Origin of the sequence: Chryseobacterium sp. HR92 (genome assembly GCF_045689405.1) — a bacterium.
In the GTDB taxonomy this organism is placed as follows: Bacteria; Bacteroidota; Bacteroidia; order Flavobacteriales; family Weeksellaceae; genus Chryseobacterium; species Chryseobacterium viscerum_A.
The window spans coordinates 2,275,602-2,333,272 of the sequence record NZ_CP139139.1 but is presented as its reverse complement, the minus strand read 5'-3'; the positions used below and the strand labels follow the sequence as shown (position 1 = coordinate 2,333,272).

54 protein-coding genes and 1 other RNA gene (2 of these 55 cut by a window edge) are annotated in these 57,671 nt (G+C 35.8%); 13 read left to right on the top strand and 42 right to left on the bottom strand.

Going from position 1 to position 57,671, the window contains the following annotated elements:
* Positions 1-3,225, bottom strand: the 5' portion of a protein-coding gene (locus SFA27_RS10500) for a DUF2723 domain-containing protein (protein WP_047374556.1). It extends 261 nt beyond the left edge of the window; only the first 3,225 of its 3,486 coding nucleotides appear in the window; its start codon is at positions 3,223-3,225; its stop codon lies beyond the left edge, outside the window.
* A gap of 223 nt (positions 3,226-3,448) precedes the next feature.
* On the opposite strand from SFA27_RS10500, the gene SFA27_RS10495 reads away from it, so the two are divergent.
* The 3 genes from SFA27_RS10495 to SFA27_RS10485 all read left to right on the top strand — a co-directional run bounded on the left by SFA27_RS10495 (position 3,449) and on the right by SFA27_RS10485 (position 6,784).
* A complete protein-coding gene (locus SFA27_RS10495; protein ID WP_047374554.1) occupies positions 3,449-4,486 on the top strand; it encodes a PLP-dependent cysteine synthase family protein in 1,038 nt (345 codons plus the stop codon).
* An 83-nt stretch (positions 4,487-4,569) separates the two neighbouring features.
* On the top strand, positions 4,570-5,841 hold the full coding sequence (locus tag SFA27_RS10490; RefSeq protein WP_264518691.1) for a pyridoxal phosphate-dependent aminotransferase family protein: 1,272 nt from the start codon (positions 4,570-4,572) through the stop codon (positions 5,839-5,841).
* Between the two features lie 64 nt (positions 5,842-5,905).
* Complete coding sequence (locus SFA27_RS10485) at positions 5,906-6,784, top strand: DMT family transporter (protein ID WP_047374552.1); 879 nt, start codon at positions 5,906-5,908, stop codon at positions 6,782-6,784.
* 91 nt (positions 6,785-6,875) lie between these two features.
* Here the strand turns inward: SFA27_RS10485 and SFA27_RS10480 are convergent, their stop codons facing one another.
* Both SFA27_RS10480 and SFA27_RS10475 read right to left on the bottom strand, forming a co-directional pair.
* Positions 6,876-7,526: an NADPH-dependent F420 reductase gene (locus tag SFA27_RS10480; RefSeq protein ID WP_407297995.1), complete on the bottom strand. Its 651-nt coding sequence runs from the start codon at positions 7,524-7,526 to the stop codon at positions 6,876-6,878.
* Positions 7,527-7,661: 135 nt separating this feature from the next.
* Positions 7,662-8,249 carry a Crp/Fnr family transcriptional regulator gene (locus SFA27_RS10475; RefSeq protein WP_047374549.1) on the bottom strand — a complete coding sequence of 196 codons (588 nt, stop codon included), beginning with the start codon at positions 8,247-8,249 and terminating at the stop codon, positions 7,662-7,664.
* A 349-nt stretch (positions 8,250-8,598) separates the two neighbouring features.
* On the opposite strand from SFA27_RS10475, the gene SFA27_RS10470 reads away from it, so the two are divergent.
* Together SFA27_RS10470 and SFA27_RS10465 are read left to right on the top strand one after the other, a co-directional pair.
* The gene (locus SFA27_RS10470) at positions 8,599-9,360 is read left to right on the top strand and encodes a hypothetical protein (protein WP_407297994.1); all 762 of its coding nucleotides are present in this window, start codon (positions 8,599-8,601) and stop codon (positions 9,358-9,360) included.
* A gap of 154 nt (positions 9,361-9,514) precedes the next feature.
* Entirely contained in the window at positions 9,515-11,704 is a 2,190-nt protein-coding gene (locus tag SFA27_RS10465) for a B12-binding domain-containing radical SAM protein (protein WP_407297993.1), read from the top strand.
* A 337-nt stretch (positions 11,705-12,041) separates the two neighbouring features.
* On the opposite strand, the gene SFA27_RS10460 is transcribed toward SFA27_RS10465, so the two are convergent.
* The 3 genes from SFA27_RS10460 to atpD form a co-directional block, all read right to left on the bottom strand.
* Positions 12,042-12,860 (bottom strand): hypothetical protein, encoded by an 819-nt coding sequence (locus SFA27_RS10460; RefSeq protein ID WP_047374543.1) that lies wholly within the window; start codon positions 12,858-12,860, stop codon positions 12,042-12,044.
* A gap of 78 nt (positions 12,861-12,938) precedes the next feature.
* Complete coding sequence (locus SFA27_RS10455; protein ID WP_047374542.1) at positions 12,939-13,220, bottom strand: F0F1 ATP synthase subunit epsilon; 282 nt, start codon at positions 13,218-13,220, stop codon at positions 12,939-12,941.
* 87 nt (positions 13,221-13,307) lie between these two features.
* Positions 13,308-14,816: a F0F1 ATP synthase subunit beta gene (gene atpD / locus SFA27_RS10450; RefSeq protein ID WP_047374540.1), complete on the bottom strand. Its 1,509-nt coding sequence runs from the start codon at positions 14,814-14,816 to the stop codon at positions 13,308-13,310.
* A gap of 216 nt (positions 14,817-15,032) precedes the next feature.
* Between atpD and SFA27_RS10445 the strand changes: the two genes are divergently transcribed.
* Both SFA27_RS10445 and SFA27_RS10440 read left to right on the top strand, forming a co-directional pair.
* On the top strand, positions 15,033-15,959 hold the full coding sequence (locus SFA27_RS10445; RefSeq protein ID WP_047374535.1) for a bifunctional riboflavin kinase/FAD synthetase: 927 nt from the start codon (positions 15,033-15,035) through the stop codon (positions 15,957-15,959).
* A complete protein-coding gene (locus SFA27_RS10440; protein ID WP_407297992.1) occupies positions 15,943-16,989 on the top strand; it encodes an acyltransferase family protein in 1,047 nt (348 codons plus the stop codon). The genes SFA27_RS10445 and SFA27_RS10440 overlap by 17 nt, the downstream gene beginning before the upstream one ends.
* 16 nt (positions 16,990-17,005) lie before the next feature.
* Here the strand turns inward: SFA27_RS10440 and SFA27_RS10435 are convergent, their stop codons facing one another.
* Entirely contained in the window at positions 17,006-17,497 is a 492-nt protein-coding gene (locus SFA27_RS10435; RefSeq protein WP_264517826.1) for a hypothetical protein, read from the bottom strand.
* Between the two features lie 77 nt (positions 17,498-17,574).
* On the bottom strand, positions 17,575-17,934 hold the full coding sequence (locus SFA27_RS10430) for an MmcQ/YjbR family DNA-binding protein (RefSeq protein ID WP_407297991.1): 360 nt from the start codon (positions 17,932-17,934) through the stop codon (positions 17,575-17,577).
* A 119-nt stretch (positions 17,935-18,053) separates the two neighbouring features.
* Between SFA27_RS10430 and SFA27_RS10425 the strand changes: the two genes are divergently transcribed.
* Complete coding sequence (locus SFA27_RS10425; protein WP_407297990.1) at positions 18,054-18,710, top strand: NAD(P)H-binding protein; 657 nt, start codon at positions 18,054-18,056, stop codon at positions 18,708-18,710.
* Between the two features lie 114 nt (positions 18,711-18,824).
* Here SFA27_RS10425 and SFA27_RS10420 read toward each other — a convergent pair whose 3' ends face one another.
* The 12 genes from SFA27_RS10420 to SFA27_RS10365 form a co-directional block, all read right to left on the bottom strand.
* Positions 18,825-19,340, bottom strand: coding sequence for a VOC family protein (locus SFA27_RS10420; protein ID WP_407297989.1), 516 nt, complete (start codon positions 19,338-19,340; stop codon positions 18,825-18,827).
* A gap of 77 nt (positions 19,341-19,417) precedes the next feature.
* Positions 19,418-19,993, bottom strand: a complete 576-nt coding sequence (locus SFA27_RS10415) for a glutathione peroxidase (RefSeq protein ID WP_047374523.1) — start codon at positions 19,991-19,993, stop codon at positions 19,418-19,420.
* Between the two features lie 35 nt (positions 19,994-20,028).
* Positions 20,029-20,691 carry a hypothetical protein gene (locus tag SFA27_RS10410; RefSeq protein WP_047374521.1) on the bottom strand — a complete coding sequence of 221 codons (663 nt, stop codon included), beginning with the start codon at positions 20,689-20,691 and terminating at the stop codon, positions 20,029-20,031.
* Positions 20,692-20,797: 106 nt separating this feature from the next.
* Entirely contained in the window at positions 20,798-21,520 is a 723-nt protein-coding gene (kdsB, locus tag SFA27_RS10405; RefSeq protein ID WP_407297988.1) for a 3-deoxy-manno-octulosonate cytidylyltransferase, read from the bottom strand.
* 141 nt (positions 21,521-21,661) lie between these two features.
* Positions 21,662-22,648, bottom strand: coding sequence for a phosphatase PAP2 family protein (locus SFA27_RS10400; protein ID WP_407297987.1), 987 nt, complete (start codon positions 22,646-22,648; stop codon positions 21,662-21,664).
* A 128-nt stretch (positions 22,649-22,776) separates the two neighbouring features.
* Positions 22,777-23,367: a hypothetical protein gene (locus SFA27_RS10395; protein WP_264517821.1), complete on the bottom strand. Its 591-nt coding sequence runs from the start codon at positions 23,365-23,367 to the stop codon at positions 22,777-22,779.
* Between the two features lie 103 nt (positions 23,368-23,470).
* Complete coding sequence (locus tag SFA27_RS10390) at positions 23,471-24,724, bottom strand: pyridoxal phosphate-dependent aminotransferase (RefSeq protein ID WP_407297986.1); 1,254 nt, start codon at positions 24,722-24,724, stop codon at positions 23,471-23,473.
* Between the two features lie 28 nt (positions 24,725-24,752).
* Complete coding sequence (locus tag SFA27_RS10385; RefSeq protein WP_407297985.1) at positions 24,753-25,664, bottom strand: hypothetical protein; 912 nt, start codon at positions 25,662-25,664, stop codon at positions 24,753-24,755.
* Between the two features lie 17 nt (positions 25,665-25,681).
* Positions 25,682-27,397, bottom strand: coding sequence for a phospho-sugar mutase (locus SFA27_RS10380; protein ID WP_407297984.1), 1,716 nt, complete (start codon positions 27,395-27,397; stop codon positions 25,682-25,684).
* Between the two features lie 64 nt (positions 27,398-27,461).
* Positions 27,462-28,163 (bottom strand): GIN domain-containing protein, encoded by a 702-nt coding sequence (locus SFA27_RS10375; protein WP_047374512.1) that lies wholly within the window; start codon positions 28,161-28,163, stop codon positions 27,462-27,464.
* Between the two features lie 436 nt (positions 28,164-28,599).
* Entirely contained in the window at positions 28,600-29,550 is a 951-nt protein-coding gene (locus SFA27_RS10370) for a glycosyltransferase family 2 protein (RefSeq protein WP_047374509.1), read from the bottom strand.
* A gap of 16 nt (positions 29,551-29,566) precedes the next feature.
* Positions 29,567-30,169, bottom strand: a complete 603-nt coding sequence (locus SFA27_RS10365) for a DUF4199 domain-containing protein (RefSeq protein WP_047374506.1) — start codon at positions 30,167-30,169, stop codon at positions 29,567-29,569.
* Between the two features lie 131 nt (positions 30,170-30,300).
* On the opposite strand from SFA27_RS10365, the gene ffs reads away from it, so the two are divergent.
* Positions 30,301-30,398: signal recognition particle sRNA small type (gene ffs / locus SFA27_RS10360), an RNA gene on the top strand.
* A gap of 117 nt (positions 30,399-30,515) precedes the next feature.
* On the opposite strand, the gene SFA27_RS10355 is transcribed toward ffs, so the two are convergent.
* The 7 genes from SFA27_RS10355 to gyrA form a co-directional block, all read right to left on the bottom strand.
* On the bottom strand, positions 30,516-31,202 hold the full coding sequence (locus SFA27_RS10355) for a metal-dependent hydrolase (RefSeq protein WP_121487943.1): 687 nt from the start codon (positions 31,200-31,202) through the stop codon (positions 30,516-30,518).
* Between the two features lie 72 nt (positions 31,203-31,274).
* A complete protein-coding gene (locus SFA27_RS10350; protein ID WP_264517816.1) occupies positions 31,275-31,562 on the bottom strand; it encodes a hypothetical protein in 288 nt (95 codons plus the stop codon).
* Positions 31,563-31,567: 5 nt separating this feature from the next.
* Positions 31,568-32,014 carry an SRPBCC family protein gene (locus SFA27_RS10345; protein ID WP_264517815.1) on the bottom strand — a complete coding sequence of 149 codons (447 nt, stop codon included), beginning with the start codon at positions 32,012-32,014 and terminating at the stop codon, positions 31,568-31,570.
* 17 nt (positions 32,015-32,031) lie between these two features.
* Positions 32,032-32,961: a 1,4-dihydroxy-2-naphthoate octaprenyltransferase gene (gene menA / locus SFA27_RS10340; RefSeq protein WP_407297983.1), complete on the bottom strand. Its 930-nt coding sequence runs from the start codon at positions 32,959-32,961 to the stop codon at positions 32,032-32,034.
* 98 nt (positions 32,962-33,059) lie between these two features.
* Positions 33,060-33,896 (bottom strand): 1,4-dihydroxy-2-naphthoyl-CoA synthase, encoded by an 837-nt coding sequence (locus SFA27_RS10335; protein WP_047374497.1) that lies wholly within the window; start codon positions 33,894-33,896, stop codon positions 33,060-33,062.
* A gap of 331 nt (positions 33,897-34,227) precedes the next feature.
* Positions 34,228-35,265: a tetratricopeptide repeat protein gene (locus tag SFA27_RS10330; RefSeq protein WP_407297982.1), complete on the bottom strand. Its 1,038-nt coding sequence runs from the start codon at positions 35,263-35,265 to the stop codon at positions 34,228-34,230.
* A 30-nt stretch (positions 35,266-35,295) separates the two neighbouring features.
* Positions 35,296-37,881, bottom strand: coding sequence for a DNA gyrase subunit A (gyrA, locus tag SFA27_RS10325; RefSeq protein WP_407297980.1), 2,586 nt, complete (start codon positions 37,879-37,881; stop codon positions 35,296-35,298).
* Between the two features lie 149 nt (positions 37,882-38,030).
* Here gyrA and SFA27_RS10320 point away from each other — a divergent pair, with 149 nt between their 5' ends.
* Complete coding sequence (locus SFA27_RS10320) at positions 38,031-38,345, top strand: DUF4286 family protein (RefSeq protein ID WP_047375691.1); 315 nt, start codon at positions 38,031-38,033, stop codon at positions 38,343-38,345.
* On the opposite strand, the gene SFA27_RS10315 is transcribed toward SFA27_RS10320, so the two are convergent.
* The 4 genes from SFA27_RS10315 to SFA27_RS10300 form a co-directional block, all read right to left on the bottom strand.
* Positions 38,340-38,534: a hypothetical protein gene (locus SFA27_RS10315; RefSeq protein ID WP_407297979.1), complete on the bottom strand. Its 195-nt coding sequence runs from the start codon at positions 38,532-38,534 to the stop codon at positions 38,340-38,342. The genes SFA27_RS10320 and SFA27_RS10315 overlap by 6 nt on opposite strands.
* A gap of 188 nt (positions 38,535-38,722) precedes the next feature.
* Positions 38,723-38,863 (bottom strand): quinol oxidase subunit 4, encoded by a 141-nt coding sequence (locus SFA27_RS10310; RefSeq protein WP_407298165.1) that lies wholly within the window; start codon positions 38,861-38,863, stop codon positions 38,723-38,725.
* A gap of 287 nt (positions 38,864-39,150) precedes the next feature.
* Entirely contained in the window at positions 39,151-39,642 is a 492-nt protein-coding gene (locus SFA27_RS10305) for a GNAT family N-acetyltransferase (protein WP_047374486.1), read from the bottom strand.
* 5 nt (positions 39,643-39,647) lie between these two features.
* Positions 39,648-40,160: a DUF421 domain-containing protein gene (locus SFA27_RS10300; protein ID WP_407297978.1), complete on the bottom strand. Its 513-nt coding sequence runs from the start codon at positions 40,158-40,160 to the stop codon at positions 39,648-39,650.
* Between the two features lie 120 nt (positions 40,161-40,280).
* Here SFA27_RS10300 and SFA27_RS10295 point away from each other — a divergent pair, with 120 nt between their 5' ends.
* Positions 40,281-40,823: a hypothetical protein gene (locus tag SFA27_RS10295; RefSeq protein ID WP_407297976.1), complete on the top strand. Its 543-nt coding sequence runs from the start codon at positions 40,281-40,283 to the stop codon at positions 40,821-40,823.
* A gap of 34 nt (positions 40,824-40,857) precedes the next feature.
* On the opposite strand, the gene SFA27_RS10290 is transcribed toward SFA27_RS10295, so the two are convergent.
* From SFA27_RS10290 to SFA27_RS10265, 6 genes are all read right to left on the bottom strand, one after another.
* Entirely contained in the window at positions 40,858-40,992 is a 135-nt protein-coding gene (locus tag SFA27_RS10290) for a bacteriocin-like protein (RefSeq protein WP_077417018.1), read from the bottom strand.
* 114 nt (positions 40,993-41,106) lie between these two features.
* Positions 41,107-41,511 (bottom strand): hypothetical protein, encoded by a 405-nt coding sequence (locus SFA27_RS10285; RefSeq protein WP_047374482.1) that lies wholly within the window; start codon positions 41,509-41,511, stop codon positions 41,107-41,109.
* A 309-nt stretch (positions 41,512-41,820) separates the two neighbouring features.
* Positions 41,821-44,652, bottom strand: a complete 2,832-nt coding sequence (gene uvrA, locus SFA27_RS10280) for an excinuclease ABC subunit UvrA (RefSeq protein WP_047374480.1) — start codon at positions 44,650-44,652, stop codon at positions 41,821-41,823.
* A 338-nt stretch (positions 44,653-44,990) separates the two neighbouring features.
* Positions 44,991-46,874 carry a type VI secretion system baseplate subunit TssF gene (locus tag SFA27_RS10275; protein WP_407297975.1) on the bottom strand — a complete coding sequence of 628 codons (1,884 nt, stop codon included), beginning with the start codon at positions 46,872-46,874 and terminating at the stop codon, positions 44,991-44,993.
* A gap of 24 nt (positions 46,875-46,898) precedes the next feature.
* Positions 46,899-47,339: a GPW/gp25 family protein gene (locus tag SFA27_RS10270; RefSeq protein WP_047374475.1), complete on the bottom strand. Its 441-nt coding sequence runs from the start codon at positions 47,337-47,339 to the stop codon at positions 46,899-46,901.
* 160 nt (positions 47,340-47,499) lie between these two features.
* Positions 47,500-48,912, bottom strand: a complete 1,413-nt coding sequence (locus tag SFA27_RS10265; protein WP_047374473.1) for an APC family permease — start codon at positions 48,910-48,912, stop codon at positions 47,500-47,502.
* A 142-nt stretch (positions 48,913-49,054) separates the two neighbouring features.
* Here SFA27_RS10265 and SFA27_RS10260 point away from each other — a divergent pair, with 142 nt between their 5' ends.
* A complete protein-coding gene (locus SFA27_RS10260) occupies positions 49,055-49,552 on the top strand; it encodes a DUF4920 domain-containing protein (protein WP_407297974.1) in 498 nt (165 codons plus the stop codon).
* A gap of 176 nt (positions 49,553-49,728) precedes the next feature.
* On the opposite strand, the gene SFA27_RS10255 is transcribed toward SFA27_RS10260, so the two are convergent.
* Positions 49,729-50,838, bottom strand: a complete 1,110-nt coding sequence (locus SFA27_RS10255) for a M14 family zinc carboxypeptidase (RefSeq protein WP_407297973.1) — start codon at positions 50,836-50,838, stop codon at positions 49,729-49,731.
* A 962-nt stretch (positions 50,839-51,800) separates the two neighbouring features.
* Between SFA27_RS10255 and SFA27_RS10250 the strand changes: the two genes are divergently transcribed.
* Positions 51,801-52,337: a helix-turn-helix domain-containing protein gene (locus SFA27_RS10250; protein WP_047374466.1), complete on the top strand. Its 537-nt coding sequence runs from the start codon at positions 51,801-51,803 to the stop codon at positions 52,335-52,337.
* 477 nt (positions 52,338-52,814) lie between these two features.
* Here SFA27_RS10250 and SFA27_RS10245 read toward each other — a convergent pair whose 3' ends face one another.
* The 4 genes from SFA27_RS10245 to SFA27_RS10230 form a co-directional block, all read right to left on the bottom strand.
* Positions 52,815-53,981: a proline dehydrogenase family protein gene (locus SFA27_RS10245; RefSeq protein WP_407297972.1), complete on the bottom strand. Its 1,167-nt coding sequence runs from the start codon at positions 53,979-53,981 to the stop codon at positions 52,815-52,817.
* A 63-nt stretch (positions 53,982-54,044) separates the two neighbouring features.
* Entirely contained in the window at positions 54,045-54,974 is a 930-nt protein-coding gene (locus SFA27_RS10240) for a UbiA family prenyltransferase (RefSeq protein WP_052184563.1), read from the bottom strand.
* Positions 54,975-54,984: 10 nt separating this feature from the next.
* On the bottom strand, positions 54,985-55,911 hold the full coding sequence (locus SFA27_RS10235; RefSeq protein ID WP_407297971.1) for a mevalonate kinase: 927 nt from the start codon (positions 55,909-55,911) through the stop codon (positions 54,985-54,987).
* A 133-nt stretch (positions 55,912-56,044) separates the two neighbouring features.
* Positions 56,045-57,671, bottom strand: the 3' portion of a protein-coding gene (locus tag SFA27_RS10230; protein WP_407297970.1) for a M12 family metallo-peptidase. The gene runs 536 nt beyond the window's last position; the window shows 1,627 of its 2,163 coding nt (coding positions 537-2,163); its start codon lies beyond the right edge, outside the window; the stop codon is at positions 56,045-56,047.

Here is a 57,671-nt window from a genome sequence, read left to right as displayed (position 1 = left end):
ATCCGTTACTGCAGCTACTACAAGAGAATATTCCATAGGTTTTGTTCTCATTTGTCTTCTCAGGTAGCTTTGATCTGCTTTGGAAAGGCTTAAATAATAATCATATTCTTCAAAGATTCCTTTTTTAAGAACCTCAGCAATCTGAAGACCTTTCTGCTCCTGTCCAGCAATAATGTATCCTGATACAATTGAGCTTAATGAACGAGGGTCGTTATATTTCTCAGCAGGAATTTCTTTTGCTGCAAGATCCAGAATTTCTAATGCTTTAGCTTTCTGTCCGTTTAATGCAAGTGCTGCGGCAGCTCTGCTCGCGGACATTCTATAGCTGATGATATTAGAAGTTGCTGTTTCATCAAAGTGAGCATTCAGATTCTTGAAGTTCCCCCATCTGAAATTTTTCACTACATTATAAAGAGAATTAGCATCTACTCTTCCCATATCTCCATCAGCTGTTGGAGGGGTTTGGATAGGAATTAATCTATAGCTGAATCCGTCAAACTGAAGGTAATCGTTCAGATAGAAAATGTTTTCACTGTCATAAATACCTCCTGATGAGAAGTTGATTGGACGCTTCCAGTCGAAGTTTGCTAAAAGATCCATCAAAATCAGGTTGTTCTTATACAATGTATTTCCTTTGTAAGTAATCATGATCTGATTAGCCACTTTTGAAAGATCTTCTTTGTTGATGATTCCTGCTTTTAAAGCATTTTCTTTATTTACAGGAAGAATGAATTTGTTTACAGGAAGAATGTTATATTTTTCAAATTTCTCTTCCCCAAAATACATTTTCAATAACTCATCTTTTTCAGGAGATTTAAACTTAATGAATTCAATTGCTTGTTTCAATGTTAAAGAATCCTGAGTAAGATACTTTCTGAAAGACTGGAATTCTGTTTCCGGAGCCCCCTGCTCTTTCAACATAGAGAAAACACCTTCCCAGTCTTCTTTCTTCATCATATAGATCTGGTCATTTACACCATCTCTGTAATCTTCGTGTGTCAACTGGCTAGGGATTCCCATAGCGTTATAAGTTCTTCTTTTTATCTGGTCAAGGTTCCACGGAGTTGAAGCAAGGGTAAAGTTCACTACCTTCACATCATCTCTGAATCTTTCTGTTTCCTGGATTGCCCAAACCGGATAAGTATCGTTATCTCCGTAAACAAAAAGGATATCATTTTTCGGTAATGATTTTAAAACTGAATACGCGTAATCGTAAGCTGTATATCTGTTGCTTCTGTCATGAACATTGTAGTTCTGGAAGCCCATCATGAAAGGAACACCTAATAAAACCACTCCTAAAGCTATGTTTGCCCCGTTTGATTTTATTTTAGACTGTAAGAACCATAGAATGGCTCCTGCTCCCATACCAATCCATATCGCAAATGCGTAGAAGGAACCTACCATCGCATAATCTCTTTCTCTTGGTTCAAAAGGTTTTACTCCTGTATAGAAAATAATCCCGACACTTGTTAAAATAAATAAAGATAACAGGGCATAGAATCTTCCGAAGTCTCTGTTTAACTGGAAAAAGAATCCAATAAGACCTAAAATTAACGGCAGGAAGAAGAATTTTACCGTACTTTCATTTTTGAATTTAGCAGGTAGCTTATCCTGGTTTCCTACATTTACATTATCTATAAAAGGAATTCCGGAAATCCAGTTTCCTTTTGTGCTCTCCATGTTTCCTTCAAGGTCATTCTGTCTTCCTACATAGTTCCACATCAGGTATCTTACAAAGTAATATCCGTTCTGGAAAGAAATGAAATACTCCATATTCTGAAGGAATGAAGGCTTCTGAACATTGATAAGGTTATAAGGTTTTACTTTCAGATAATCTGCAGCAGTGATAGACTTGTCCTCATATTTCGCTCTCAGTTCATCAAAGATCTGCTTAGCCTGTGGATTATCTGCTACATCTTCATTAGCATAATTAAATGTAAAATCAGGAGCACCATACATTGAAATATAGTTTGCCATTACATCCTTATCCTCATTAAACATTCTCGGCATTAAGCTTACCTGAGATTTGTTGAAAACATAGTTGAAACGATCTCCGGTCTTTCTGTAAGTCCCGGTTTTTTCGTCTTTTTCGTAGATCTCTCCGGTTTTTTGTGTCTTAAAGCTTCCGTCTTCATTCTTCTCAATTCCATTTGCATCAAGGAATGCTGTATAGTTTTGTCCGTAGATTGTAGGCCAGTCACCATACTGTTCTCTGTTATAATAATCCAACATCCCAATTGCAGTATCCGGATCATTAAGGTTCATTGGCGGATTAGCATTGGCTCTGATAGGAATAACCATCCAGCAAGAGAATCCGATCATCATAAAAACCACAGATAATGCTGCAGTCTGGTAGATGTTTTTCTTTGCTTTCTTTGCATATTTGATTAAGAAATAGCAGATCGCTACCATTAAAACAAAAGCGGCAATCGTTCCGGAGTGGAAAGGAAGTCCAAGACCATTCACGAAGAAAATCTCAAGTCTTCCGAACATCGTCATAATCAAAGGGAAGATAATTTTGAAAACAATAATCAAAATCCCCAATGTAATAAGATTTGCCCAGATAAAATTTTTCCAGGTAAATTTATAGTTTCTTGCATAATATACCAGACATACTGCAGGAATTGCCAGCATACCCATCATATGCACTCCTACCGAAAGTCCTAAAACGAAGAAAATAAGAATAATCCATCTTTCACTGTCTCCCGCTTTGTACTCATTTTCCCATTTGGTGATCAACCAGACCAAAAGCGCGATAAACATAGAAGCCATAGAATAAACCTCACCCTCTACTGCTGAGAACCAGAATGTATCTGAAAAGGTAAAGCAAAGTGCTCCAACCGCTCCGGCAAATAAAATAGAGATTTCCTGATGTTTTGTAATTTCTTCAAAATCTTTGTTTAAAAGTCTTCTCACAAAATGGGTGATCGTCCAAAACAAAAATAAAATAGTCAGCGCACTGAACAATGCAGACATCGCGTTGATCACGATAGAATAATTTTCGCCTTTCCCTAATGCAAAAATGGCTGCCACGGCACCCACTATCTGGAATAAAGCAGCTCCGGGAGCGTGCGTTACTTCAAGTTTTACTGCAGAAGAAATGTACTCGCCACAATCCCAAAAACTGAAATTGGGTTCTATGGTGGACAAGTACGTGAAAAACGCAATGACGAAAATCACCCATCCTGAAACGGTGTTCCATTGCCTAAAAGTCCAATTTTTCATAGTATTAAATCAATTATGCGAAAATAAGGCTTTTATCTTATTTTATGCGGGTTTTAACAAAATTTAAAAATTTTGGCGTAGTATTTGCGATTATAGACGTGTCAAAACTGTAAATACGAAAATAACTTTTTACAAAACTATGCCCTAGAAATCAAACAAAAGTTTAGTAATTATTTATTTTTTTGTATTTTTGCAGTCAGATTTTTATTGAAAATAACAAATAATGAGTAATGTTTACGATAATATTCTTGGCCTGATAGGACACACTCCGATGGTGAAGCTAAATACTGTTACAAAAGATATTCCAGCAACCGTTTATGCCAAGTTAGAATCATATAATCCTGGACATTCCACCAAAGACCGAATCGCACTTCACATTATAGAGAACGCAGAGAAAAAAGGCCTTTTAAAAGAAGATTCTGTAGTTGTAGAAACTACATCCGGTAATACTGGGTTTTCTATTGCGATGGTATGTATCATTAAGGGATATAAGTGTATTCTTGCAGTAAGTGATAAAACAAAACCTGAAAAAATTGCTTATCTGAAAGCATTGGGAGCTACGGTATATATATGCCCGGCCAATGTACCGGCAGATGATCCGAGATCATACTATGAAGTCGCTAAAAGAATCGCCCAGGAAACTCCTAATTCTATTTACATCAATCAATATTTTAACGAGTTGAATATTGATGCGCACTATCAGACTACAGGTCCAGAGATCTGGGAACAAACAGAAGGTAAGATCACTCACCTTTTTGCCTGTACAGGAACTGGTGGTACGCTATCCGGTTCTGCTAAGTTTTTGAAGGAAAAAAATCCGGATATCAAGATTATTGGTGTGGATGCAGATGGTTCTATACTGAAAAGCTATCACGAGACAGGAGAAATCCATAAAGAAGATGTACATCCTTATCAGATTGAGGGAATGGGTAAAAACCTGATCCCCGCTGCCCTGCTTTTCGACAAGGTAGATGAATTTGTAAGGGTAAATGATGAAATGTCCGCGTACAGGACCCGCGAAATTGCTTTGAAAGAAGCCATTATGGGAGGTTATACTACCGGAGCTGTGACGCAGGGATTAATGCAGTATGCCCAGTCTCATGAGCTTACAGAAAATGACCTGATTGTTTTAATATATCCTGATCATGGTTCCAGATACATCACTAAAGTATACAGTGATAAATGGATGGCTGAGCAGGGATTTGTCAACAACTGTGTTCACAATTATGACGAAGTTTTCAAAACAGAGTTTATCAAATAAAAACGAATAAAATCACAATACAATAAAGCCTTTTGCGTGTTCAGACAAAAAAGGCTTTATTACTTAAAAATTACGATACAATGTTGGATATTTTTGAAAGAATAAAAGAAAATCCAGGACCACTTGGACAATTTGCAGATTATGGTGAAGGCTATTTTATTTTCCCAAGATTAGAGGGACCTATCGGCCCTAGAATGCAGTTTCAGGGTAGAGAAGTAATTTTCTGGAGTGCCAATGACTATTTAGGATTGTGTAATCATCCTGAAGTTATAGAAGCAGATGCAAAAGCAGCTGCAGAATATGGAATGTTCTATCCAATGGGAGCAAGAGCAATGTCTGGAGAAACAGATCAGCACCTTCAACTGGAAAGAGAATTGGCAGACTTTGTAAAAAAAGATTCAGCATACTTATTGAATTTCGGTTACCAGGGAATGGTTTCTACCATTGATGCTTTGGTGAGCAGAAATGACGTTATTGTTTATGATATGGATTCTCATGCCTGCATCGTGGATGGAGTAAGACTTCATTCCGGGAAAAGATTTACCTACAAGCACAATGATATGGCAAGTCTTGAGAAAAACCTTCAGAGGGCAACTAAGGTAGCTGAAGAAACAGGAGGAGGTATTCTTGTTATTACAGAAGGGGTTTTCGGAATGAGAGGCCAGCAGGGGAAAATCAAAGAAATCTGCGATCTTAAATCTAAATACCAGTTCAGACTATTGGTAGATGATGCACATGGTTTCGGGACACTTGGTAAAACAGGTGCCGGTGTAGGTGAAGAACAGGACTGTAATGATCAGATTGATGTATACTTCTCTACGTTTGCTAAATCAATGGCTGGTTTCGGAGCATTCCTTGCGGGTGACAAAGAAATCATCAGATATCTGAAGTTCAACCTGAGATCACAAATCTTTGCAAAATCTCTTACAATGCCAATGGTAATAGGAGGATTGAAAAGACTGGAGCTGTTGAGATCTAAACCTGAGATCAAAGCTAAACTTTGGGAGAATGTCTACAAACTACAAAACGGACTTAAAGAAAGAGGATTCAACATTGGAGACACCAACACTTGCGTAACTCCGGTAATGATGCAGGGAACTCCGGTAGAAGCAACTTTATTAGTAAAAGACTTAAGAGAGAATTACGGTATCTTTACATCTGTTGTGGTATATCCGGTCATTCCGAAGGGAATGATTCTTTTAAGATTAATTCCTACCGCTTCTCATACAGATGCAGAGATTAATGAAACTCTGGCCGCATTTGAAGCGATTCATGATAAATTAGTAAGTGGTTACTATAAAGAGCAGGAACAAAAATTACTGCAGGAACAAGGATTAAGTTTTAAACCGATTTAATTTAAGAATAAAAAAAACCACTGATTGATTCAGTGGTTTTTTATTTAAATAACGATAACAACACATGAAACTCAGAGGTTATGCATTGGGGATTCTGTCAGCCGTTTCATATGGGCTGATTCCAATTTTTATTCTGCCTATCAAGCAGGCACATTTTTCGTTGGATATTACTCTGTTCTATAGATTTTTCTTTTCAGCCTTAATGGTTGGAGGATATTTGTTGTATTCCAAAGAAAGTTTTAAAATTAATAAAAAAGAAGCGTTAATCCTGGCCATACTTGGAGTCTGCTATGCTCTTTCTTCAGAGTTCCTGTTTTTAGGATATGACTTCCTTACTGCCGGAATTGCCTCTACCGTTTTATTTATTTATCCGGTTATCGTAGCCTTGATTATGTTTTTCTTTTATAAGGAGAAACTTAGCAGATTATCAGTTATTTCTCTATTTCTGGCATTCACCGGAGTTATTGTTTTATGCTTAAAAGGAAACGGATTGGAAATCAATTTTACAGGATTGGGAATTGTAATGCTCAGTTCATTATTCTATGCGCTGTATATGGTTATCGTTAACAAATCGAATATGAAGGTTTCCGGATTTAAGCTTACTTTCTACTCTATGGTTTTCACATCTATGTTCTTTATGACCAAAGCTGTGGCTGCTAATGAATCGTTCGCTATTCCTTCAGTAGAAATCTTTCTTAACTTCCTTATTTTTGCATTCCTTACTACCGTTATCTCCAGCCTCTGTCTTGTCTATGCAATCAAATATATCGGCTCTACTCCTGTATCTATTTTAGGTGCTCTGGAGCCTGTTGTTGCTGTATTAATCAGTGTCTTAATGTTTCATGAAAGGTTCACTTCTAATCTGCTTATCGGGATTACTTTAATCCTTTTTGGAGTTACGCTTAATGTGATTGGTGACCAAAAGAAAATAGGTCACGCCTAGAAATTATATTGATTGACTGATATATAAAAATAATACAAAAGCCGGGCTTCTTCATGAATCCGGCTTTTTGTATTGCTTAGGCAAGCATTTCTTATAATTTTGACTGGGCTTCCGCAAGGCTCACCGTTTTTCCCAATGCCCCAAATTCATGCAGATCTCCAAAAACTTCAATACGAATCGACTGATCAATCCCTCCTACTTTTAAAGGATCAAATCCTGCATTTTTAATAACATCTTCAACATCCTTATCAATTGCCGCATCGTCTGAAGCATAAAACAATACTGCTTTTTCAGGATTTCCGTTAGAAGCTCCCGCAAGACTTTCTGCCCCCAATGTTCCGAATGCCTTTACTAGTTTAGCACCTTGAGGAAGTACAGCTCTGTTAAGCTCCCCGGCAGATTCTTTTTCTCCAATAATCTTTTTAAATCCACCATTTCCATCCGGAGCAATAGGATTTGAGACATCAATAATAGTTTTTCCTTTCAGAATGTCTCCGTGATCATTAAAAAAGTCCTTAAAAGCACCAAACCATATTGCAGGTATAATAATATCTGCAGTATTGATCGCCTGAGCAATATCCATACTTTGAGCAAGCCCATTGGACTGTTGGGCAAAGTCAGCAGACTCTTCATTATTTCTTGATGCTACAATCACCTCGTGGCTGTTATTAATTAAATCACCTGCAATTGCTTTTCCAATATTTCCCAGACCGATTACGGCCACTTTTTTTAATGTTTCCATTTTCTTTTGATTTTTAATATTTATCTATGTCAAAATTAGCAGGAAAACTATCCAAAAAAGAGCAAACTAGTTTAAGAAATCATCTTGACATTTGGTAAGATGAATCGTTAAACTAGTTTCATATAAAGTATAACATCAGCTTTTTATTCTTCTCTGTCGGATCTTGCTTAAAAACTGTGGTGTAATTCCAAGATAGGATGCAATCTGTGTATTGGGAAGCCTGTTGGCCAACTGAGAATAATGTTTGAGAAAAAACTCATATTTTTCTTCTCCAGTTGCACTTATATTCTGAAGCACCCGATTTTGAAGCTCTATAAATTTTTGTTCGATAATTACTCTGAAGTTTCTGTCGAATTTGGGATAATAGGTATAAAGATACCAAAGGTCATTTTTTTCTATTTGCAAAACAGTAGACGTTTCAAGAGCAGCAATATACAACTGACTTGGTTTTTTATTATGAAAACTGTCTATATCCACAATCCAGTCGTTTTCTGCTGCAAACTGAAGATTATGTTCTTCTCCGTTATCATCTACATTGTACATTTTTAGACACCCTGAAACTACAAATGTATAATATTGACAAACCTCGTTTTCTTTCAGGATAAACTGTTTTCGCTTGATTCTCCTTTCTACAAACCGTTCGTTCAATACCTCAATTTCTTTCTTTGAAAGCGGAATATAGCTTTTAAAATATTCTACAAGCGGAATAGTTTCTTTTGACATTGTAAATAAAACTTGTTATACAGATCCTGAATAAATCACCATGACAATATATCAAAAAAAACCGAACCAGACATGCACATGAAGAGTTTCAAAAAAATAATATCAAAATACAAACTCAATTATGTTCTTTTTTATATCAAAAATAATCAAACAGTACACAAATTCAAAAAACAGATTATTTGTGAAAAAATATAATATTTGAACTTAAAAAAACATCTATAAGAAAAATATTTGAAAAAATAAATACTTTACTTTCTGGCATAACAAAATTTATCTGATTATATTGCATCTGTCTATTAATAGGTGTTTCCCCCACTGAACAGACTAATGTATATACTTTTAAAAGCCGATGAAAGAATTGCAAAAACTCACCAAAGATCAATTATATAAAAGACTCAAAGAAAAATCCGATAATCTATATACCATTGCTCATGAAGCCCTGGAAAACAATTTCTTCAATGAAAGCTCTTTAGATGAAGAAAGTCTTGCCGAGTTTCTTGAAATGCTGGATGATGAAACAGCAGAAAAAATAAAAGATGCTTCACTTCACATTAATAATGAAGATGACGCTCCGGAGATTGTGCTTATAGAAAACGAAAACAACACTTCCCTTGAATTGATTACCGAAGAAAATGAGGGCTATAAAATCATTTTCATAGAAGGCGATATTCATTTATCCAAAACCCTTTTTGTTGAAGACTATATCGTGCTCATTGCAACAGGTAATATACAGGCAGAAAATATCATCATCAACGGTTCACTTTACTGTGCCGGAAATATTACCAGCAAAGTATTATTCGGAGCATCAGGCAATGATAATGAAACATACATCGGTGGAAGTATTATGACTTCCCTCATAGCAGAAAACGGGCATTACACCGTTGCGGAAGGAAATATATATTCAAGATATTTAATTAGTTTTCATAACGAAATAATAGGAAAAACCGGAAAGTTCATCGAAAATATCAGCCTGGAAAAGCCTAGTGAAATTGGTCTGCTGAATCCCGAAATTCTTGACGAAGACGGATATTTTGATGAAGATTCTTTTTTAAACTTTATCGATACCAATCCTTCTGATGCCTTATTTGTTAAACCGACTAACTTATTTTGATACAGCAGATATCTCAGCTTTTATCATTCTGCAGGAAGTAATTTATTATTTTACCATCCCACTTTAGTTTCCTGTGGGGTGCATCACTGTTTATAATCAGCAGAAAAAATTTTTTTCTAAAAAAACTTTAGAATAACTTTGCAAAAAATTTCTGTTGAAAGACCTGCTTCTTATTACTCCGCCTTTTACCCAACTTAATACTCCTTATCCTGCAACGGCTTATATTAAAGGATTTTTAAATACCCAAAATATTTCCAGTTATCAGGTAGATTTGGGGATCGATGTTATTTTGGAATTATTCTCAAAAGACGGAATTCAGAAGGTTTTCAGTAAAAAAATTGATCCTCAGGATACGTCTGAAAATTCTCAGAGAATCTATGCCTTAAGAGAAGAATACATCAAAACCATAGATCAGGTTATTCTGTTTTTACAGGACAAAACACCCACCTTGGCAAGACAGATCTGCAGTATGAATTTCCTTCCTGAAGCTTCACGTTTCAACCAGCTGGATGATATGGAATTTGCTTTTGGAAATATGGGTCTTCAGGATAAAGCAAAACATCTGGCAACCTTATATTTAGAAGACATATCAGATTATATTGTTGAAAATATTGATGCTGATTTTGGTTTCAGCAGATATGCAGAACGTTTGGGAAAAAGTGCCAATTCTTTTGATGAATTGTATTCAAAACTATCCGGAGGTTCAACATTTATTGATGAATTTACTTTAAAAATTCTTCGTGAAAAAATAGAAATAGTTCAGCCGAAACTGGTTTGTTTTTCAATCCCTTTTCCCGGCAATCTGTACTCCGCTTTCAAATGTGCACAATGGATCAAAAAGTATTACCCTCACGTTAAAATTGCGATGGGCGGAGGTTTTCCCAACACCGAATTAAGAGAAATTAAGGATCAGAGAGTTTTTGAATTCTTTGATTTCATTACTTTAGATGACGGAGAACTTCCTATTGAACTTCTTCATCAAAATTTAGAAACTTCCAATGGAGAAAGTGAATTTAAGAGAACTTTTCTTCTCGAAAACCAGGAAGTTGTTTATAAGAATAATTCTAAAAGACACGATTACAAACAAGCTGACATCGGTACTCCGGATTATACGGATTTAAAACTGGATCAATATATTTCCGTTATCGAAATCGCTAATCCCATGCACAGTTTATGGAGTGACGGAAGATGGAATAAGCTGACAATGGCACATGGATGCTACTGGGGAAAATGTACATTCTGTGATATTTCTTTAGACTATATCAAAATCTATGAACCTATTTCTGCTAAAATCCTGGTAGATCGAATTGAAGAACTGATCAGAACAACTGGTGAGACAGGATTCCATTTTGTGGATGAAGCCGCACCGCCCGCCTTGATGAGAGAGGTTGCTTTGGAAATTCTCCGAAGAAATCTTGTCGTTACCTGGTGGACGAATATCCGTTTTGAAAAAAGCTTCACCCGCGATTTATGCTACCTCCTTAAACTTTCGGGATGCGTTGCTGTTTCCGGAGGTCTTGAAGTAGCCAGTGACCGATTGTTGAAATTAATTGACAAAGGAGTTTCTGTAGAACAGGTTGCCAATGTAACAAGAAATTTTACAGAAGCCGGAATTATGGTACATGCTTATCTGATGTATGGCTACCCTACCCAAACTGTTCAGGAAACAGTTGATTCTTTAGAAATGATTCGACAGATGTTTGAAATGGGAATTCTTCAAAGTGGTTTCTGGCATCAGTTTGCGATGACTGCCCATTCACCTGTTGGAATGAACCCTGGGGATTTTGGAGTAGTTCCGGTAAAACAAGAAATTCTTTTTGCCAATAATGATATAGACTTTCAGGATAAAACCGGAATTGATCATAACAAATTCAGTTTCGGATTAAAAAAATCTTTGTTCAATTTTATGCATGGAGTGAATTTTGAACTTCCGCTTCAGGAGTGGTTTGATTTTAAAATTCCGAGAACAACAATTCATCCGGATTATATTCACGACTGTCTTTTAGAAAATGAACAGTTCCAACTGAAGACCAACTCAAAAGTTGTCTTTCTGACTAAAAACGTAATCGCTGAGAATCGCATAAAAAATAAAAAGAAATATTCTGGTACGTATACGATACTTACATTCCACTTAAAAACCAATATTGTAAAGGTTGAGCTGGAACAGGAGAAAGCAGAATGGCTGGTGAATGTATTGGAAGAGAATTCTATTGAAAATTTAAAAAAACCTACTATTCAACAACTTAAGATTCAATTCGAGGAAAGTTTTGATGATTTTGAGCTCTTCTGGTTCTCAAAACCAATGCAGCAACTGAAGGAAAATGGAGTGATTTTAAGTTTATAAAAATTTTCGTTTTTTTCTCAAGGATTTTTGAGATTACTGAATTTTTTTGAATTTTTCTTTTTCTGAACAAATAACGTCTGTTTCTATTGAATTATAATCTCCCACAGATTTCACGGATTACACAGATTTTTATTTTGACTTAAAAGAACAAAATCTTCTATTTTTCATACCAAAGGAATCAAATCCAAATTTCTGACTACTACATAATGAAACGGCAGAATATTCCCCTCCGGAGGAGGGGTGGCAAAAATTCTTTGAATTTTTGACGGGGTGGTTAGTAAAGATTAATGAGGTTTCAATAAGTTTTGGCTAAAGCCATTGGAAATTTTATATTTTTTTAATTAGGAGTCTCTTTTGATACAGCACCCACCGATACTTTTTCCTGTATTTTAATAAAATTAGGATCCATAATAGCCATTCGTTCAGCTAATGCTTTGTAGGTTGGAAACTTCAGGATAGAAGCTCTGCCGGACATTTCTTTATAAATTGTGAAAGACTTTCCGCCTGCTGTTTTTAATTGCTTTGTGGTAGTAATATATCTACCGATAAGCTTGCTTTTGGCATCATAGATCTCAATATCTATAGATGTCTTATCCATGATGGTATCTTGTGAACCGAAACTTACAGGCAGATTGGTAAAATATCCCACCGGAACGCCATTACTCAGGATCTCTCCCACTTTATTGACCTCAATATTCAGCTTATCTATTTTCTTCCTGATAGTGTAAGCATCTTTGGTTTTAGTGTCCAGTTTTCTTTTGGGAACATTTGAAAAAATCTCATCGAGGTTTTTCACATTGATACCTTTATTATCAATTATTTTAAGATCCTTAACCGAAGTAAAGACTGCTGACTTTTCTTCACCGGAGAATGCAGAGGGTGATGAATAATCAATCTCAATTGTCTTATCTCTGTTGTATACTCTATTGATACTGATATAACTGTCGCGAACAGAATCAACGATACTTTTATCAATGAATTTTATAGTATACATCGGGGTTTCCTTCAGATCCATAAACGTATATTCGCTGGATTTGTTGGACAGTTTCGCTACCGGAATGCCATCCAGATTGATAATTCCTCTCTTGGTTTTGATATTCTGAGCATGAAGGAAAACACCCAGAACTGTAAATAATATGATTATGCCTCTCTTCATACAATCAGACTTTTACAAATAAAAAAAGTGTAACACAAAGTTACACTTTCTTGAAAATATATTTAGCTTTTCATTTAATTATTCACAAAGGATAATACCTTTATCATGATTAAATTCTACAACACCGCTTTTGATAGCATAAGCAAAAACAGAGTCTTTTCCAGCTTCTTTGGTAAAGTTTTTAGCAAAAGCCTCATCAATAGAATTAGCATAAAGCTTTACATTACCTCCGATCAAAGAAGAAACAATTCCCGCGTGGTTTTTCATGATGTGAAATTCACCATTTTTTCCAGGCAACAATACTGAGTCTACTTCTCCTTCAAAAACTACGTATTCTGGTGTTAAAATTTTTATATTCATTTTAATTTAGATTTGAAGATTTCAGATTTCAGATTTCAGACAACCTTAAAGTCTCATGTCTGTATCTTTTATCTTTATGTCTAATTATTAAGCGTTTTCAGCTAACATTTTTTGTCCTGCTTCGATAGCTTCTTCGATAGTTCCTTTCAAGTTGAAAGCAGCTTCTGGTAAGTGATCTAATTCACCATCCATAATCATAGTAAATCCTTTGATTGTATCTTTGATATCTACTAATGATCCTGGGATACCTGTAAACTGTTCTGCTACGTGGAAAGGCTGAGATAAGAATCTCTGAACTTTTCTTGCACGGTATACAACAGATTTATCTTCTTCAGAAAGTTCTTCCATACCAAGGATTGCAATGATATCCTGAAGAGCTTTGTATCTCTGAAGAATTTCTTTTACTCTTTGAGCACAGTCATAGTGTTCCTGACCGATAACTTCCGGAGCAAGGATTCTTGAAGTAGAAGCTAATGGATCTACCGCTGGGTAAATACCTAATGAAGCAATCTTTCTGTCAAGTACCGTAGTTGCATCCAAGTGAGCAAACGTAGTTGCAGGAGCCGGGTCAGTTAAGTCATCCGCAGGTACGTATACCGCCTGTACTGAAGTAATTGAACCATTTTTAGTTGAAGTAATTCTTTCCTGCATCGCACCCATTTCAGAAGCAAGAGTTGGTTGGTAACCTACCGCTGATGGCATACGACCAAGAAGTGCAGATACCTCAGAACCAGCCTGTGTAAAACGGAAGATGTTATCTACGAAGAAAAGTACATCTCTACCTTGTCCGCTTTCTCCACCGTCTCTATAGTACTCAGCTAATGTAAGACCAGAAAGTGCTACTCTAGCTCTCGCACCTGGCGGCTCGTTCATCTGTCCGAAAACGAATGCAGCTTTAGAATCTTTCATAGCTTCTAAGTCTACTTTAGAAAGGTCCCAACCTCCGTTTTCCATAGAGTGCATGAAATCATCACCATACTTGATAATACCTGATTCCAACATCTCTCTTAAAAGGTCATTTCCTTCTCTCGTTCTTTCACCTACTCCGGCGAATACAGAAAGACCTCCGTGCCCTTTTGCAATATTGTTAATCAACTCCTGGATCAATACAGTTTTACCTACACCGGCACCACCGAACAAACCAATTTTACCTCCTTTTGCGTAAGGCTCAACTAAGTCGATTACTTTAATACCTGTAAATAAAACTTCTGCAGAAGTTGAAAGTTGATCAAATTTTGGAGCTGGTCTGTGAATTGGTAGACCACCTTCCTTAGAAATATCTTGAAGTCCGTCGATAGCATCACCAACAACGTTGAATAGTCTTCCGTTTACAGCCTCTCCGATTGGCATCATAATAGGATTTCCGAATCCAATTACGTCCTGCCCTCTTTTAAGACCGTCAGTAGCGTCCATTGCGATACATCTTACTGTATCTTCGCCAATATGTTGTTCTACCTCTAAAACTACTTTTTCACCGTTTTCTTTTGTAATTTCTAACGCGTCATAGATTGCTGGAACAGCTTCCACATCTGTGAAGACAACGTCGATTACCGGACCAATAATTTGAGAAATTTTACCTTTAATTTGGTTTGCCATTGCTAAATTTTTTCTTGGTGCAAATATAGTGATTCTTCATAAACCCGCAATTGGTAAAAAAAAGATTTTTATCATGCTTTTGAGAATAGATTATTTTAGTATTATAACGATATAATGATGAACCAGTGCTGCAATATTAAGGTTATAGGTATTACTCCATTGTTATATTGATACATTGGCACATTATTTCTATATTTGCAGTCAAATTTTTCCGTTTTGAAAGTTTTCAAGAATTTTACAGATTATTCCTCACAGAAGCCTTTAGCATTGTCTTTAGGAATGTTTGACGGGGTACATCTCGGGCACAAGAGTATTATTGATGAACTAACTAAAGTAGGTACAGAGAACAACATGGAAACTGCTATCCTTACTTTCTGGCCGCATCCAAGGTTTGTTTTTAATCCTAATGAAGATTTAAAACTTCTGAATACATTAGAAGAAAAGAAACAGCTGGTTGAAAAATATGGGATTGATAATCTGTTCCTGAAGGAGTTTGATGAAGAATTCAGAAATTTAACCGGAGAAGAATTTGTACGTCAGATTTTAATTGATAAGCTCAACGTTAAATACCTTATTATAGGATACGATCATTCTTTCGGAAAAAACAAAAGCGGGAATTTTGAACTTCTTCAGAAACTATCCAAAGAGCTTGATTTTGATGTTGAACAAATGGAAGCAATCAATATTCACGAAAACAATATCAGCTCTACGAAAGTACGTAATGCACTTCTAACAGGAAATATCAAGGAGGCCAACGAAATGCTGGGATACTCCTACTCTGTTTCAGGAACGGTAGTTCATGGGAAGAAGATCGGAAGAACAATTGGCTATCCAACGGCCAATATTGATACGGAATCCATTAAGCTTTTACCTAAAAAAGGAGCTTATATTGTAGAAGTATTTGTAAAAGGCAACCAATATAAAGGAATGCTGAGCGTTGGAACCAACCCTACGGTAAATGGGGAGAAACTCACTGTAGAAGTTTATATCCTTGATTTTGATGGAGATATTTATGATGAAGAAATTACGGTAAACTTCAGAGATTTTCTTCATGATGAAATCAAATTTGAAGGTCTGGAAAAACTGATTGAAAGGCTGGATGAGGATAAAAGATTAACACAGGCGTATGATTTCAAGGAGTAATAATTTTGATTTTCTAAGGCTTGTTTTTGCAAGTCTTGTTATTATTACCCACTCCTATGCTCTTTCCGGAGCTATTCAAGGCGATCCTTTGTCCCAACTTACCAACAGCCAGATGGAATTCTCCTATCTTGGAGTTCATGGTTTTTTTATTATCTCCGGATATTTAATTTTTAAAAGTTTACTGCGCTGCAAAGGTCTTGCTGATTATTACTGGAAAAGACTTTTAAGACTTTTTCCTGCCTTATTGGTGATACTTTTCCTCACCGTTTTGCTGGCACCTGCAGTTTATGAAAGTTCTGTTCCTTACTTACAGAACAAATCCGTCTACACTTATATTCCTCAAAATTTAACCCTGTTTTTCCGGCAGAAAGGTATTGACGGTGTTTTTGAAAACAACCCTTACAAACATAGCATCAATGGGAGTTTATGGACCATATGCTACGAATTCAGTATGTACGTAATGGTCTCTTTGCTATTCTTTATCCGTAAAAAAGCTTTTGTAAAAACTGTTGTTATCCTGTTATTTGTATCAAGTTATATCTTAACTATTTTTCAGCCGTATTTTCTATATGGAGTGTTTCTGAAAATGGGACTGGGAAGTAATCATTTTTACAATCTGATGTGCTTTTTTGCAGGGGGTATGGTATTGACTTATCTGAACCTCAATAATAGAAAAACGGAAAACATCATCATCCTGCTTTCTTTTATCGTTCTTATTATCAGTTTATATTTAAATATTTTCAAATACACCTGCTACATTACGCTCCCATTACTGGTTATCCTTCTTGGCGAGAGATCTACCCCATATCTCAATAAAGTAGGAGAAGTAATTGGAGACACATCTTACGGAATTTATATTTATTCTTTTCCGATACAGCAGGCGCTGATGTATTTTTTTAAATTTGACATGGTTATGTTATTTATATTTTCATTACCACTTTCCATTCTCCTGGGATATATTTCCTGGCATCTGATTGAGAAGAAAGCATTAGGATATAAAGATTTATTTGCTAAAAAGGCTATTCAGTGATGAATAGCCTTTTTATTTATTTCAATACTTTTAAGTATATTTTCTGAGGTTCGCTGCTTAGTTTCACGTTTGGAAACTGTTTGTCGTAATCAATAAAAATATCTCCTTTTTCATCTGCTTTTCCGTTTCCGTCAGAGTCCCAGCTTATTGTTACATAATATTTTGCCGGGCCTGCAGGTTTTGGATTGATCTTACTTTCAGCATCTTTAGGGACTGGCAGATCAATAGTGAATGGTACAGATTTCTGCTCATATTCTTTTTCTGTAATTAACGTAGCAGGTGCATCTGCCAGTTTTTCATCTGCTCCGTATAAGCTTACTTTAAGTTTTGGATTTTTAATGGTAAAATTCTCGGTTCCCGAAAATTCTATTTTAATATGATCAGAAGAAGTTTCTGCAGCTGAGACAGCAGGAGCTGAACTTTCAGCAGTATTTTTCTTTACCGGCTTGGTACAGCTTGACAGCATCAATGTACCTGCTGCAACGAATAATAAAAGGTAGTTTCTCATTTGTTCTTTATTTTTGTTACTATTAAATTATATATTTCATTGATCCGTAGATAACAAATCCCACACCTCAATTCTTACTATCTTATAAAGAATTTACTGCATTCTGAGCCTTTCTTTGTCAGGGATTTAAAAACCAAATCATAGGAATGATCAATGAGTTTAAAGATCAGATCTCTTTTTAGACCATCCGCTGTTACAGAATTCCAATGGGTTTTGTTCATGTGATAAGCCCCTGTGACCTGAGGATACTGCTCACGGAGCTCTGCACTCCATTCAGGATCTGTTTTTACATTTATTGATAGCGGCTGTCTTTCAAGCCCCATCAGTAAAAACATTTTGGTATCTACTTTCAATACAAGGGTTTCGTTATCAAACGGAAAGCTTTCCGTAACTCCTTTTTTGGCAAGACAATAATCTAAAATTTCGTTGGCATCCATATTCAATATGAGTAATGAGTGATCAGTAATTAGTAGTGATTAAATGATATAATTCTTTAATCTTTAATTCAAATTTAGTAAATTTAAGAAAGAAATAATCTCACAAAATCACAATTATTATGAAAGCTCTGGTAATAGGTGCTACAGGCGCCACGGGAAAAGATCTGGTATATCAATTACTCAATGATACAGAGTTTGATGAAGTAGATATTTTTGTTAGAAAACCTGTCGATATTCAGAATAATAAGCTTACAGTTCATATTGTGAATTTTGAAAAGCCTGAAGAATGGAAAAATATGGTGAAGGGAGATGTGGCATTTTCGTGTCTGGGAACCACTTTAAAGGATGCAGGAAGTAAGGAAGCCCAAAAAAAAGTAGACTTCGATTATCAGTATGAATTTGCGAAAGCCGCAAAAGAAAATGATGTAGAAGATTATATTCTGGTATCAGCCTATGGTGCGAATCCGCAATCAAAGATTTTCTATTCAAAAATGAAAGGTGAACTGGAAGAAGCTGTAAAGCTGCTGCATTTCAATAAAATCACTATTTTCAAACCGGGAATGCTTGAACGGACAAATTCTGAGAGAACAGGAGAAGTTCTGGGCAGCCGGATTATAAAGTTTGCCAATAAACTAGGGTTATTAGAAAGCCAAAAGCCTTTGCCCACCAATATTCTGGCAAAAGCAATGATCAAATCTTCAAAAATAAAAAGTAACGGATACTCCAGTATAAAGCTTGGAAATATTTTCTGTTTTGCAGAGAAAACCAATGAATAAAAGATGCGAGGCGGGAGATTTGGGGTCCGGGATGCGAGGTAATATGATTCATACTAAAGTTGAAACCTTCTTATTAATTTCCCTAAACTCTAAATCTTACTACCTATCACCTAATTATTTTGTGGTTTTGCTGTTCATTTTCTGTCCTAACTTTTCATATTCAATATCATTAGGTTCCCAAAGTTCTATCTTGTTTCCTTCTATATCCATAATATGGACAAATTTTCCATATTCATAAGTCTCGATCTTATCAACAATAGTTACATTTTCTTTTTTAAGCTGTTCAATCAGTTTTTCAAGGTTTTCTACCCTATAATTGATCATGAAATCTTTTTCAGAAGGCTGAAAATATTTTGTTTTTTCACTGAAAGGGCTCCATTGGCTAAATCCTTTTTTAGAATTATCTGCTCCCTGATACCACTCAAATACCGCTCCGTATTCATTGGTAGCAAGTCCCAGATGGCTTTCATACCATTCTCTCATTTTTTTAGGATCTTTACATTTAAAAAAGATTCCGCCGATACCGGTTACTCTTTTCGTTTCACCAGACTTATTTTCTGTAACGGCTTTAAAAGCAAATCCTAACATAAAGGAAGCCAGGATACAAAGGGTAAAAATTATTTTCTTCATAAGGAGCAGAGATTAAGTTTAAAAATAAAAAAAGTGGATGTAAAAACACCCACTTGTAAAAATATACTTTTTTCTCTTTATTTCAGATATTTTGTAATAGCCTCATCTGTAGGCTTTGTAGTACTTACAAAAGAATCAATCAGTTTTCCGTTTTCGTCAACCAGGAATTTGGTAAAGTTCCAAAGGATGGTTGTGTTTTTTACTCCGTTTAATTCCTGTTCTGTTAAATACTTGAAGATCGGAGCTGTATCATCTCCTTTCACAGAAACTTTAGCAGCCAAAGGAAATGTCACTCCATAATTTTTCTGGCAGAAAGCACCAATTTCGGTATTGGTTCCTGGTTCCTGTCCTCCAAAATTATTGGCAGGGAATCCTACTACAACCAGCTTATCTTTATATTCCTCATATACCTTTTCAAGATCAGCATACTGAGGGGTAAACCCACATTCTGAAGCGGTATTTACAATCAGGATTTTTTTTCCTTTGAAATCTGCAAAATTGATTTCTTTCCCGTCAAGACTTTCTACTTTGAAGTCATATATTGTTTTTCCCATAAGTTCAATGGTTTTGGCTTTAGAAATTTCACTTTTTTGATTGGTGCAGCTTTGCAGAAATGCTATACAAGAAAGCAGCAGTAAAAAAATATTTTTCATTTTTTATCATTTTATGCAGCAGGACTGCAGTTAAATTAAAACTTAAAAATGTTAGCCGGAAAAACTTTGTTAATGTCAATTCTGTTTAATAACATCACATAATCTCCGTCTTTCTTCGTACTGGAAGATTCTATTCTGAAAGGCATAGTAAGGTTTCCAACTTTTTTAAAGTCAGAATATACAAGCGTTTCATCTTTTTTCACTTCTTTTATCAACATATAAGTCTTTGTATCAAAATAATACATATTCTTATTGACATTCTTGGTAAGTTCTACTTTATGGCAGTAGATCTCTCCTACTTTTTCTTTTCCAAGGTATTTGGCATCAAAACCTTTATTTTCCCAATCAATGAAGTCATTGTCAAAACTTTCCGGTACATATTCAGGGTATTCCTGAAGCTTATTTGCCGCATAGTTCATTGCATATCCTTTGGTACCATCAAAACCTTCAATTGCGGTTTCTTTTCCTCCGGTAGTAATCAATGTTTTAGTAAGATTTGGACGCTGCTGAAAAATTCTTATCGGATACTCATCTTTGATTCCCAATACTACTTTTCCCTGAAGTAATACTGAATTCAACAATTTCCAATTGGTTAACCCTCCGGATAATTCAATGTTCTTGTCTATAATTTCCTTTGCGGTCTGCGCAAATGTCATATGCGAAAATATCAGTCCAAATACTAATAATAACTTCTTCATTAATTTTATTTATAAATTCAAATATAGGGGGATTTATGTGAAATTGCAAAAAGGCTGAAAAGCGAAAAGGTTTATTTGCCCATTTGCTTTACTTTCTTCAGTTATTTTAAATTAACTTTCTGGCTTTCTCCAGATCTTCCGGTGTATCAATGCCTACTCCTACGAAGTTGGTTTCTATCATTTTGATTTTCATTCCGTATTCAAGATAGCGGATGCATTCAATTTTTTCGGATATTTCCAACGGTTTCATTTCGAGTTTTGAAAACTGCAATAGTGCTTCTTTCCTGAAAGCATATACCCCAATATGTTTAAAATAGCTTATATCATAGGAAACTTCCCTGTGAAAAGGAATTACAGAACGGCTGAAATACAGAGCAAAACCATTGTTATCTGTAATAACTTTTACATTATTTGGATTTTCAACTTCCTCTTTCTCATGCAGCTGTATTTTTAAAGAAGCTAAAGAGGTTTCCTGCTGATTATCATGTTTAAAGACTTCGATCAGTTGCTGTAAAGGTTCCAGTTTCAAGAAAGGTTCATCTCCCTGTACATTGATCACGATATCACAGTCTATATTCTGTACAGCTTCGGCAATACGGTCGCTTCCGGTTTCGTGCTGCCCTGTCATTACAGCTTTTCCGCCGTTTGCTGTGATTTCATCAAAAATAATTTCAGAGTCTGTTGCGACAAATACCTCATCAAACAGCCCGGTTTCCACTACGTTTTGATAAGTGGTGGTAATAACGGTTTTTTCTCCTAAAATCTGCATTAGTTTCCCCGGAAAACGGCTTGCTTCGTAACGTGCAGGGATGACAGCGATTATTTTCATTCAGTAAAAATATTAAGTAATTCTCTTTAATTCAACAGGTTTCATCCCAGCAGTTGCAAAAGCTGTGATAATCCTTTTATCTTGAGATCAAATGTAGTGAAAAGTATCTTATTTACTCTACAAAACAGAGATTTCAGCAGCTTAAAAAGAGAGTTTTACCCCTACCATATTATATTCCCACTGACGGGATGCCGTAAAATTGAGACTATATTTTGTTTTTCCAATGGTACCTTCTGATGAAGTATACCGGCTTTTTGATATGGTTTTTCCAATAAAATATCCCACCAATAAAGCTAACGGGTAATCTGATGCCCAGTGAACCTTACTTTGCATCATTTGAAAGCATAAAGCCCCCGCTAAAGTATATCCTACAGGTTTTATCCATACTGCATCTGGGTAATTGTCTGCAATCACAGTAATTCCGGCCACAAAGGTTGTTAAATGTCCTGACGGCATTGCATCGTAATTCGAGGTATTCTTGCCAAATTCTGAAAAACTTGGAAAAGGATTCCAGGCTCCTCCTTTATTACCATTTATCTCTGCAATAAAAGGGCTTTCTCTTCCTGTAATTCTTTTAATGGTTTGAGTGAAAACTCCTGAAAGAATTAAACTTTCCATCAAACCACTGGCTGTAGCCTGTGCTCTGTAGTCATTTTTGATCAAGCCATACGTTCCAAAACCAATTCCAAGCAAGACTAGTGTGGAACCATTTCCAATCAGGTATAAGGTAGAGCCAATATCTTTAGGGATCTTAAAGACACCACCTATTTTGTTGTAGTTATTATCTTTATCCATTCCCCATCTTTCCCCCAATTCTCTTGAATTATCAATCAGTTTCTGGTCAAATGGTAACAGAATCAAAGTGGCTGCAACAGCTCCTCCCAGATAATAAGCATGGTCTTTGGCTACAAAATCTTTATTGGTATTGATAAAGTTTCTGGGTAGCTTGGTTACAAAATCCAGTAATTTAGGTTTGGGATACGTTCTGACAGAACCACCTTTCAGGGTATAAGTCTGTACTTTTGGCAGCTCGGATTCCTTTGGCTGATCTTTTACTTTCAATGTATCAACTTCTTGTGAGCATACCAATATTGAAACTGGTAAGAGTAGAAATCTCAGTTTTTTCATCGTGTAATTTTCGACTTTATTATATTTAGGTGTGTAAAAGCCCAAAGGTAATTCCTAGGTGAGTGTTGTACAAAGTGGTTCTCTAACTTTTAATATTTATTTAATTTTTATAAAGTTATAATTTATTATCAGTTTAAATATTTAATTAAAAAAATAACCCCATACATCCAGGAAATATAGAGAAAAGAATAAAAAAGTCCAAATCCAATGCTTTTAAAGAAATTTCCTTTACATTTTCCTGAGTTTTTAAAAACCAATCTTAGTGCTCTGAAAAATACCCAATATAAGCTAGCGGCTAATAATAATATGGCTGACCAAAAGAAAAGTCCGAAAAAATAAGAAAGAAAAATGAGCAGAATGGAAATTACAATCCATGCAAGAATAGAAAGAAGAACACCTCCTATTCCATCTCCTACAGCTGGCGGATCAAAGTCGAAACCATTAAATTTTGGCGTTTTATCTGCATATCTTTGTATTCTTTCTTTGTTTAAAATATTCCCTACATTGTCTTTTAATTTTAAGCCAGAATAGAGACCTGCACTGATAAACAGGAAAAATGCTCCGGCCAAAACAGATGTTGATACTATTGAATTCTGAAACAATGAACGATGATCTGCTTTTCCTGAAAGCCAAACACTTAAAATCACTATTGTAATGATCACCAGTGTTGAAAAAAACACATATTTTGTTTCAAGAAATGATTTCTGCGGAAGTTTCATGATTGTATTCTGTATGTAAAAAAGCTTCGACTCTGCTCAGCGTGACATTGCTATGTAACGATGTCATGCTAGGCAGAGCCGAAGTTTATATTTTATTTGAGAATTACTTTAATTTGTTCAAAGCATTTTCCAGTTTCGGAAGCATTACTTTAATCTCATCTACAGCCAATCCTCCCACAGAAGCACGGAACCAAGGCTCTGATTTGTCTTCTCCGAAGGCTGAGAATGGTACTAAAGCCACTCCTGCTTCATTAATCAGGTAGAATACAAGGTCTGAAGAGTTTTCAATAACAGCTCCATCCGGTTTTGTTTTTCCAATATAGTCTAACTTAATGGTAAGATAAAGAGCTCCCATAGGTTCGATACTGTCTACTGAAAGACCTTTTCCTTTTAAATCCTGAACTCCGTTGTGAAGAACTTTTAAGCTTTCTTCAAGCTTACCTTTAAAATCCTCAACGAAAGTATCTACATTCTCTGAATTTTCATAGAATTTAGCGGTTGCTTCCTGTTCCGGCTTTGGTGCCCATGCTCCAACGTGAGTAAGAAGTGCCTTCATTTTATCAAGGATATGAGCAGGTCCGAATCCCCATCCTACACGTACTCCTGTTGCTGCAAGACATTTTGAAATACCGTCAATATAGATGGTATAGTCTTTCATTTCAGGGAAAAGAGAAACCGGATCTACATGCTCAGCACCGAAAGTAAGGCAAGAATAGATCTGATCATACATTAAATATAACGGCTTTTCATCTGCTCCTCTTTTTTTGTTTTCAGCAATTACCAGTTCACAAATCTCTGAAAGCTGATCTTTTGTAAACATTGTTCCTGTAGGATTCAATGGAGAACATAATGCCAATAATACAGCTCCATCCAAATGCGGTCTTAAATCATCAGCAGTCGGAAGGAAATTGGTTTCAGGCTTTGTTTTTACTTCTATAGCGTTGGCAGAAGTAAGGTAAGCATAGTGATTGTTGTTCCATGATGGTGTAGGATATACCACTTTATCTCCTTCATCCACGATGGTTTTATATACGGCATAGATCAAAGGTCTTGATCCGGCTGTAATCAGGATATCTTCAGGAGAATAATCCAGGTTCCATCTTTTTTTAAGGTCTTTGGAAACTTCTTTTCTTAAAGATAAAAGTCCATTTGCAGGCGGATAATTCGTCAGATTATTCTGATATGCTTTCTGAATCTCTTCCTTCAGCAATGCCGGAATAGGATAGATATTAGAATTCAGATCACCAATAGTAAGATTGGCAATTTCTGCTCCCTTTGCTTTTAGATCATTTACTTCGTTACCAATTTTTACAATTTCAGAACCGATCAGGTTCGCTGCTAATTTTGAAACTTTCACTTTTATTCTTATTTAAAATTTACTAATATTATCGTTCACCATTAATTTTTTCATGTATTTGATCTACCGGCATTTGTGCATCAAAAAGAGTGATTATTTCTTTTGCTTTTTTTGCCGTATTGGAATTCGGATATTTTTTGATCATCCTGTTGAATTCCGCTCTGTTTTCATCGTTTAGTTTTCCGGTTCCTTTATCCTGTTCTCTTTCGTAGGTAGGCGTATTATCCATTCCTAAAAGATAATCGGACAGATAGTAGTTATAGTCTTGTTTTACAGTCTTTATCAGCTTACTTTCAGGATATTTATTCATAAAATTTTCCCAGAACATCAGTCTGTCACCTAATTGTTCCCAGCCGATAATCAATCCTGCATCTGCTGCATAATTGGTTTCACTTTCTTTATCCGTTTGTGAAATGTAAACTTCATAATCCGGAGTTACTTTATTTTTAAAAAGAGAAGAATAATATCCCGGAATGGTCCATATTTCAGTAATCCCTTCTCCCACTTCTCTGAATTCAAGACCTGCTTTTTTTAGTTCTGAAGCTATTTTTTTAACATTGTCCGGAAGATTGTACTGATCCTTATCATAATTATAATAATTCACATATTTATCCAAAACATTTGTGTGAAGGTTCATCAGACATTCTGTATACTTTCCTCTTATTTTCAAATAATCTTCATATACTTTGTCATTCTGCTCCGGGCTGTTTCCAGCCATCTCTTTTTCGATTTTGGTACGGTACCACTGAAGTGATGTAATGTAATCCTCCGTTTTATGAGCGGGAGAACAAGCTGTATCTATCGGCTTGTACTGATCTTCTATGGCTTCTTTTGTAACAATCGAATCATTTGCCGGTTTTTTATCTGAAACTGCAGTCTCCTTTTTACAGGAAACTACAGCTGCAGACAATAAGCAAACTGCTATTATTTTTTTGATCATCTGCTGTTTCCGAAATATTAATCCAGTTTCAAATCTGTTTTAACAGCTCCGATTTTAGCTTCCAATGATTTTAATTTGTCTCTGAAATCTGCTTCTGAAGTAATGGAATCCTTCACCGAAACATAGAACTTGATTTTAGGCTCTGTTCCTGAAGGTCTTACACATACTTTTGTCCCATCCTGTGTGTAATAGATCAAAACGTTAGACTTTGGAATATCATTCATTACTTTTTTCTCATTTGTAGAAATGGTAAGACTTGTCTGCTCTTTAAAGTCTTTCACTTCTTCAACTAATGAACCTGCCAATTCTTTTGGAGGATTTTCACGGAAGTCTTTCATCATATTCTGAATTTCTTCAGCTCCTTCTTTTCCTTTTCTTACAATATTGATCAATCCTTCATAATACATTCCAAGGTCTTCATAAATCTCGATCATGTATTGGTACATTGTTTTTCCGTTAGCTTTGCACCATGCAGCAATTTCACAAGCTACAAGAATACTTCCACAAGAGTCTTTATCACGTACAAAATCTCCGGTCATGAATCCGAAACTTTCTTCACCGCCACATACAAATTTCTGTGTTCCTTCTGCTTCACGGATCATTTTTCCTATCCATTTGAATCCGGTAAGACCTACTTTGCATTCTACACCAAATTTTTGAGCAATATCAAAGAAGATATCTGAAGTTACGATGGTAGAACCGATGAACTCTTTTCCGGTAATTCTTCCTTGTTTTCTCCACTCATTAAGAATGTAGTAAGTAAGGATTGTATTGGTTTGGTTACCATTCAATAATTGCATTTCACCATCAAGATTTCTTACAGCGATACCCAATCTGTCCCCATCAGGATCTGTTCCGATCACTATATCTGCATTGGTAATTCTTGCCAGATCCAGTGCCATTTCCAGTGCTGCAGGCTCTTCCGGATTTGGAGAATCCACTGTAGGGAAATTTCCACTTGGGATCATCTGTTCTCTTACAAGATCTATTTTTTTGAATCCAGCCTTTTCTAAAGCTTTAGGAATGGTAGTATAGGTTGTTCCGTGGATAGAGGTGAAAACAATATTTAAATTTTCTTTTCCAACATTCTGATAGGTAGAGTTTTCAATACAAGCATCAATATACACATCATCCTGCTCTTCTCCGATCCATTCGATCAGATCATCATTTCCGTTGAATTTAATTTCCTCGAATTTTACTGAATATACTTCATTGATAATGGCTTCATCATTAGGCGGAACAATTTGTGCTCCGTCGTTCCAGTATACTTTATAACCATTATATTCCGGCGGATTGTGAGAAGCTGTCAACACGATTCCTCCGTTACATTTTTTATCACGTACAGTGAAAGACAATTCAGGAGTGGGTCTGTGATCTTTGAAAAGCAATACTTTAATTCCATTTGCTGTTAAAACATCTGCTACCAGTTTTCCGAATTCTTTTGAGTTATTACGAACATCATAAGCGATGGCCACTTTAATTTCTTCTCCTTTGAACTGCTGCAGCATATAATTGGCCAATCCCTGAGTAGCCTGGCCTAATGTATATTTATTCAAGCGGTTGGTTCCTACTCCCATTATCCCACGCATACCTCCTGTCCCGAATTCCAGTTCTCTGTAGAAAGAATCTTCCAGATCAGGAGAATTACTGTCGATCAATGTCTGTACAGCATCTCTCGTTTCTTTATCGAAGGTATCACTTAACCAAAGTTTCGCTTTTTCTAGTGTATTCATATTTGTATTGTTGTTCTTTTATAGTTTGTAAAGTTCCTAGTTTCTAGTTTAAATAATGCTGTTTTTAATCCAGCTTTTTGTTTTCGACTTTTGTCGTTTTATCTATTTTAAATGCTCTGATTGGATCATTATAATAAATAAATTTTGCCGTGTTCTGAATGTTTCCTTTCAAAGAATCTTTTACATTCACTTCAGCATAATTTCCGTTTTTAGAATCTATATTCAGGTTGGTGATTTTCCAGTATGGAGCAATTAAACTGGCTGTATCTGAAATCTTTATGACAGCATCTTTGGACAATCCCAGGAAATTGGCGCGGCTTCTGTTGTGCATTTCCACTTCTGCTCTTCTGGTATTCACAGATCCCATGAAGCTTGCATTATTTTTCATGCTAAGTCTGAAATTATCTGTTTTGATTTCGCTTGAAATATTCACTTCAACAGAATCGGAAACGGCTACTTTTTCAAGATTATATTTTGAATAAATCGTCACGTTATAAAAATCAACTCCCTTTGTACCTCTTTTTTCTTTGATGAAAAGTGTCTTGTCTTTTACATCTACATCAAGATTATTAGCCACGTTAGGATAAGTCTCTATTTCTACAAAATTTTTCGGACCTCTGGCATAAAATACACGGAATTTCCCTTCCAGATCCAGATTGACGAACTCCGAAACATCCACATCTTTCTTTTCAATATTTCCCTTTGGAGAAACTTTCCCACAAGAAACTACTGCCATCAGCATTAATGTGTATACAACTTTTTTCATATTTAATTTTAAATATTCTATATTATAATCGCAACGATCTTTACTGAAAATCTCTGAAAGCTTTTTTTATGTCTCTTACAGGACTTTCAATATTATTTTGAACAAAAATAGGATTAAAATTTCTAAAAAACTTTGTCTTTTGACAATAAAATACCTGATAATTTTCAATTTTCTGCTTTTCAGGAAAGACTATTTCTTATTCTCTCTTTCTTTTATTTTTTATCTGATAATTTCAAAAATACAAAAAAGCACCCTGTTTTTACAGGGTGCTTTTTATTTATTAGGATTGAAGTTATTGTTGCTCAGTTAACCACCCCGTCAAAATTTTTTTGAATTTTTGACACCCCTCCAAAGGATGGGAATTGTCATATATTGACTGGATGTTTACATTAACAGATTAGTTTTCAACATATTTACAATGAAACATCATTTGTTTTTATATCACTTCGTCAATATTATAGTTCTTGTGTTCGCGGTTCGTTCTGATAATCATTTCTCCTAAGAATCCTGCAACAAAAAGAAGGCTTCCCAGAATCATCATTGTTAATGCGATGAAGAACCAAGGATTATTGGTAATTAAATGTCCGTAAATTCCTCTTGCAACGTCAATCAGTTTAGAAATCCCCAGCCAAAGTGCTGAAAGAAAACCAACAATAAACATTAAGGTTCCTACTGCTCCGAAGAAATGCATTGGTCTCCCTCCGAAACGACTTACAAACCAAAGGGTTATCAAATCCAGAAAACCTCTTACAAATCTTTCAGTTCCGAATTTTGAAGTTCCGTAAGGTCTTGCCTGGTGTTGTACTTCTTTTTCCGTGATTCTTCTGAAACCTGCATTGGCAGCCAATACTGGAATATAACGGTGCATATCTCCATATACATCAACAGATTTTACAACCTGTCTTTTATAGGCTTTCAAACCGCAATTGAAATCATGAAGATAAACTCCTGAAACTTTTCTCGCCGCTGCATTGAATAATTTTGAAGGAATATTTTTCGTCATTACATTGTCAAAACGCTTCTTCTTCCAACCGGAAACGATATCGTAGTTATCATGGACTACCATATTGTACAGTTCCGGAATCTCTTCAGGGAAATCCTGTAAATCGGCATCCATGGTAATTACCACATCTCCGTTTGTTCTTTCAAAGGCTGCATGAAGGGCCTGAGATTTTCCATAATTTCTGGAAAATTTAATAGCGTGGATCTGAGGATACTGTACTTTCATATTCTCAATAATACTCCACGACAAATCCGTACTTCCATCGTCTACAAACCAGATTTCATAAGATAAATTACTGGTTGTGCATACTTTATCAATTCTTGAAAAAAGCTCTTCCAAAGAGTCTTCTTCGTTCAGTAACGGAATAACTATAGATAAATTCATTTAATTTTAATAAAAATTAGGCTTGATTTGTTTCTTCGGGCTGATGTATTGTTCTTGTTCTAAAAAACGCTCCAAAAAACACCGACAAAACTACGTAAAATATAAGAATTGCTGCAAAATATCCTGAAAAATGACTTGCGGTAAGCATATCTTTTCCTTTAACCGCCTCCGGAGTGAAGCTTTGTAATCTTTCTTTGTACTTCTGATCCAGCTCATCAATATCTTTCTGATGCTTCAGAATTTTTCTTGCAGAGGTATATTCTGTATCCAGTTCTGATTTTTGTCTCTGAACATATTGGTAGTTCAACAGTTTTTTTGCCGCCGGATCTACAAAGTTTAAAAAGGCATAAATACTAAAGATAGAAAGAATTCCTCCGACAAACATCGGAACGAATGCTCTTTGGAAAGCTTCTTTGAATTTTACTACTCTATGGTTGTTCCAATAAGATTTTACAGACCAGAAAGCAGCCCCCGCATAGAGAAGAGGTAGAACAAAAGCATTGGCTTTCAAAGAGATATCAAAATAATTGATTCCTGAGAAAAAAGTGTACACTACAAAGAAAACGATCATTGTAGCGATAAAAAGTATAATTCCTAGTGTTGATGGACTTTTCGTCATATTTAAATTTTTAGAAAAAAGTTGAAAAATTTTCCCTCTAAATGTCAGGCGTTTAGCTTTACCACTGCATTTTTTCGACTAATTTCCTTTAATAAAGTTTTGAAGTTTATAAAATATTCCTACCTTTGCAACGGCAAGTCCTAAACAACCAGCTCCTGAGAATCCTCCAGGGTGGGAACGCAGCAAAGGTAATCGGTCGTAGCGGTGTGATTTAGGTAGCTTGCCATTTTTTTTTGATTTAAAGTAAGAAGAGAGGTAATTTGATAATTATCTTTTTTTGTTTTTAATACCTTACGCATCATTTTCATTTTTCTAATTTTCAGATTACCTCCGGTTCAGTTATTGATTAAAATTCGAATGTCTCACCCAATTTTGGTAAAACAAGTTCTACATTTTTATCTGCAAAATGCTTTAATGCACTCTCGTGATTGATTTCAATTGCAGGGAAAGTATCAAAGTGACATCCGATTACTTTTGGAGTTTTCAACAGTTCTGCCGCTGCAAAAGAAGCTTTTCTAGGGCACATTGTATAGTGGCTCCCGATTGGAAGGATAGAAAGATCAATGTTTCCGTATAATCTCGGGAACAGCTCCATATCAGCCATTACTCCTGTATCTCCAGCCAAATAGATGTTCTTGCCTTCAGGAAGTCTGAAGATATACCCTACAGGAACGCCTCCGTAGCTTCCGTCCGGGAAAGAACTTGTATGGTGAGCCGGAACCATGGAAATTTTAAGATCGTCGATTTTTGCCGATCCCCCTAAGTTCACATCGTCTCTATTCTTTGCTTGTTGGAAGTAACCGCATACTTCCGGTACACCAATAATGGTAGCTTCCGGATAATGCTGCAACACCTCTGCTACATCGGCAATATGATCACCGTGCGCATGGGTCAACAGGATGTAGTCGATTTTTTGAGCAGCAATATCAAAACCTGATTCTGCTTTTTTGTAGTTGTAAAAAGGGTCACTCAGAATTGTTTTATCCTTGTACGTGAACAGGAAACAATTTTGCCCTAAGAATTGTATTTTCATTTTAAATTTAGTTTTAAAATTTTTGAAAAAAAATGATTCATCAACCTAATTGAAAGAAACATCTTTTTTAATTTAAGAACACCCCATTGGGGGCTTTAAAAAAAACTCATATACCAACAGACATGTTGGTATTATTATTAAAATCTGGAGAACCAATAGTGGCTTCATTACTTGCAATTTACCGATTAACACATAAAAAGCTAAAACAGCATTGGCAATGATAATTAAAGTAATGAAGGCCGGAATAAAATCAATTTCAAAAACTGACATTCCGCTCCCTAGCTCTTCAATCAAATAATAAATAAGTAATAAAGCTAAAACAATTGACAGAAAAGAAGTTATCTTTAAAGCAGTCTTCATGATTTCTATTTCTGCGGGAATTTATCTTCAATTAAATTGAGATTAATTCCATGTTCCAGATAAGCTTTACAACCGTCTAAAACTGTCGTAAAACCTCCTGTATTGTCATTAATCACTTTTAACAGATCTTCACCTGTCTGGCTAAATCCATAACTTTTAATGATAACAAGAGTTCCTTTTTCCATGGTTTTGAACTCATAGTCTACATTTACTGAAGGCTCGCCCCACTCTGTTTTGATCAGCTGATTCGGAATAATCTGATGTACATTTACTACGTTTTTCACGCCGTACATTTCCCATTCCCAGGTAATCGTTTTTCCTTCTTCTAATTTTCCGGTAGATTTTGTGAACCAGAAGTTAGTTGTTATTTCAGGGTTGATAAATGCTTCAAAAACATCTTCAACCGGCTTTCTGATAAGCATTTGAGCTTCAACATAGACATTAGAACTCATGATGTAATATTTTAGATTTAGTTAAATAAATTCAATCCGGCTGCCGTAAGAATGGCCATTACAAACGTCATGATCCCCACCTGCTTTAAATACTGGTCTAATTCTTTTGGTTCTTTTACCGATAAAATCTTTCTTCTCAGTTTTGAGAGTGGAAATAACAGAATCATTACGATGAAAACATAATAGTTTTGCTGCTGCATAAATCCGTTTATTCCTAAAAACGCAAGAATCAGTAATAAAGGAAGCTGCAACAGGACCATTTCATAGATCATTGCATTTCTGAATCCTATTCTCAATGCAAAGCTGTTTTTTCCTGATAGTTTATCGCTTTCAATATCTCTCATATTATTCAGGTTAAGAACCGCCATACTCATCATTCCAACAGCTGTTCCAGGTAACAGCATATCCCAGCTGAAAGTTTTCGTGAATAAAAAGTAACTTCCACATACGGAAACAAGTCCGAAGAAGATAAACACGAAAATATCTCCCAGTCCCATGTACCCATAAGGTTTTTTACCCACTGTATACCCAATCGCTGCCAGAATACTTGCCACTCCTAATCCTATGAAAATATAAAATTCATTCATATAGTTTGGAATGAAAGCAACATACAACAATGCAATAGTTGCAATGAAAGATAGTGCTGCGAAAAGAATCACTGCATTTTTCATCTGTTTTGCCGTAATTTTTCCTGATGCTACCGCTCTTGCTTCAGCTTCATTGATTCTTTTGGCGTCAGTCCCTTTTACTCCGTCACCATAATCATTGGCATAATTTGATAAAATCTGGTACAAAAGGGTCACCAAAAGAGCGAGTGCAAAAATCTTCCAGTCCCAGATTCCACCTTCTCCGTAAAGTCTCCATTTTGCAATGAAAGCTCCCATAATAATTCCGCTTAGGGAAAGCGGTAAAGTTCTTAGCCTAGCGGCTTTTATCCAATCCGTCATATTATTTTTTTGTATTCATGTAAAATGTATTCATGTAAAATGATAAAAACGATACTTATATCATTAATACTTTTTACATGAATACATTTATACAATATTTACGATATCCACTGATCTTCTCCGAAATTTGGCTTTCTTTTTTCAAGGAATGCATTTCTTCCTTCCTGAGCCTCTTCCGTCATATAGGCAAGACGGGTTGCTTCTCCTGCGAAAACCTGCTGACCTACCATCCCATCGTCTGTAAGATTCATGGCAAACTTCAGCATTCTGATAGAAGTAGGAGATTTAGCTAATATTTCCTGAGCCCACTCATAAGCTGTATCTTCTAATTCAGCATGAGGAACTACTTTGTTTACCATTCCCATTTCTAAAGCTTCCTGAGCGGAATAATTTCTTCCTAAAAAGAAAATTTCACGGGCTTTTTTCTGTCCCACCATTTTAGCAAGATAAGCAGAACCGTAACCACCATCAAAGCTTGTAACATCAGCATCAGTCTGCTTGAAAATAGCATGTTCTTCGCTTGCTAAAGTTAAATCACATACAACATGAAGTGAGTGTCCTCCACCAACTGCCCATCCGGGAACAACTGCAATAACAACTTTAGGCATGAAACGGATCAAACGCTGAACTTCAAGGATGTTCAAACGGTGTCTTCCGTCTTCTCCTACATATCCCTGATGTCCTCTGGCTTTTTGATCTCCTCCACTACAAAAGGCCCATCCGCCGTCTTTAGGGCTTGGTCCTTCTCCTGAAAGCAATACAACCCCTATTGAAGGATCTTCATAGGCATCATAAAAAGCATCGTATAATTCTGAAGTTGTCTTAGGTCTGAATGCATTACGAACTTCTGGTCTGTTGAAAGCAATTCTTGCTACTCCGTTAGATTTTTTATAGGTAATATCTTCGTATTCCTTGGCGGTTTTCCACTCGATCATCTTATAAAAATTTTTCTCAAAGATACGGAATTACAGAGAATTTCTGAGGGTGAAATTTACTGATCTCCACTATAAGAAGAGAAATTTTGAATGTATGAATTGGGTATGAAGAATTTTCAATAGAACTGCATAACCGTGGTGGTAACCAATTAAACCTAACAGGTTTTAAAAACCTGTTAGGTTTATAGAATTTAATCCAAAGTTACAACAGATCTAAAAGCTTCTACATGAACATAAAATGCGGATAAAAACTTCAGTCAACACTTTCTGTTTAAAATAAAACCGGAACATTTCTGTTCCGGTTTTCATATCTGTTGTTTGTTAAAAATGATTATTTTGCTCCAGCAGCTGTAAGCTCAGCTTCTTTGGCTTTCATTTCTTTAACTTTTTCAATGTTTTTAGTTACTACATAAATTTCCTTTAATGCAGAAACAGCATCAATGCTCTTTGGGTTTGCTTTATACCATCCTTCAGCGTATGGTAATGCTTTTCCAAATCTTTCTCTTCTTGCGTCGATCAATTTAGAAGCTTCATCCGGCTTGTCTTTTCTCAATGCATTGATCTCTCCTACTACTTTAGCATCGTCACCAATAGTTGTATATACTAAGTTTTGGTATGCGTCAGAGAAGTCAGGTTTAAGCTCAATTGCCTTTTTGAATGCCTCTACTGCATCATTTACAGTAGCAGGATTTTTAGCCTGCATTACCCCAAGGTTATACCAGTTGGTTGCATCGTTAGGATTCTTAGCTAACTGTTCTTTCAATCCGGAAACGAATTTATCCGTATTTCCTGACTGAAGATACGCTGTAGTCTGAGCTTCTTTAAGCTTAGCACTGTTTGGGAATTTAACTAATCCTTTTTCGATAACAGCAAGAGCCTCAGGTCCTTTTTTCGCATTAAGAAGTAATGAAGCCAGAGTTTCGTATAAATCTGCTTCTATACTTTTAGTCTGCTCTGTTTTGAAATCAGAATAGTCAGCATTCTTCTTCATAAGCTCCCAAGTTGATTTATCAAGATTTACAACCTGCCCAGTTTTCTTTTCTTTTGCAGTATAAGTAGTTTCTACTCCTGTAAATCCTGAATTAACAAGGTCTGTATAAATTTTGATAGATTGGTCACTGTTATTAGCTAATGCGTGGCTAAGTCCAGCATAATACATATATATTTTGTTGTCCTGTCCGCTAGACTTTAATAAGTCATAAACTTCAATAAACTTAGGTGCTGCAGCTGCATAATTTTTTGCATTATATGCGTCCATAGCAACTTTGTTAGCTTCCTGAAGCTGAGCATTCAAAGCATTCGCATCTTTTTTCTGCCCAAAAGCAAAAGCAGACGCTACGATAGCCATTCCTAAAATTAGTTTCTTCATAATAACTATTTTATATTTATATTGTACAATTTATTCTTCGGAATCAGAATTCTCATTTTCCTCTGCTGTATTTTCATTTTCAGCCTGAGGTATTGTATTGTCTTCCTGGTTATCAGCTACAATCTCTGTTTCTTCTTCAATTTCTTCAGAATCTTCTTCTACATCTTTATCCATTGCTACTTTTGCAATGGCTGCAATTTCGTCATTTTTCTTAAGATTGATCAGTTTTACTCCCTGAGTATTTCTACCCATTACTCTCATTTCATCCATACCCATTCTGATGGCAACACCGGATTTATTGATAATCATCAATCCATCTTCGTCTGTTACGTTTTGAATAGCAATCAGATTTCCTGTTTTTTCGGTAATGTTCAGGGTGATCACACCTTTTCCTCCTCTGTTGGTAATTCTGTAGTCTTCTACGGCAGTTCTCTTTCCATATCCTTTTTCAGATACTACAAGTACTGTTTCATTTTCTACATCGTTCACAACAATCATACCAATAGCCTCATCATTGTCTTCCATGGCAATACCTCTTACCCCAATAGATCCTCTACCTACTTCTCTTACTTTTTCTTCAGGGAAACGGATACATTTACCATTTTTAGTAGCAATCATAATCTGAGATGTTCCATTAGTAAGGTAAGCACCCAACAACTGGTCATTATCTCTGATTTCGATAGCATTTACCCCATTTACTCTTGGTCTTGAATAGGCTTCTAATGATGTTTTCTTGATCGTACCGTTTTTGGTAACCATTACAACGCTCATTTGATTTACATATTCGGAATCCTTCAGGTTGTTGGTTCTGATATATGCTTTGATCTTATCATCCGGTTCAATGTTGATAAGGTTTTGTACTGCTCTTCCTTTTGCTGTTTTGGAGCCTTCCGGAATTTCAAATACTCTTAACCAGTAACATCTTCCTTTTTCTGTAAAGAATAACATATACTGGTGGTTGGTTGCAGAAACAATATATTCAAGGAAATCGGAATCTCTTGTTGTTGCTGCTTTATTTCCTACACCACCTCTGCTTTGAATTTTATATTCTGAAAGTGAAGTTCTCTTGATGTATCCTGCGTGAGAGATGGTAAGAACTACAGCTTCGTTCGGTATAATATCTTCAATAGACATTTCACCTCCTGAGTAATCAATTTCTGTTCTTCTTTCGTCTCCGTATTTTTCTTTGATTTCGATCAATTCGTCCTTGATGATCTGGAATCTTCTTGGCTCATTCGCTAAGATATCCTCTAGATTTTCAATTTCTTTCATGATGGCATCGTATTCATCACGGATCTTATCAAGCTCCATTCCTGTAAGACGAGCTAATCTAAGATCAAGGATCGCCTGAGCCTGAATGTCTGAAAGTTCAAACGCTTCAATCAAGCCTTCTTTTGCAGCCTGAGGGTTTGCACTGTGGCGGATAATAGAAATCGCTCTGTCTAAAGCATCTTGAGTTCCAATCACTTTCATGAATCCTTCAAGAATATGTGCTCTTTCTTTTGCTTTCTTAAGCTCAAACTGAGTTCTTCTTACGATTACCTCATGTCTGTGCTCTACAAAGTGATGAATGATATCTTTAAGGTTCAGCTGCTCCGGTCTTCCGTGTACCAATGCAATATTGTTTACACTGAAAGAAGTCTGAAGTGCCGTATATTTATATAATAGGTTAAGAACAACATTCGGAATAGCATCGTTTTTCAATTCATAAACAACACGAAGTCCTTTTCTGTCCGATTCGTCTCTGATCTCATGGATACCAGGGATTTTTTCATCTTTAACAAGCTCTGCTGTTCTTGCGATCATTTCCGCTTTGTTAACCTGATAAGGAATCTCACTAACGATAATAGCGTTTCTGTTTCCGATTTCATCAAAGCTAACCTTAGCTCTTAAAACAACTCTACCTCTTCCTGTATGGAAAGCATCTCTTACTCCGTCATACCCATAGATGATACCACCTGTAGGGAAATCCGGTGCAATGATGTGCTGCATCAGCTCGTCTATTGTAATTTCCTTATTATCAATATAAGCGCAGATAGCATCTACAGACTCAGATAAGTTGTGTGGCGCCATATTGGTTGCCATCCCCACTGCAATACCGGAAGTACCGTTTACCAAAAGGTTCGGAACTTTAGTTGGCATTACTGTAGGCTCCTGTAAACTGTCGTCAAAGTTATTCTGGAAATCAACCGTCTCTTTGTCTAAGTCTGAAAGCACCTCATCAGAGATTTTTTTCAATCTTGCCTCGGTATAACGCATTGCTGCAGGCGGGTCACCATCCATTGAACCAAAGTTACCCTGGCCGTCAACCTGAGGATAACGTAAGCTCCAGTCCTGGGCCATTCTTACCATAGCATCATATACAGAGGAATCTCCGTGCGGGTGATATTTACCCAAAACATCCCCAACAATTCTCGCAGATTTTAAATATTTTCTATTAGAAAATACCCCTAATCCATACATACCGTAAAGAACTCTTCTATGAACAGGTTTCAAGCCGTCTCTTACATCCGGTAACGCTCTTGAAACGATAACGGACATCGAATAATCGATATAAGACGACTTCATTTCATCAACAATGTTGATAGGAATCAGTCTTTCTCCTTCTTTTTGCATAAACAAATTTTATTGTAATGATATTCAAACTCTTAGCTGTAAGTCTGAAAATTATTTATTTCCAATTTTTATTAACGGGCTAATTTACGAAAAAAATGCCGATTTTTGCTGTAGAATTTATCCAAAAAATCTTAAAAATTCATAAAAATATGAGCGTATTAAGTATAACTTTCCACTGTACGAAAGATAACCTAGAAGAATGGGAAAATTATATTGATGAAACACTGGTTTTAATGACTGAAAACCTGATGGATGTAGACAAATATATTCTTTCTGAGGTACACAGTGACTTTATTGAGGAAGGTAAAAATTATAATCTCCTGCTAATCTTTGACAATGATGAACTAAGGGAAGATTTCATTCAAAGCGAACTTCTGAATATTTCTGAAAGAATAGAGAAAAAGTTCGGACAGGAAGTGATGATTTTTAATACTTTTCTGAACCCTAAAAAATCCAGATTATAATTTATAATAAAAAGCACTGAAAAAATTCAGTGCTTTTCTTTTTTTATCTGTGATGTCCATGACCACGGCCTCTGTGATGATGGCCACGATCGTCATAAATATACACTTTCTTAACCTGGCCAGGCGCATAATATCTTGCACTTCCACCATAATACCTTTTTGCATGGCCCGGCGGCATTCTTCTTCCATGAGGCTCATGCACTATGCAAGAGGACAGCATTAATAGTACCACGCCTACCCCAACAATTTTAAACATACTTTTCATTATTTTCACTTTTTCAATTCCGATAGCGAAATATATCAATGTTAATGCCAAAAGAAATTGAAATTAAGCTAATGTATGTTAAAAATGACTGCTAATGTTTTTATTTTATAAACTAATAACCACTTCTTTTTTTCACCTGTCCCGGAGCATAATCTTTTGCACTTCCGCCATACATTTTTTTAGCCTGTCCCGGTGGAATTGTTTTGACGCGACGCCCATTGTCATGCACTACACATGATGACAGCATAAACATCACGATAAGAACTCCTGTAATTTTAATCAAATTTTTCATTATTTCTATTTTTTCACCTTTAATATTACAAGGGTAATGCCAAATTGAAAAGTTCAAGGTTCAAGGTTCAAGGTTTAAGGTTTAAGGTTGGAATATACAGCCTTTTATGGTCAATGGTCAATTTTGCTTCGCAAGTCAATAGTGAATTTTACTATGGAGATTAATGTAATTATCAAACAAATTCATAATTCATAATTCATAATTCATAATTCATAATTCATAATTCATAATTCATAATTCATAATTCTTTAAATAATTTCGCTTCTTTTCTCCATCAAAACAAGATCTTTCCATTCGCCGTTGAGCTTTCCGATTTTTTTACGGACTCCCACTACTCTGAAACCGTTTTTCTGGTGAGATTTAATGGCCATTTCATTTTCGGAGAAGATATTGGTCTGCAATGTCCAGAATCCGTGGTCTTCGCTGTCCAAAATTATCTTTTTAAGCAAAATGGAACCCAATCCTTTCCCCTGGTATTCTTTATCAAAATAAATGCTTACTTCTGCAACTCCTTTAAAACTTTCTCTTTTGCTGATTGGTTTCAGGGCGCACCATCCTATTACTTCATTATTTTCATTTTCAAGTACCCAGCGGCAATCGTTGAAATATTCCATGCTCCAGGCTTCGGCTGTAGGAACTTCCGTTTCCAAAGTAGCAATTCCACTGTCTACTCCCTGCCGGAAGATCTCCAGTACTCTGGCTTCGTCATTGGGAAGCATTTCTCTTAATTCGTAATTCATCGTATTTAATGGTATTTTCTTTTCATTTTTCTTTTAATTCTTGAATAGTGGGTCTGCTTACTCTTCTCGTCCTGGGAAACAACACTGATATTCCCATCAACTTCCAGAACGGAGAGTTTTACATTGTTTATGTTTTCAATCCCATGTTCTCTTATGGCTTCTTCCAATTCACTTTCTGTAATTTTTACACGATTCAGGGCTGCCTGATCCGCAACTCCATCTCTGATAAGAATTACCGGTTCATCTTCCATAAAGGTCTGAAAAGAACGATTGGAAAACATTATCCTTTTTAAAATAAAATTAGCTGCAAACAAAACCAATGCCGCAATAATTCCTCCCTGAAGAGAGGTATCAGGGCCTACCATCGCATTCTGGACAGCATTTGAAATTAATAACAACAATACAACATCCCCTGCGTTGAGCTGAGAAAGCTGGTTTTTACCAAATAAACGAATAGCAATTACCATGAAAAGGTAAACGCAGAGGGAACGGACAGCAACGTTAAGAATAGGATCCACAATTTTTTTATCTACTCAAATGTATTGATTTTTGTGATTCGTAAAAAATATTTTATCGACAGATTTTGGTATACATTTTGAGCTTGGGATTCTGATAAACACCACAAAAAATAATGTCAAATGAAAAAATTATTTCTCTGTTTAGGAATATTCCTGTTCTTTGTATCCTGCAAAAAAAATGAAGCTCAGCCTGCTTTATCCCCTGATACAGCAATAAACGAGAAAGTAAATGAGCTTTATACCCAGTATGGTATGTTTAATGAAGCTATTTATAATCAACCGATTCCGGATAGTTTATTTTCCCAGGATTTAAAAAAAGTTTTAAACGAGGCAATACACGCATCAAAAGCAGATATTGAAAGGGTAAAAAAAAGTGATCATCCTGATGAAAAGCCATTAATCTTTGAAGGTGCTATTTTCTCCAGTTTGTATGAAGGGTTCACAAGTTATAAAATCAAATCTGTTAAGATACAGGATAAAACTGCTGAAGCACTGGTAGCTTTTGAATATAACGCAGCTACACCTAAAGAAACATGGATGGATACCGTACATCTGACCAATACAGAGAAAGGATGGAGAATAGATAATGTTACTTTTGATAAAATAGGGAATTCTAAAGACCTTAAAGCAAGGTTAACAGAATTTGTTCAAAGTACAAAATAATAGAAAAGCCGCTTATAAAAGCGGCTTTATTTTTTTACGGACACTGAACGATTGGAACATCACTGCAAATTACTTTATTTGCCCATTCGCAAAACGTACAGTATTTTTTAGGTTCTCCTCCGTACACTGACTTCAAATCTGACTTTGTCAGTTTCTTTAAATTTTTCATATAGTTTTAATTTTATGGTAGCCCAAAATTAAAACCTTACTGTTTATTCTTAATTACAACTTAATCTGATAAGTTTTCATTATTCACATATTATTGAATAATATGCAACGAATATTATCTGCTGTGGATCTCTACTGTCACAGGCATTACGTAAGTGTAAGCAACCATGTTATCAGTCAGTTTATTGCGGTCTACTCTATAATCAAGATCACTTAATACCATTTCGATTTCTTTACTTACCGTTTTGCAGTCTCCTGTAGAATGAACATTTACAATTTTACCATTTTTTGCAATATCAAATTTCACCACTGAGTTTACGGTTCCCTGCTTGTAATCAGGATTGGTAAGGTCAAAATTGGCTTCCAGCTTATTTCTTATATCTGTAAAAGTCTCGCTCTTATTCAGCTGAATAGGCTCAATAGTATTATGATTGGTAGTTTGGGCTTTGGCGGTGTTCAAAACGGCAGCAAATCCACAAACGAAAAGTGAAGCAAACAATATTTGAATTCGATTTTTCATAACTAATTGGTTTTAAATATTATACTAACCTTTTTTTGTATCTCTTGACCAAAGTTATTAAAAATAATTCATATTAATTTTACATTCAGTTAACATTGGGTTAACATTAAAACTTAATTATTTGATTATCAGTATTATAAATTTTAAAAATAATTGAAAATTTAATATTGAAAGGTAATTTTAAGCATAAAAAAGGCTAAACCTGATTAGTTTAGCCAATTATTATCTTGATTTTTTATTTTAAAAGTTGATCAATAAATCATTTAGATTCCTTCAGAATGACAAAATGCTGCATAATTTTATGAATACCTATTCCAGTTCTCTCTTCAAGAACTTCCCTGTCAAGCTTTTCTTAGACTTCACAATTTCTTCAGGAGTACCTTGTGCTACGATCTGTCCGCCATGCTTTCCTCCTTCTGGTCCAACGTCGATGATATGGTCTGCTAATTTGATTACATCCATATTATGTTCGATGATAATGAACGAGTTTCCAAGTTCTACCAGCTGGTTGATGGCTTCCATCAGGATTTTCACATCTTCAAAATGCAGTCCTGTTGTTGGTTCATCTAGAATATAAAGAGTATTTCCGGTTTGTCTTTTCGCCAGTTCGGTGGCTAGCTTGATACGTTGTGCTTCACCTCCTGAAAGTGTTGTTGACTGCTGTCCCAGGGTAATATATCCCAAACCTACGTCCTGTAATGTTTTCACTTTTGCAAAAATCTTAGGAATCGGCTGGAAGAAATCTACCGCTTCATCAATTGTCATATCCAGAACATCAGAGATTGATTTTCCTTTGTAGCGAACTTCAAGGGTTTCTCTGTTGAAACGTTTTCCGTTACATGTTTCGCAATGTACATATACATCCGGAAGGAAATTCATTTCGATTACTTTCAATCCACCACCCTGACAGGTTTCGCATCTTCCGCCTTTTACATTGAAAGAGAATCTTCCCGGCTTATAACCACGGATTTTACTTTCCGGAAGCTCCGCGAAAAGGTTTCTGATATCCGTAAACATTCCTGTATAAGTAGCAGGATTAGAACGAGGAGTTCTTCCGATTGGAGTCTGATCTACATCTACAATTTTATCAATATTCTCCAGTCCTTCAATCTTTTTGTAAGGTAAAGGTTCCTGAACGGCTCTGTAGAAGTGTTTGTTAAGGATCGGATATAGTGTTCCGTTAATCAGGGAAGATTTTCCGCTTCCTGAAATTCCGGTTACTACCACCAGTTTTCCAAGAGGAACATCCAGGGTTACATTTTTCAGGTTGTTTCCTGTAGCTCCTTTTAAAACAATATTTTTACCACTTCCCGCTCTTCTTTCTTCAGGAATTGCAATTTTTCTTTTTCCATTGATATATTGAGCTGTAATGGTATCTGCTTTCAACAGGTCTTTTGGTTTTCCCTGCCAAAGGATCTCTCCACCAAATTTTCCGGCTCTTGGACCAATATCCAAAACCTCATCAGCTTCCAGAATCATGTCTTTATCGTGCTCTACCACCAATACAGAGTTTCCGATGTCTCTAAGGTTTTTCAGAGAATGAATCAGCCTTTCATTATCTCTCTGGTGAAGCCCGATACTCGGTTCATCAAGAATATATAATACATTAACCAACTGAGACCCGATCTGCGTTGCGAGACGGATTCTCTGTGATTCTCCTCCTGAAAGGGTTTTTGAACTTCTGCTCAAACTTAGATAGTCCAAACCTACATCCAGTAAGAACTGCAGCCTGGTTTCAATCTCTTTTAAGATCTCGTGAGCGATGATTTTATTTTTTTCTGAGAATTTATCTTTAACGTCGGCTAGCCAGTCTTTTAAATCAGATAAGCTTAATCCGTTGACCTCAGCAATATTTTTCCCGTCAATTTTAAAGCTTAAGCTTGAAGGCTGAAGACGTGTCCCGTGACATTCCGGACATGTTTCTTCTGTTGTAAAGTGTCTTTCCAGCAAAATGGCTTCATAAGATTCTCTTTCATCAATAATTTCTTCCATGAAAGCGATCAAACCATCAAAACCAATTTTAATCTTCTTGGTAATCCCAGCGTATTTAAGATCTTTATTAAATTCTTTGTGACATCCATTGTAGATATAATCCAGTGCTTCTTCCGGAATATCCTTCAAAGGTGTTGTTAATCCTAATCCGAAGATCTCAAGAATGTTTTTGATCTGCGAAAGAATCCATTTGTTGGATTTGATATCTTCCAATGGCAATAATCCACCCTGATTGATTGACAGCTTGGGATTATCTATGAAATAATCTGTATTGATTTTTTTAATGGTTCCCAATCCTTTACAGTCTGGGCAGCTTCCTTTCGGGGAGTTGAATGAGAAAGTATTTGGTTCCGGCAGAGCCAAAGAGTGTCCTGTTTCTGCATCCATCAGGTTTTTGGAAAAGTACTCAATGTCTTTGCTTCCCAGTTTCTGAATTCCGATAATTCCTTCCCCCATTTCCATTGCAGTACGCAATGATTTTTCCATTCTGCCTTCTGAGGCACTCTCCCCTATAATCCAACGGTCAATAACGATATCGATATCGTGGGTTTTATAACGGTCAAGTTTTAAATCATATTCAATATCCTGTAATTCTCCATCAATTCTTGCCTGTCCGTAGCCTTTTTTAGCCATCTGTACAAAAAGTTCATGATAATGACCTTTTCTGGAACGCACTACCGGCGCCAAAAGCATAATTTTCTCTTTTTTATAGTTTTCTTTGATGGTTTCCAGGATCTGATCTTCAGTATAGCTCACCAGCTTTTGCCCGGTAGACAAAGAGTATGCATCCGAAACTCTTGCATACAAAAGACGAAGAAAATCGTACAGTTCTGTAACAGTTCCTACGGTAGAACGAGGATTTTTATTGGTTGTTTTCTGCTCGATGGCGATAACGGGTGAAAGTCCTTCTATTTTATCTACATCAGGACGTTCCAATCCCCCCAGAAACTGACGTGCATAGGCAGAGAATGTTTCGATATAACGACGCTGGCCTTCTGCAAAAATGGTGTCAAAAGCCAATGAGGATTTTCCACTTCCGGAAAGGCCGGTAATAACGACCAATTCGTTGCGTGGAATTTTAACATTAATATTTTTAAGGTTGTGTTCACGTGCTCCGTAAACTTCTATATATTCTGTTGATTTGCTCATAATTCGGAGTGACTTTGCCTGAAAATCACAACGTGCAAAAATACGAAATTTTATAGACTTTTTTTGAATATTAGAACGATAAAAGTTTTATAAAAAATTCCTAGGTTTTGTTAATAGATTGGATCTTACTTTATTGAATTTTGCTGAATGATTTCATACGTTCTGGATATTATGTTTCGGCTAAAGCCAATCGAAAACCTCATTTAATAAAAAAACGGGCTAAAGCCCGTGCCTATTGAATGCTTTGGTTCACGCAGATTTTTCAATGCAACAAATAAAAAATGCCGTAATAACAACGGCATTTATATTTTAAACTGATTTTAATTTTCTTTAAAGATTTACATGTCCTGGAAATCAACATCTTCATTGTTTATCCTTACTACATATTCAATCCCGTCAATGGCTTTGGCAATAATCTGGTTTCTGATGATATTGGCCATATTTTCCCAATAGGCTCTTCCGTAGAAAGAATAGTTCTGCGGAATAATTTCTACCTCAACAGTTCTTACAAAACCTTCTTTGGGTTTGTTGCTGATCATGGTTCCTCTTCTTACTCTCACTTCTCTTAGCTCATCTTTCAGAATCATGCGGCAGTAGTTTTTGACGTCTTCCAAAGAAATGATTTTATCTCTTGTTGTGAGTGCGTATTTATAAGCCTGAATACTGTCTGTTCCTTTCTGTTCTTCAGCTCCTCCCAATGTTTCGGTAAGCAATACAACAGTTTGTGACTTTAACTGATTGGAAAGTTCAGTTCCCGGACGCATATGATTGGCCAAAGTACAATGTGTAACCCAGAAAGAAGCGTAAGTATGATCGGTTTTTTCTACAGGTTCCATAATGACATAATTCAGTTCCTGTCTGATATTCCTTTTGGCGTTGTTCACTTTCTGTACCATGGTTTTCATTTTATCGGACATTTCGCTGAGAACGCCTTTTACGTTGTCCCTATTTAAAAGGGAAAATGCTGCAATTTCGTCTCTTGTCAATTCAAGAACATTGGCAATCATATCAACTGCATTTCGGCTTGTGAAACGTTCCATTCCGCCTTTTCTTACAGTGTATAAACCTTTTTTAAGGTCATCTGCAGGTGTAAAAGGGATTTCGGTGTACTTTCTTCCGTCACCATCCTGCACTTCATCTACATAAAGGAAATGTTCGCCTTCATCTGTTACCAAAGGAATATTATTTCCCATGATATCAAGACTGTATTCTGTTTTTTTCCAGCCTCTGTTATAGATTGGGAAGGCATTCAGCACAAATGAGAAGTTATCAAGGATTTCTGCTGAAAACTGCGGCGGGAATTCAAAAGTAAGCCACAGGAAACTTTTATTATCCAGGAACTTTGTAATTTCTTCTTTTCCCGCTAAGAAATCAAGATTCTGAGGAAGCTCTCCTGGTTCTGAGAACAAGCTTCGGGAAATTCCTGTTACTTCAATAAATTTATGGCGGTAAATACTTTTAATATCATTAATCACCTTATTTCTGATAGACTGCTCTTTGAACATCTGTTCGTAACCATCCGTATGATTTTCTGTAAGATAACTTAATCCTTCTCTTACGAATAAAGGGTTTCCATTGCTGGATACTGAAATGTACGGCAATAATTTATATACAAAATCAAGGTGTTCAAAAGCCGGATTGGAGCAGAATATGCTAAGATATTTAGGAAAGTTTTCACTGATATACTTGCTGACATCGACTCCTATTGTGATTTTTCTGTAATCTTCCGGTCTTCCCTGGAATCTTGCAATGGGAATTTTATTAAATCTGTCATCTATACTGTAGCAGGTATTTCCTACAAACATAACAGAGGTATGAACTTTATTGATTCTTACATTTCCTACCGGTGTAAAAGGGATGTTCAACTGCTTATCGGATTCTGACTTTACTGTGGAAGTCATCTGTTTACGGAAGAAAAATTCTGTGTGTTCCAATAAAACTTCCGATGAATCATAAGGCTGTGTAAAAGCCACGGAATGAGCAGGAATAGGATGTGTATAGATGGACGGTGTAAGAAGCTTTGCTAGTTTCTCCAATATACGGGCATTCACCGTCTGTATTTCATTATTCGCTTTAAAAACTTCTGTACTGAATGCGTCTATCAACAGTTTTACAAAAGGATCCAAAGACTGAGGGCTTCTCAGTCCCCATACTTTAGTTGCATTCTGAAGCATTCTCGCTTTTACAGACTCTTTGGAATAAATATTCTGATCTAAATTCATAATTTTCTTTCGCTGTTAAAAATATTAATCAATAGACATCGGGCTTAGAAACAATTCGGTTGAAAAACTGAAGCGTTCTCCTGTTTCTTCCATTTTTGCATTGATGGCAATTCTTACTTTCTTTTTAATTTCGGTGTGTTCTTTAGTATCGTAGCTGTGCTCTACAAACTGTATATGGGCATCGATCTGCGGACTTACAATTCTTGGTTCATATTCCTGGATCTGTCTTCTTAAGCTTTTGACAAAAACGTTTTCCCAGATGGCACTTGTTACTCCGTTATCGAATTCAAGGTTCCAAACATCGTTTCCATAGTTTTCATCATATCTGTTCTCCCCTTTTTTGGTGGTGATCAGCAGCATAATATTGTGAGCAATACTTTCTCCCATATCGCAGGTATCGATACTTCCGCCTTCGGTCATTAAAGTAGACGGTACGAAAGGCATTCTGTAATTTGGTGTATCCATAACTTATAGTTTTTACTTCATGGTTCCGCTTATTTAAAAACGGAATACCAAAGTACGCATTTTCACCAAATAATTGTTACAATACATCAAAATATTATTCAAAAAGAAGGGCCTTCAACCTGAATTGAAAGCCCCGAATCTGTTATATCTTTTATTTTATTTAAGCATCTGCCTTTTTTCGGTTGATAAAATAATATACCGGAAGTCCCAGCAGTACCAATACAAAGCCCGGCCACGTATATTGCTGTTTGTAAATTAACAGTAAAATACAGAAACATGTTCCTATGATAAGGTAAATAGCAGGTGTCACCGGATAAAGCCATGTTTTATAAGGTCTTTCTAGTTCCGGTTGTTTCATCCTTAAGTAAATCACTCCAAAAACCGTAATCATATAGAACAGAACGATCACGAAAGAGATCATATCCAGTAAATTCCCGTACTGCCCGCTCAGACACAGAATGGAAGCCCAGACTCCCTGCATCCATAAAGCATTTTCCGGAACTTCATTTTTATTGTTTTTTACCGCTGATTTAAAGAACATTCCGTCTTTTGCCATCGTCTGAAAAACTCTCGCTCCCGCCAGAATCAATCCGTTATTACATCCAAATGTAGAAATCATTACCAATAAAGCAATGATGATAGTTCCTGCACTTCCAAAAATATTCTGAGATGCTGCTACCGCTACTCTGTCATTGGCAGCAAATGCAATTCCATCTCTGTCTAATGCATTTAAGTAGACATAATTTACAGCGATATAAAGAATCATCACAGCAGAAGTTCCGTAAATCATTGACTTTACAACATTTTTTTTAGGGTTTTCAATCTCCCCGGAAACAAATGTTACACTTTCCCAGGCAACAGAACTGAAAACTGAACCTACCATTGCGGCAGCAATTCCTCCCAGCAAAGTCATTCCACCAATCGGTTCCCAGCCTTCTTTAAGGAAATTACCGCTCAAATCTTTTTTAAGGTTATTAAAAGAATCTGTTCCCCAGCTGAAGTTTTCTGACAAATGAGAAATATCTACCAATATAAAACCGGCAGCAATTAAGCCTAATAATGCAATGATTTTGGAACCTGTAAAGATGTTCTGAAGGATTTTACCGCTTTCCACTCCTCTGGTGTTGATATAGGTAAGCAAAATAATGACGGCGATCGCCAGAATCTGTATCCATGTAATTTTAAATTCCCCACTTTGAAAAATTGGGGCTGCATCGTTAAGAGAAGGAATAAGGTAAGCTGTAAATTTACCAAAAGCCATTGCTACGGCAGCAATTGTTCCGGTTTGTATTACTGTAAACAATCCCCATCCGTAAAGGAAACCCATCCTTTTACCAAAAATCTCTTTCAGGTAGGTATATTGTCCGCCGGCTTTCGGAAACAGTGCAGAAAGCTCACCATAACTTATTGCTGCTGCTACGGTCATCACGCCTGTGATAACCCATACTACAATCAGCCAAAAACCTGATCCCAGGTTTCGTGTCATATCAGCACTTACAATAAAGATCCCGCTTCCGATCATAGAACCCATCACCAGCATAATGGCGTCCCATAGTTTCAGTTTTTTTTGCATAGTCAAGTATAGGGGTCAAATATAATCAAATCTGTCTTTGATTTTGAATTTTATTGCAAAATCCTTGAAACAGCTGGTTTTTATCATTTTTAAATCGGTTATGATTCAATATTAATTAGTATTTTTGGGAAAAATATTAAAAATGAAATTTAAAGCGATATTATTAGGCGCAGCTTTAATGGCTTCTTCTTTAGCGTTTGCTCAATCCGGTCCACCGGAAGGAAAAGCTTTGGTAGGCGATACTTACGGAGATCAGGTAACTTCCTCCGCTGAATCTAAAGCAATCACAGTAGACAATCTGAATAAACAGCTTAAAAAAGACAACAAAAAAGTTGAAAACGTAGCCGTTAAAGGAAAAGTAACCGATGTTTGCGATAAAAAAGGATGCTGGCTTACCATTCAGACTGAAGACAATTCTAAGTTTTTTGTAAAAATGAAAGACTATGCTTTCTTTGTTCCTACAGCTTTAAAAGGTAAAAATGTAGTAGTGGAAGGTAATGCAGAAAGAAAAGTAACTTCTGTAAATGAGCAGAAACATTATGCGGAAGACGCCAAGAAGCCACAGGCAGAAATTGATGCGATTACACAGCCTAAAGAAGAAATCAGATTTGTAGCAAACGGAATTAAAGTGGTTAACTAAGTTAACTAAGCTTTAATTATTGAATAAAATCTAAATTTTATATTTCTAAGATTAAGTTTGGGCTAAAGCCCATTCCTATTGAATATGAATTTTAATATCCCAAGTTTGTAAAAATAAAATCTCCGGCAGACCTTCAGGTCTGCCGGAGATTTTTTATGAGGTTATTTAAAATTTTTTTAATCTTCAATTTTAAAATCCACTACAGAATCCAGTTTCGGATATTTAGTAGCAGAAATAAATTTCTTTCCGGTACAGTTTATTTCCAGCCAGCCTTTTCTTTTCTTTACATCTCCGGCTTCCATTACAAAAGGAACAAAAGAGATTTCATCTTTCCCCTCTTCTTTGATTTCTCTGTACTGAACTGCTATATCCAAAATACATTCATGCTCTGTATTCAGTCTTACGTTTCTGTAAATAATATCATAATGCGTTTCTTGATTTTCAGGGATGTCTAAATAAGTTTCCCAGCCTGTGATATCAGAGTTGAGTTCACTGATTGCCTTCAGTGCATAATAAAGAGCAATAGTATAATATTTTCGGGTTCCTTTTCTGGTATAATCGTCTACAAAATGGCCGCCTTCAAATAAGATCGTAGGCATTCCGGCTTTGATAAAATTATCTCCTGTGGAAGTAGGGTAAAATTCATCAGAATATCTTCCGATCTGATTAGGGATCATTTCCTTCAAATGATTGTATACACTTCCGATGACTGCCATACATTTTTTTCTGTTTTCAGTCACGGTACGTTCTACATTTTCGGAAGGAGCCAAAAACGAAAGCGTAGCAGGATGAATACCATCAGTGGTAAAAATGGTTCTCTGCTCATGAAGGTTTAATGCATAATCATATTTTTTTGAAGCTGCTGCATTTTTCAGAAACTTAATCTCTTTACTCGCTTCGTTGTGAAAATCTCTGTTCAGATCAATATCGGAAGCATTCAGCCTCGTCCATCTTTCAGATCCGTCCGGATTCAGCATGAATATAAAGTCAAGCTGTATTTTACTGAACAGATCTTCTTTCATTTCAGGTGCTTTATCAAGACTTACTAAAAGGTCCAACATAGCATGAGTTGCGTTGGATTCATTTCCGTGCATTTGTGACCAGGCCAATACCTGAATCTTTCCTGTTCCTATAGTTAACTGATAAATAGGTTTACCTAAATAGGATGTTCCGATCTCTTGGATATAATCGCTGAGATTGGTCTGTAGGTAAGAAAATAATTTTTCAGGGGAAATATAGCGATTTGAGAAATCGGGTGTCTGAGAATAGATCTGTTCAAAATTCATCTTGAGAAATAATTTACAAGAATCAAATTTAACCATTTTTAGGTAAAAACTTAAATTAACATTTGTGAATATTGTGAAAATACGCAGATTTACATTTGTGTCTTGATTTTAAAATCATTTACAAAGTTTAAATCATGGTGGTATTACGACTTAAAAAGAGAGTTAACACTTGTAACATTGTTAAACAGCGCTGAATGACATATTGTCTGTTGGTAAAATTGTGGATTGCGAATAATTTAATTTGATATATTTAAAATACACAAAATCAGTACATTATGTATTTTATCTAAATTACATTTATAACACTACTTGAAGTGTAAAAAACGTTGTTTTTACCCATTTGAAGGTTATTTTATTAAACATAAAAATTGTGGAAAACTTTATTGCTCATCTAATTATACAAATGTAAAAAGCTTAAAATATAGAAATCTTCTCTGGAATTTTAGGTAATCTGTGTTTTTGGGGTCAACTTCGCAGGCAAAAAAATATAGCCATTGAGCATGTATATAATTTCCCTTCGACAAAGGAAGTATATCGACTAGAAATAGAGTATTTACATCGGTAATTTACCATTGTAATGCCTTAAAAATACTTATTATAAGCTATTTTTTAGATATTTAGGTATCTTAAAAGAGATTAGGTAGATTAATTATGTAAATAGTAAGTAAGAAGTCATTTAAGGGATAAAATATCCTCTGAAAATACAGTAATTTACATTTATAAACTAATATAAAGGGTAAATAATGGAACAATATTGTTATCTTAATCAATACAGCAAATTCCTGCAGAAGAATGATGTCATCAATAAATACAATTGTAATTTAAATATAATACATTGATTTAAAGTAGTTTATTTTTGTTTTACAAATGTATACAGATAATAATTTCAATTATTTACATTTGTATTTTGCATTTGTAAATTTTATGAGTTACATTTGTAAAATAATTAAAGGCTTATTTTTATGAGTTTAAATGAAAGAATTTCCAAAATTATAGAGTATTCTAATCTTACTCCTTCTGAGTTTGCAGATGAGATTGATGTACAGCGTTCATCCATTTCACATATTACATCAGGAAGAAACAAACCGTCTCTTGAGTTTATCATAAAAATAAAATCCCGTTTCCCGGAACTTCTGTGGGACTGGCTGGTTACAGGTGAAGGTGAAATGCTGAAATCCCAGCTACCCGAATCAGAAATTAACGAAGAACATACCGAAGAGGAGAAAATAAAAACAACTCCTCTCCCCGACTTATTTACGATGATGAATGACGATGATGAGTTCGGGAGTGATGAAACTGAAATGGAAGCTCCAAAATCAAGTGCTGGAGAATCGTTTATACCAGCCCAAGATAAAGTCCCGGAAAAAATATCGGATTCTCAGCGATTAGAAAATTCCGACAATCCTATTTTAGGACAACTATTTGGAAATCAACAAAATAAAATAAAACGTATTGTTCTGTTCTATGAAAACGGAAAATTTGAAAGTTTTGAACCTTAAAAAATAAAAACCTGATCAAAAAAATGATCAGGTTAAAAAATATTTGAAGAAGAAAACTAAAGCTATTGCTTTATTTTGTTTTTTTGAAATTGAATGGGATACCCAGTTGGTGGAATTATTATTTTATGATAACGATCCATCCCACAATATGTTTCTTTATAATTTCGGCTATTGATAAGGGTGATACAGTTGCTTATGTATCTAAAGAGATTCTGTTATAGGGCAGTATCCTAAAGGTAAATGAAAACATTTTCATGCATTGGTTTTTTATGGCTCTATCAAATATAAATATTTAAAATCAAATCAACAATAAAAATCACATTATTTTAATATATAATTAATATTAATAATAATTACGTTAATTATTATTAATTCTATTTTGTTCTTCAGAAATAATGAAGCTTCTGTACTGATGTTGAAAGCAATAAAAAGGCCCGCAAATCTGCAGGCCTGATAGGTATAGTAAGAACAATATTCTTATTTCCTTCTTCTTTCCAGTTCTTTTTTGATAAGTCCCAGCTCTCTTCCGGTTTGCCCGGCTACAGAGGTATTTTCTCTGGCTCTTCTTGTCAGGTATGGCACAACATCCTTTACAGGTCCATATGGAAGATATTTAGCCACGTTATAGCCTTTATCAGACAAATAGAAGGTAATATTATCACTCATTCCGTAAAGCTGTCCAAAATAAACGTGTGGATTGTCACTGTCCAAAGATTTTGCTTTCATTTTATCCATAATCAGCTCTGAAGAGATTTCGTTATGGGTTCCAAAGAAGGCAGAAACTTTATCCAGATGATTCATGACAAAGTCGATTCCTGCATTGTAGTTCTTATCCGAAGCATCTTTACTTGGCTGGATAGGATCTGCATATCCTTTCTCTGCTGCTCTGGCTCTTTCTTTTTCCATATAAGCACCACGTACAATTTTGTAACCGATGAAGTAGTTTTTCTCTCTTGCTCTCTGAAGATTAGCTTCCATGTATTCCAGTCTTCCTGTTCTGTACATCTGGATGGTATTCCAAACGATAGGTTTTTGCTGGTTATATTTCTCCATCATCTCTTCGCAAAGGTGGTCTGCTGCATCCTGCATCCAGGTTTCTTCAGCATCTACCATTACTTTTTTATCATTCTCGTGGCAAAGACTGCATACTTCATCAAATCTTTTTACCACTCTTTCCCATTCTTCTTGCTGGCTGGTAGTAAGCTCCACTCCTTTTCCAACTGCTTCATAAAGATCAATTCTTCCGAAAGCGGTAGGCTTGAATACGATAAAAGGAATGGCCGGATTTCCCACTGAGAATCTAACAATATCCTTAATTTCTTTGCAAACCGCATCAAAAGTTTCTTCATCTTCTTTTCCTTCAATAGAGTAATCGAAAATACTTCCAACCCCTCTTTTGAACAGCTGCTTCACAACCTTCATACTTTCTTCACGGGTTTCACCACCGCAGAACTGCTCAAACAAGGTGTTTTTTACAATTCCGGTAACGAAAGGAAAATTGTTGTGTACTGTAAAATTCAGGACAGATGTTCCAAGGCTTGTAAGAGCGGGCTGTTCAATCATTTTAAACATCCAGTACGCCTTTCTCAATTGTGCATCAGACTTGTCTGCAAATGCAACTTTAGTATCATTAAAAATGGGCATTCCTATTTATTAAATTTAGTTAGGCAAAGGTAATAATAACCTCAGTTTATTTAAAGAATTTTTTTATAATTTATGCTCTATTCCATTTAAAAGCATTGCAATAATTCCTACGAAAACCCAGAATCGTAATATATTTAACGTGAAGAAGTTACTTCTTCGGGAATCATTGATAAGAAGATAAATACATAATATCATGATAAAAAGTCCTCCGGCAAAATAGTAGGCCATGAATCCGGTAACACCGGTTTTGGTAATAAGTTTCATGGAAACTGCCATTGTAACCACGAGTAAAGAAGACAGGATAATTTTTGTATTTCTGCTTTTAAAATAATTAGGAATGGTGGTATACCCAAACGTTTTGTCTACACTTCTGGTAAGGGTATCTTTCACAATATCAATGCACAGCAAAATAAGGAAAAGAAAAACAGCCATAAGGAATACCTTTTTTGAAAAAGTTTCGTAGTACACCATCATTCCAAAGAATGGATACAAGGTAAGGCTCACAAAGGTAAGATTGTTTACAATGAGTATTCGGCTCAGTTTATGGCTGTAAAACCACATAAAAAACTGATAAACTACAAAAAAAACAAATACATTATGGGAAATCATCCAGGCTACTCCCAAAGAAATAGCACTGAGTGCCAGATAAGCGTATAGAAAATATTTCTGCTTGATAAAGCTCTGAACCCTTGTTCTGAAAGGCTTTACGATGTGGTCTTTCTCCAGATCATAGAACTGATTGATTATCCCTCCGGCCAGAATGGTAAGAACCGTACAGAAAATAATGCCGTGTACTTTGAAATCAAAGACGAATTTTCTGAAAGATTCATCCTGATTAAATAAGAAAAAAGTGGAAACATAGAGGGCAAATGTCAGCAGAGCTGCTACAAAAAACCGTGCTCCGAGCAGAAAGCCCACAAATTGGGAAAATCTGTACAGGAAAGATTTTGATATATAATTTTTAGATTGGAAAGTTTCTTTTTCAGAATTCATTCCAATCTTTTTAAAATCTGTAAATCACTTCTTTCTGGAAGCCTTCAAGCATTTTTTCTGCTTTTGCATAGTCTTTGGTAAATCCTAAGATATAACCGCCTCCACCGCTTCCGCAGAGTTTAAGATAATAAGCGTTAGAATCCAGACCTTTTTTCCAGATGTTGAAGATACTTTCAGGAATCATAGGACGGAAATGTTCATAGGCCCAGTGAGAAAGTTTTTTCAGGTTTCTGAAGAAAGGATTCATATCTTTTTTAAGGAAAGATTCAATACATGCGTTGTTGTAACGGATAAATTCTTCTTTCAGAGTCTTGCGGAAACCTTCTGTTTTCATTTTTTCAAAGAAAATCTGAATCATAGGACCTGTTTCCCCTGTTATCCCAGAATCAATAAGGAAAATGGCTCCTTTTCCTTCTTCTCCTTCTGGAATATTTACTCTGCCTAAATTTTCTTTATTTTCGATAAGAATCGGAAGATTCATGTAACAGATCAAAGGATCCATTCCTGAGCTTTTTCCATGAAAATAGCTTTCCATTTCACCGAAAACAGCTTTTAATTTTTTAAGATTATCTTTTGAGATGCTCTCAGGATTCAGTTTGCTGATTGAATATTTTTCAAAAATAGCAGCTACCAAAGCTCCCGAACTTCCCACTCCGTATCCCTGAGGAATATTGGAATCAAAGAAAAGTCCGTTAGAAATATCATTTTTGAAACTCCCAATATCCAATTTAAAATCGTCGGAAAGATCAAGTGCTGTAAGATATTCAGAATATTTCTGCAGATGTCTGTTGGAATTAAGTTCAAATTCAGAACTCAGATCTGAAAATTTCAAAGTCCCTTTATAGAAGCTGTAAGGTACTACAAGCCCCTGGGAATCTTCAATCATTCCATATTCTCCAAACAGGATTATTTTTGCATAAAATAGAGGGTTGGTCATTTTGACAATAAATCTTTTTGCAAAGTTAAAAATTATTTCGCTGAATATAAGCAAAACTCAGGCCGAAATTTCTCTATTAAATATAAGAAAAAAGCCTGAGATTATCAGGCTTTTATAATAAATTATTTAAAAATTACTGTTTGATCAGCTTTTTGTTGATGGTTTGCCTCTCTGTTTCAATGGTAATCACATAGTTTCCAGTCTGAATTGAGGAAAGGTTTATTTCCTGTTTATTTCCTTTTAAAGAAGAATCTGAAACTATCAGTCTTCCAGCCTCATCATAGATTTTATACCCTTTTAGTCTTTCTTTTGAAGACAGGGTTATCATATTTTTGGCTGGATTCGGATAAATATTGACTGAATTACTTTTTGTATTGGTATCTTCTACTGCTAAAACACTGCAAGAGAAATTCACATTCCATCCGTTTCCAGTAACGCCTCCATCTGAAACAAATCTTACGGTAATTGCACCTGAAGGATCTGTAGATGTAAACGGTCCAGGTAGTGTACTTCCACTCAGATTATTCCCATTGGCAAATAGTGGTGAAGCCGTAGAAGGGCCGTTATACACATACATAAAATCGTACCCCTGTTCAATATCGAATGCAGTAAATGTCATTGTCATAGATGAACCGGGAGTAGGATAAAATGTTTTTACAAGGTCTTCATTATCTTTATATTGCCCCGTGAGACCTCCTGTATCCAAAAACGGAGTTCCATCACACCATGCTCCGTCAGTCAGGAAAAGCTTTGATAACTGGAATGCATTTGGTCCGCTGCAATCTGTTCCCACACTTAGTCTGTAATAAGATGCCGGTTGTAAATTTGAAAAATTAAAAGACTGTGTATTAGCATTTCCGGAAGATACTGCCGCTCCGTTTGCTGTTGTCAGTTTATATTTCCATGCTGTTGAAAGAGCATCTGTAAAAGTGGCATTTGCAGAAGTCTGTGTGATATTGTTAATGTTAAAATTCGTTATAGATGTAGGGCAAGACGTCGTACAGTTGGTACCAAGACAGCCTTTTGAATCTATTGTATTTTTGATCAATGTTCCTGGCTGTACACCAAAGCCATTCGCAAAATTAATCCCTACACTGCTTACCAAATGGCAGTAGCTCATAATAGTTCCACCGCCTGCAGGAGGAAGAGCAGCAGTACATCCTTCGTTATTTCCTGAAGCAGGTCCACAACCATCAATAGCTGTATTATTTCCGTTCCAGAAGCATGAGTGAGTATGCGGTGATCCTAAATTATGTCCAAGTTCATGTGTCATAGCTTCTATATTCCATGAATAGGTTGGTACATTTTGATAGCTAAAATTCATACCGCAATAAGAATACTTGTAACTGGTACATAATGAATTTACATATGCAATACTGGTTGTAGCCGGATTTCTTAATAACTGAGCCACATCTCCGTTAAAAGTGGTTCTGGTGGTTCTAAACTGGCTCAGAATTGTGCTTGGTGAGCCGGCGTAAGGGTCGGTAGTTGTCCAAACAAAAACTTCGCTTAAAGCCACATTAATATTCTCATTTGCATACAAGGTTGCAACATTATTATGCATAGCAGTAACCCAATTCGTAGTAGTAGTTGTATTGCTTCCATTTTGGGTATATGGACCGAAACCTGCTTCATAATATATTCTTACGCAGTTGTCTGTTTTCTTTTTACTGGTATTGTTAGGATTGAAAACGGGTCTCTGAACCTGGTTTTCTTTCAATCCGTCTACATCACAGGCAAATGGATTAGATCCTGTTAAT

What these genes read in the sequence shown, in the direction of transcription:
- SFA27_RS10495 (WP_047374554.1), top strand. Translation starts at nt 3,449, where the DNA reads ATGAGTAATGTTTACGATAATATTCTTGGCCTGATAGGACACACTCCG.
- SFA27_RS10485 (WP_047374552.1), top strand. Translation starts at nt 5,906, where the DNA reads ATGAAACTCAGAGGTTATGCATTGGGGATTCTGTCAGCCGTTTCATAT.
- SFA27_RS10480 (WP_407297995.1), bottom strand. Translation starts at nt 7,526, where the DNA reads ATGGAAACATTAAAAAAAGTGGCCGTAATCGGTCTGGGAAATATTGGA.
- SFA27_RS10475 (WP_047374549.1), bottom strand. Translation starts at nt 8,249, where the DNA reads ATGTCAAAAGAAACTATTCCGCTTGTAGAATATTTTAAAAGCTATATT.
- SFA27_RS10470 (WP_407297994.1), top strand. Translation starts at nt 8,599, where the DNA reads ATGAAAGAATTGCAAAAACTCACCAAAGATCAATTATATAAAAGACTC.
- SFA27_RS10460 (WP_047374543.1), bottom strand. Translation starts at nt 12,860, where the DNA reads ATGAAGAGAGGCATAATCATATTATTTACAGTTCTGGGTGTTTTCCTT.
- SFA27_RS10455 (WP_047374542.1), bottom strand. Translation starts at nt 13,220, where the DNA reads ATGAATATAAAAATTTTAACACCAGAATACGTAGTTTTTGAAGGAGAA.
- atpD (WP_047374540.1), bottom strand. Translation starts at nt 14,816, where the DNA reads ATGGCAAACCAAATTAAAGGTAAAATTTCTCAAATTATTGGTCCGGTA.
- SFA27_RS10440 (WP_407297992.1), top strand. Translation starts at nt 15,943, where the DNA reads ATGATTTCAAGGAGTAATAATTTTGATTTTCTAAGGCTTGTTTTTGCA.
- SFA27_RS10435 (WP_264517826.1), bottom strand. Translation starts at nt 17,497, where the DNA reads ATGAGAAACTACCTTTTATTATTCGTTGCAGCAGGTACATTGATGCTG.
- SFA27_RS10430 (WP_407297991.1), bottom strand. Translation starts at nt 17,934, where the DNA reads ATGGATGCCAACGAAATTTTAGATTATTGTCTTGCCAAAAAAGGAGTT.
- SFA27_RS10425 (WP_407297990.1), top strand. Translation starts at nt 18,054, where the DNA reads ATGAAAGCTCTGGTAATAGGTGCTACAGGCGCCACGGGAAAAGATCTG.
- SFA27_RS10420 (WP_407297989.1), bottom strand. Translation starts at nt 19,340, where the DNA reads ATGAAGAAAATAATTTTTACCCTTTGTATCCTGGCTTCCTTTATGTTA.
- SFA27_RS10415 (WP_047374523.1), bottom strand. Translation starts at nt 19,993, where the DNA reads ATGAAAAATATTTTTTTACTGCTGCTTTCTTGTATAGCATTTCTGCAA.
- SFA27_RS10410 (WP_047374521.1), bottom strand. Translation starts at nt 20,691, where the DNA reads ATGAAGAAGTTATTATTAGTATTTGGACTGATATTTTCGCATATGACA.
- kdsB (WP_407297988.1), bottom strand. Translation starts at nt 21,520, where the DNA reads ATGAAAATAATCGCTGTCATCCCTGCACGTTACGAAGCAAGCCGTTTT.
- SFA27_RS10400 (WP_407297987.1), bottom strand. Translation starts at nt 22,648, where the DNA reads ATGAAAAAACTGAGATTTCTACTCTTACCAGTTTCAATATTGGTATGC.
- SFA27_RS10395 (WP_264517821.1), bottom strand. Translation starts at nt 23,367, where the DNA reads ATGAAACTTCCGCAGAAATCATTTCTTGAAACAAAATATGTGTTTTTT.
- SFA27_RS10385 (WP_407297985.1), bottom strand. Translation starts at nt 25,664, where the DNA reads ATGATCAAAAAAATAATAGCAGTTTGCTTATTGTCTGCAGCTGTAGTT.
- SFA27_RS10380 (WP_407297984.1), bottom strand. Translation starts at nt 27,397, where the DNA reads ATGAATACACTAGAAAAAGCGAAACTTTGGTTAAGTGATACCTTCGAT.
- SFA27_RS10375 (WP_047374512.1), bottom strand. Translation starts at nt 28,163, where the DNA reads ATGAAAAAAGTTGTATACACATTAATGCTGATGGCAGTAGTTTCTTGT.
- SFA27_RS10370 (WP_047374509.1), bottom strand. Translation starts at nt 29,550, where the DNA reads ATGAATTTATCTATAGTTATTCCGTTACTGAACGAAGAAGACTCTTTG.
- SFA27_RS10365 (WP_047374506.1), bottom strand. Translation starts at nt 30,169, where the DNA reads ATGACGAAAAGTCCATCAACACTAGGAATTATACTTTTTATCGCTACA.
- SFA27_RS10355 (WP_121487943.1), bottom strand. Translation starts at nt 31,202, where the DNA reads ATGAAAATACAATTCTTAGGGCAAAATTGTTTCCTGTTCACGTACAAG.
- SFA27_RS10350 (WP_264517816.1), bottom strand. Translation starts at nt 31,562, where the DNA reads ATGAAGACTGCTTTAAAGATAACTTCTTTTCTGTCAATTGTTTTAGCT.
- SFA27_RS10345 (WP_264517815.1), bottom strand. Translation starts at nt 32,014, where the DNA reads ATGAGTTCTAATGTCTATGTTGAAGCTCAAATGCTTATCAGAAAGCCG.
- menA (WP_407297983.1), bottom strand. Translation starts at nt 32,961, where the DNA reads ATGACGGATTGGATAAAAGCCGCTAGGCTAAGAACTTTACCGCTTTCC.
- SFA27_RS10335 (WP_047374497.1), bottom strand. Translation starts at nt 33,896, where the DNA reads ATGATCGAGTGGAAAACCGCCAAGGAATACGAAGATATTACCTATAAA.
- SFA27_RS10330 (WP_407297982.1), bottom strand. Translation starts at nt 35,265, where the DNA reads ATGAAGAAACTAATTTTAGGAATGGCTATCGTAGCGTCTGCTTTTGCT.
- gyrA (WP_407297980.1), bottom strand. Translation starts at nt 37,881, where the DNA reads ATGCAAAAAGAAGGAGAAAGACTGATTCCTATCAACATTGTTGATGAA.
- SFA27_RS10320 (WP_047375691.1), top strand. Translation starts at nt 38,031, where the DNA reads ATGAGCGTATTAAGTATAACTTTCCACTGTACGAAAGATAACCTAGAA.
- SFA27_RS10315 (WP_407297979.1), bottom strand. Translation starts at nt 38,534, where the DNA reads ATGGAAGAAGAATGCCGCCGGGCCATGCAAAAAGGTATTATGGTGGAA.
- SFA27_RS10310 (WP_407298165.1), bottom strand. Translation starts at nt 38,863, where the DNA reads ATGTTTATGCTGTCATCATGTGTAGTGCATGACAATGGGCGTCGCGTC.
- SFA27_RS10305 (WP_047374486.1), bottom strand. Translation starts at nt 39,642, where the DNA reads ATGAATTACGAATTAAGAGAAATGCTTCCCAATGACGAAGCCAGAGTA.
- SFA27_RS10295 (WP_407297976.1), top strand. Translation starts at nt 40,281, where the DNA reads ATGAAAAAATTATTTCTCTGTTTAGGAATATTCCTGTTCTTTGTATCC.
- SFA27_RS10290 (WP_077417018.1), bottom strand. Translation starts at nt 40,992, where the DNA reads ATGAAAAATTTAAAGAAACTGACAAAGTCAGATTTGAAGTCAGTGTAC.
- SFA27_RS10285 (WP_047374482.1), bottom strand. Translation starts at nt 41,511, where the DNA reads ATGAAAAATCGAATTCAAATATTGTTTGCTTCACTTTTCGTTTGTGGA.
- uvrA (WP_047374480.1), bottom strand. Translation starts at nt 44,652, where the DNA reads ATGAGCAAATCAACAGAATATATAGAAGTTTACGGAGCACGTGAACAC.
- SFA27_RS10275 (WP_407297975.1), bottom strand. Translation starts at nt 46,874, where the DNA reads ATGAATTTAGATCAGAATATTTATTCCAAAGAGTCTGTAAAAGCGAGA.
- SFA27_RS10270 (WP_047374475.1), bottom strand. Translation starts at nt 47,339, where the DNA reads ATGGATACACCAAATTACAGAATGCCTTTCGTACCGTCTACTTTAATG.
- SFA27_RS10265 (WP_047374473.1), bottom strand. Translation starts at nt 48,912, where the DNA reads ATGCAAAAAAAACTGAAACTATGGGACGCCATTATGCTGGTGATGGGT.
- SFA27_RS10260 (WP_407297974.1), top strand. Translation starts at nt 49,055, where the DNA reads ATGAAATTTAAAGCGATATTATTAGGCGCAGCTTTAATGGCTTCTTCT.
- SFA27_RS10255 (WP_407297973.1), bottom strand. Translation starts at nt 50,838, where the DNA reads ATGAATTTTGAACAGATCTATTCTCAGACACCCGATTTCTCAAATCGC.
- SFA27_RS10250 (WP_047374466.1), top strand. Translation starts at nt 51,801, where the DNA reads ATGAGTTTAAATGAAAGAATTTCCAAAATTATAGAGTATTCTAATCTT.
- SFA27_RS10245 (WP_407297972.1), bottom strand. Translation starts at nt 53,981, where the DNA reads ATGCCCATTTTTAATGATACTAAAGTTGCATTTGCAGACAAGTCTGAT.
- SFA27_RS10240 (WP_052184563.1), bottom strand. Translation starts at nt 54,974, where the DNA reads ATGAATTCTGAAAAAGAAACTTTCCAATCTAAAAATTATATATCAAAA.
- SFA27_RS10235 (WP_407297971.1), bottom strand. Translation starts at nt 55,911, where the DNA reads ATGACCAACCCTCTATTTTATGCAAAAATAATCCTGTTTGGAGAATAT.